Here is a 57,671-nt window from a genome sequence, read left to right on the forward strand (position 1 = left end):
TTTACTTTTTATCAGTAGTTTAAGAACTCTCTATTTATAGGATTAGCAGTAAAAAAATGGTATAATGAAAGGTAATGAAAAAATCAAATGAGGCAGAGATGAAACTACTTTATACCGACATTCGGACTTCTTTGACAGAAATCCTGACCAAGGAGGCTCAAGGACTGGTTGCCCAAGGCAAACGAGTCTTTTACATAGCTCCTAACTCTCTTTCTTTTGAAAAGGAACGTGCCGTGCTGGAGTGCTTGAGTCAGCAGGCTTCTTTTGCTATCACAGTCACGCGCTTCGCTCAAATGGCTCGTTATCTGGTCTTAAATGATATTCCTGAGAGGTCAAGTCTCGATGATATCGGTCTTGGTATGGCTTTCTATAAATGTCTGTCTGAGATAGACCCTAAGGATTTACGTGTTTACGGGGCTATTAAACAAGATCCGCAATTCATCCAGCAACTGATTGAGATTTATCATGAAATTTCAACTGCAAAGATGAGTTTTTTGGACTTGGAAAGTTTGACAGATGCTGATAAACGCTCTGATTTACTCTTGATTTTTGAAAAGATAACAGCTTATTTAAATCAAGGTCAAGTTTCACAAGGGAGTCCATTATCCTATCTGATTGATGCTATCGAAGAAAACAAGGTAAGTAGTGATTTTAGTAAGATTGCCCTAGTTATTGATGGTTTTACCCGTTTTTCTGCAGAAGAGGAACACCTAGTGGATTTACTTCACCGTAAAGGTGTTGAGATTATTATTGGTGTATATGCGACTAAGAAAGCTTATAATACCCCTTTTAGTGAAGGGAACCTCTATCAAGCCAGTGTTGAATTTCTACGTCATTTAGCTTTTAAATATCAGACCAAGGCAGAAGATGCATGTCAAGAACAGGAAAAGCTTGATGCCTTTGCCAAGGCCTCAAAATTACTGGAAAGTGCTTATGATTATTCTGAAATTAGCTTAGAAGTGGATGCTAAGGATAGAGAAGACTTGCAAATCTGGTCTTGTCTGACACAAAAAGAAGAGCTGGAGCTAGTTGCTCGCAGCATTCGCCAAAAATTGCACCAAGAGCCTGAACTAAGCTACAAAAATTTTCGTATCTTACTCGGAGACTTAGAGTCTTATAAACTGTCCTTGCAAACAATTTTTAATCAATATCAAATTCCTTTCTATCTGGGGAGAAGCGAGTCTATGGCTCATCATCCTTTGACTCAATTTGTAGAATCTGTGGGACGTCTCAAACGGTACTATTTCCGTCAAGAAGATTTGATTAATCTCCTACGCACTGGATTGTATACCGACCTTAGTCAAGAAGAAATCGATAGCTTTGAACAATATATCCGCTATTTAGGTATTGATGGTCTTTCTAACTTTAAACAAGAATTTACAAAAAATCATCATGGAAAATTTGATTTAGAGAAAGTAAACGAGCTTCGTGTTCGTGTTCTAAATCCATTAGAAACGTTATTATCCAGTCGTAAGCAAAAGACTGAAAATATCCTTACAAAATGGAACAACTTTTTGAAGGATTCCTTTGTGACTAAGCAACTGCAAATCTTATCTGAAACAATGGAAGCGGCAGAACAAGAAAGACAAGAAGAGGTCTGGAAAGCATTTTGCCACGTAATGGAGCAATTTGCGACCGTATTTGAAGGTTCTCAGGTTACTTTAGATGATTTTTTGGCACTTCTTCATTCAGGGATGTCCTTATCAAATTATCGTACAATCCCAGCAACGGTAGATACGGTTCTGGTGCAAAGTTATGATTTGATTGCGCCTTTGACTTCTGATTACATCTATGCGCTTGGCTTAACTCAGGATCATCTACCTAAAATCACCCAAAATACTAGTCTTTTGAGCGATGAAGAAAGAGAAGTGCTAAACCAAGCAACTCAAGAAGGTTCTCAATTACTGATTGCAAGTCAAGAAAATCTTAAGAAGAACCGCTATACCATGCTTTCTTTGGTCAATTCTGCTAGGAAGGAATTGATCTTATCGGCACCAAGTTTACTCAATGAAAATGAGAGTAAAGAGTCGGTATATCTGAAAGAATTGCAGGACTTTGGTTTTAGCAAGATTGAAAAGAGAATTGACCGAAGCAGTCTATCAACAGATGATATCGGTTCTTATCACAGTCTTTTGTCTAGTCTGGTTGCCTATCATCAGCAAGGTGAGATGGAGACAAGTGACCAAGACTTAACCTTTGTCAAAGTTTTAGCCCGTGTTATGGGTAAAAAGTTGGAGGGTAAAGGTCTGGATAACCCAGTTCTGCCTACAAGTCCACGAAGTAAGACTTTAGCAGCAGATACTTTAGATGCCTTGTATCCTCAAGATCAAGATTTCTATCTATCAACTTCTGGATTAACAGAGTTTTATCGTAATGAATACAGCTATTACCTTCGTTATGTCTTAGGCTTGCAGGAAGAATTGCGTCTTAAACCTGATGCACGAAGTCACGGGAATTTCTTGCATCGTATCTTTGAACGTGTATTGAAACTTCCTGTTGATACACCTTTTGACCGACGTTTAGAACAAGCAATTTCTGAAACCACCCAAGAAAGAGAATTTCAAGCCATTTATCAGGAAAGTTTGGAAGCCCAATTAACCAAAGAAGTTCTTTTAGACGTTGCGCGTGCAACTGGGCATATACTTCGTCACAATTCTGAAATTGAAACAATACAGGAAGAAGCAGTCTTTGGTGGTAAGGAACAAGCCTTTATTCAGCTAGATAATGGTCAAAATCTCTATGTTCGTGGTAAGGTTGACCGCATTGACCGTCTAAAATCAGATGGAGCTATTGGTGTTGTAGATTATAAGTCTTCTTTGACTCAGTTCAAGTTTCCTATGTTTTATAATGGTCTTAACTCGCAATTACCAACCTATCTAGCTGCCCTCAAGCAAGAAGGGAATACGGATTTCTTTGGAGCTATGTACCTAGAAATGGCTGAACCAATTCAGTCATTGCAAACTGCAAAAACTCTTTCTAAAGCAGTAGCAGAAACCAATAAGACTATGAAATACCAAGGCCTCTTTCTTGAAAAAGAGATAAAAAACCTTGGAGAGTTTTACAATAAAAATAAGACTTATCAGTTGTCTGATGAGGAATTCCAGTTATTGTTGGACTATAATGCCCTTCTCTACAAAAAAGCGGCAGAGAAGATTTTATCTGGTGAATTTGCGATCAACCCTTATACAGAAAACGGTAGAAGCATTGCACCCTATGTTCAACAATATCAAGCTATTACAGGTTTTGAAGCTAATTACCATCTAGGCCAGGCTAGATTATTAGATAAGGTTGCCAAGAGCAATGCCAAGGAAGCTTGGTTTAATAAAATCAGAGAGGAGTTGGAGCGATGAAATTTTTAACCCAAGAAGAGATTGCAGCCTTGCAAGTAGCAGAAGCTCAGTCTAACAAGAAACCTAAGAAAACAGCTGAACAAATTCAAGCTATTTATAGCTCTGGTCAAAATATTCTGGTCTCAGCTTCAGCTGGTTCAGGGAAAACCTTTGTCATGGCTGAACGGATTCTTGACCAACTAGCGCGTGGTGTAGAAATTCGCCAACTCTTTATCTCTACCTTTACCGTTAAGGCAGCGACCGAGTTAAAAGAACGCTTGGAAAAGAAAATCAGCCAACAAATCCAAGAAACCCAAGATCTGGAACTAAAAAAACACCTCGGCAGACAATTAGCTGATTTACCAAACGCTGCAATTGGAACCATGGACTCATTTACCCAAAAATTCCTGGCCAAGCATGGATATCTACTAGATCTTGCTCCAAATTTTCGCATTCTTCAGAATGAAAGTGAACAACTTCTCTTAAAAAATGAGGTTTTTCGACAAGTTTTTGAACATCACTACCAAGGCAAGGATAAAGATAATTTTAGTCGATTGGTCAAGAACTTTGCAGGTAGAAGCAAAGACGCGCGTGGACTACGTAAACAGGTCTATATGATTTATGACTTTTTGCAATCCACCAGCAATCCTCAAGCTTGGCTAGAAGATTCCTTTCTAAAGGGATTTGAAGAGGCTGATTTTACGGTTGCTAAAGAAAAACTTGCAGAGGATATAAAAGAAAGACTTTGGGATTTAGAAAGCTTTTTCCGTTACCATTTGGATAATGATGCCAAGGAATTTGGCAAAGCAGCTTATTTAGAATCTGTCCAACAAGTTCTTGATGAAATCGGTGCTTTAAGCCATAAATCAACCTTTGACAATATCCAAAAAGTGCTAGAGCGAGTTGTTAGTATCTCTAAGGATAAGGGAGGTCGTGCTCTTACAAATGCCAGTCGCAAGGCTGAACCTCAAGAACTGAAAGAAGCATACAACCAAGAGAGAAAAGACAAGTTTGAAAAGCTAATTGCACTAAATGACCAAATCACATTATTGAAATTCCAGGAGGAATATCATCAAGAGTCTTGGGACTTGGCAAAGACATTCCAAGTCTTCATGAGGGATTTTGTTGATGCCTATCGACAACGGAAGCGCGAAGAAAATGCCTTCGAATTTGCTGATATTAGCCACTATACCATTGAGATTTTGGAAAACTTCTCTCAGGTTCGACAAGAGTATCACGAACGCTTCCATGAAGTCATGGTCGATGAGTACCAAGATACCAACCACATCCAGGAAAGAATGCTGGAACTCCTCTCAAACGGTCATAATCGTTTTATGGTAGGAGATATTAAGCAGTCCATTTATCGATTTAGACAGGCAGATCCCCAAATTTTCAACGAAAAATTTCATAGATTTGCTCAAGATAGCAAAGAAGGTCAGTTAATACTCCTTAAGGAGAACTTCCGTAGTAGTTCAGAAGTTCTAGATGCTACTAATGACGTCTTTAAGCATCTTATGGACGAGGAAGTTGGAGAGATTTCTTATGACGGTATGCATCAACTTGTATTTGGGAATACAGATATAAAACCAGATCCAGAAAATAGAGCAGAAGTTCTCTTATATGATAAGGATGATTGCGATTCTGATGATGAGGAGGAACTTGCAACCAACAAATTAACTGGTGAAATGCGCATGGTGCTTAAGGAGATAATTCATCTTCATAATGATAAGGGTGTACCTTTCAAGGACATGGCTCTCTTAACTGCCAGCAGAAGTCGCAATGACCAGGTTCTACTTGCCTTGTCTGAGTATGGTATTCCTGTCAAGACGGATGGTGCTCAAAACAATTATTTGCAATCTTTAGAAGTGCAGGTGCTGTTGGATACTCTTCGTGTCATCCACAACCCTCTTCAAGATTTCGCTTTAGTGGCTTTAATGAAGTCTCCAATGTTTAACTTTGACGAGGATGAATTAGCTCGTCTTGCTCTCCAAAAATCCGAGGATAAGGTCCAAGAAAACTTTTACGAGAAACTAGTCAATGCTCAAGCACAAACTAGCCTCCAAAAGGATTTAATTAAGACTGAATTACACAAAAAGTTAGACTTTTTCATGGAAACCGTCCAGGCTTGGCGTTTGTATTCTAAAACGCACTCACTTTATGATCTCATTTGGAAAATCTATAGCGACCGCTTTTACTATGACTATGTCGGTGCTTTGCCAAATGGTCAGTCTAGACAGGCTAACCTCTATGCCTTAGCTTTACGAGCTGATCAGTTTGAAAAGAGTAATTTTAAGGGATTATCTCGCTTTATTCGAATGATAGATCAGGTCTTGGAAGCCCAGCATGATCTTGCCAATGTGGCTGTAGCACCACCTAAGGATGCTGTAGAACTTATGAGTATTCATAAAAGTAAGGGCCTTGAGTTTCCTTATGTCTTTATCCTTAATATTGATCAGCAATTTAACAAGCAAGATTCCATGTCTGAGGTCATCCTAAGTCGAAGAAATGGCCTTGGTCTCAAGTATGTTGCTAGAGTTGCTACAGATGCCAAAGAGGAATACGTTCCATCTACGATTAAGTTATCTATTCCAAGCTTGACTTATACTCAAAATGAAGATGAGCTCCAATTAGCAAGCTATTCTGAGTTAATGCGTTTACTGTATGTAGCCATGACTCGTGCTGAGAAAAAACTCTATCTAGTCGGAAAGGGATCGAGGGAAAAGTTGGAGTCTAAAGAATACCCGACAAATGGGCAAGGTCTCCTAACTCGTCAAACCAGGTTAGATGCTCAAAATTTCCAGGACTGGATTTGGGCCATCTATCAAGCTTTTTCTAAAGAGGACTTACACTTTATTGTTCGTTTCGAGGGTGAAGAGCAACTGACAGAAGAAGCTATCGGTAAATTGGAAACTAAAAGCCAGCTCCAAGATCAATCCCAAGCAGACAATCGCCAATCTGATACTATCAAGGAGGCTCTACAAATGCTGAAAGAAGTGGAAGTCTATAATCAAGTCCACCGAGCAGCAATTAATCTTCCAAGTGTTCAAACGCCAAGTCAGATTAAAAAATTCTATGAACCCGTCATGGATATGGAAGGCGTGGTAGTGGCTGGTCAAAGTCAACTAAAAGAAAGCACTGTTCAATTCAACCTTCCTGATTTCTCTAAAACTAAGAAAGTTACTGGTGCTGAAATTGGTAGTGCTACCCATGAACTCATGCAGCGAATTAACCTTTCTAAGAAGCCAAGTATAGAAACTCTGACAGAAGCCTTAGAGCAAGTGCAAGCAAGTTCGTCTGTTAAAGATAAAGTTAATCTAGCCAAAATTTTATCTTTCTTTGATACAAATCTTGGTCAAGAGATCCTTGCAAATCAAGATAAACTTTATCGTGAACAGCCTTTCTCAATGTTAAAAAGAGACGAGAAAAGTCAAGAAAACTTCGTTGTCCGTGGAATCTTAGATGGGTATCTCCTCTACAATGATAAGATTGCTCTCTTTGACTACAAAACAGACCATTATGAGCATGCTAGTCAGCTTGTTGAACGCTATCGAGGACAATTAGATCTCTATGCAGAGGCTCTATCTCGCTCTTATCAGATAGAAACAGTTGAGAAATATTTGATTCTACTTGGTAAAGACCAAGTAGAAGTCGTTAAACTCTAAAAAGAAAGGAGACATCATGTCCATTCCTGTTAGAAAAACCTTATATGATGCAGTTTTAGAGGCATCTAAAGCCGATACTTGGGAACAAGCTACCAAAGAATGGAGTGAAGTTTCCTTGATTTTTAATGGAATTGGTCGAAGCAATTGTGTTTGTGGTAATGCTATTAAGTATGCTTATGAACTTTTTAACGGAGTTACTGGCAAACGTCTCTTTCCCATTGGGAGTGACTGTGTGCGTCATTTCCAAAGAATTAGCCTAGATCAACAGCTTGAAGAGGAGGAAAGACTTCTCAGAAAGCTTGAAAATCTGACCAGAAAAGCCCAGAAAAAAGAAGCCATTCGAGTTAATAAAACAGATTTTGATGAGCGACTGATCAACTGGCTATGGAAAAAGGGAGCTTTCAAGTCAAATCGAGGTAATCAATTCTCACCAGAAAAGGATTATCAACTCTTTTTGGAGGTCTTTCAAGGTGGAAGTTGGACTAAGGCAGAGCCTTTGAAGAAAGCTCGGATGGAAGAAGTCCTTGAGAAATTTATCAAACCCTTTCTACTTGGAAAATCTGACGATCAACTCTATCTAGTTAAACTAGGAAAAGAAAAAATTGACTATGAGCAAGAACTTCGCATCAAAGCTGAAAAGGAACGAAAGAAGCGAGACAAGATTGCTAAACAATATGCGGATAATCTAGTTCTAGCAATGGGACCAGCTGAACGTGCCTATCAAGATTACTTTGGACTGAGCGAAACACTGACTCTAGAAGAACGCCAGTGGGAAAAGATTCTCTTCTGTAAAAATCGTGCAGAACGTTCTATAAAATCAAAACAGTACCAAAGAGAACTTGAAAAGGATCAATGCATTGCTAGTCAAGACCCTCTTGAAAGAAAACAAAAGCAAGTATGGTTGCTTAACTCGTATTTTAAGGATATACCCGAAGAAAAAGCTCGCTTTTCTCGACTTTTAACCATGTATCGAAAAACTGGAGAAATCCCATTTTCAAGAGAATATCTGTCTAATAATCTATTTGATTTTTTCTACAAAATGAAGGCTTTTGAGTTTGAAATAGCACCCGACCAGGTACGTGATTTTTTAAAGGAGTCTTTAAATGCAGAAAACCTATCGTCCGCTCAAAAATCTTGGATAGAAGGCATTTTAACCAACTGCATCAAACCTTTTTTAGAAAGAATGATGGTATAGCAGTAGTTTTCGTTCTGCATGGAGAGACTCATTATTGTTAAAATTATGTTTCAAAGCAATTTTACATAATTTACTTTATGTATAAATCCAAAATATTTGTATCAACATTAAAAAAATAGAAAGAAACTATGTCCAAAGAAATCGATATCGAATATTATCACCAACTAGCCTTGCAAAAACAAAAAGAGCATCGGAAGTTTTTAGGAAATCTGAAAAAGAAAGCACCTAAAAATTTGGATAAGATTGCCCTTGAAATCCATCAAGAAGTTTTTACTGAAATTGATTGTACAGCCTGCGCTAACTGTTGTAAGAGCCTTGGACCGGACTTTAAAGAAGCAGATATCACACGTATCGCAAAATACTTTAAAATGAAATTGCCAGCCTTTGAAGCTGAGTTTTTGCAAGTAGATGAAGACGGTGATAAAGTCTTTAAGTCAATGCCTTGTCCCTTCTTAGGAGGCGATCATCTGTGTTCAATCTACGATGTCCGTCCCAAAGCCTGTCGTGAATTTCCACATACTGACCGTAAGAAGATTTATCAAATCAATAATCTGACTATCAAAAATACTTTAACCTGTCCCGCAGCCTATCTCTTCGTTGAAAAATTAAGAGATAAAACCGAATGAAGGAGTCTTTATTAGGTAATTGTTTGCTAACTAAGGCGTTTATATAGTATAATTTATGTGAGAGTAATATCAATGAATAGGATTTTGCTTATGCATGATCCCTTTCATATAAGGAGAAAAAGTGTATGAAAAAACTCACTAAATTTGGCATCATTACAATGTCTGTCTTTGCTCTAAATTTGGTTTCTCAGTCAGTAGTTCAAGCTGAAGAAACTAATAGCGAACCAGCAAATGTTTCAGTGACACTAGGTATTACTAATTCAACTGATGCTGAGAACACTTCTTCAGTAGACAATATGGTTGCACCAGTCCCTACTAGTGACACCTCACTAAAATCAGACGAAGAGGATGCCAATGCTTCCTCACATAAAACTGAAGAAATCTCAACTAATAGCGAAGGTACAACTGTCGGGAAAGAAGGTTCAACTTGCCCTCCTGGGACTTCAACAGGCTCTGTCCCAGGCGCTAGTTGCGAACCAGATGGTAGCAATATCATTGATGAAGGTGGTTATGTCAATATTGAAGGACTTCCAGCACATTTTAGTGAAGATGGTAAAAGTGTAGTCTATAATTACACTGTAGCCTTCAAAGGAATGCACTCAAGTGATGAAGGTCAAACTGTTCGCGATATTCGTATCCGTATTCCTGAGATTTCAGGTGCAAAAGCTGATTTCACTTTGATTGGAACTCGTGATGCTAATGGAAATCCTGTAGATGTTAATGTTCCAATGAAAGAGCGTTCGTATAATGAATATCGTGAGTCTACTGATGAAGGGGAGATTGTTCCAACTTCAGAAGAACTAGCAGCTGGTAAGAAACCTTCCGTTGTTAATATGAAGGAATATGAAGATTCTGCCTTTGATCCAGACTATTATGGCTATTATGAAGCTTATAATGATAGAGTTAGTACATATGCTGTTAGTTCAAAAACATTGAGATCAACAGCTCTTCGAGTATCTGTGACCGTACCCTTGGAGGAAGCTAAGAAGATCAAGTACTTACCAATCGACGTGAGATTTGCTTGGAAATGTTCTCAAGAAGGTGGGATTGGTTCATATGAAGAAGGTTGCCAAAGTCTTGAAGAATATCATCAAATTCAACCATATTATCAAGACAGCAATGGGAAATTGACTTATGGTGCTCTAGCTAATCCAAGTTTAGTAGATGATAATTATGTTCAGAATGACCATCTAATTAGGTCAGTTTCAAACCAAAATACTCATATCACACCAAATAACGGTGATTGGAGAACTATTCCTCATGATGTTAATATTAATCCTGAGACCTTCTTTAATTATGTGAAAATTTTTACTTTGAAAGCCAATCCTGCTGTTAAATACTATGCTTCAGAATTTGAAGATATGGCTGACCAGGATGTTTCTACGCTTCACTATGGAGATGTAGTGGTGGATTATGTGATCAAAGGAACAAATCAATCTATCAAGGAAACTTATAAAGACACACCATTAACTTCTATTTATGGATCTGATGGAAAACTTGTGACCTATAATACTGGTGAGAACACGGATGAACGTCCATCTTCTATCACTGTAGATGGTCAAAAATACAATCTTGTTGGTGTTTCTTCAACATCTGCACCAGAAACAGGTGAGCTAAAAGAAGGAACAACTCATGTTATTTATGAGTATGAGAAGGAGCCAGATCCAAAACCAACTCCAGATCCAAAACCAACTCCAGATCCAAAACCAACCCCAGATCCAGAACCAACTCCAGATCCGAAACCAACTCCGGATTCAGAACCAACTCCAGATCCGAAACTAACTCCAGATCCAGAACCAACTCCGGATCCAAAACCAACTCCGGATCCAAAACCAACTCCGGATCCAAAACCAACTCCGGATCCAAAACTAACTCCAAATCCAGAGCCAGCTCCAAATCCTGTTCAACCAGAAAATGTTCAATCTACTGAGCAAAAATCAGCTCCAGAAAAACCTCAGTTACCAAATACAGGAACTTCTGATTCGCCATTAGCTATGAATCTTCTTGCTATTTTAGCTGGAATCTTTGGTATTTCACTTTTCAAAAAAAGTAAAAAATCAGAGAACTAAGTAAATAGTTTTAAAAAAAGTCATCCAAATTGGATGGCTTTTTATGTAGTCCCTAATATTTCTATAGTTAGAGTCTGTACCAAACAGATTTTATTTTTTTGAAATTTGTATATTTATTTTTTTCTGAAAATTCAAACCATATTTCTTATTAATTGATAAGTCTTTTCTTTAAGCTTAAAGTTTTTTAAACCTTATCTTAAAGAAAACTGATATAAGGTATTTTTAAGCGATGTTCTGTATAGTTATACCATCACCAAAGAAAGAGGTATCGATATGAACTACATAGTCATTCCAGCTTATCAACCAGATAATAAACTTATCAAACTCATCGAAAAAATTCATGAAAAGAGTGATTTTCATATTTTAGTCATAGACGACGGCAGTTCATCAAAGTGCCAAAAAATCTTTGATAAAGCAAAACAATTTGCTACTGTCATTCGTCACCAAGTGAACCAAGGTAAAGGGCAGGCTCTAAAAACAGCCTTTACTTATATCCAAGAACAAAACATTTATGGTACGGTTGTCACAGCAGATGCGGATGGACAGCACAAGGTATGGGATATTTTCCGCACGGCTAATAAAGCTTCCGAAAATCCAAACAAGCTAATCTTGGGTGTACGTGCCTTTTTTGGAAAAGTTCCCCTTCGTAGCCGTTTTGGTAACAGCTTAACCAAAGCTCTCTTTAAGCTTCAAACAGGAGTAGGAGTGACAGATACGCAGACAGGTCTTCGTGCTTTTACTACAAACTTGATACCGTTTATGCTTAAGATTGAAGGCCAACGTTACGAATATGAAATGAATATGTTGCTCGAAGCAACGAAAGAATACGAGATTTTAGAAGTTCCTATTGAAACTGTCTATATTAATGACAATGAGGCTTCACACTTCCGCCCAATCCAAGACGGACTCATGATTTATAAAAATATCTTTAAATTTGCCTTATCATCTCTCAGTAGCTTTGTTGTAGACTATGTCGTTTACGCCCTAGCAATTTTGATTTTGCCGACAGTTCCGACGAGTCTACGAATTTTTCTAGCGAACGGAGTAGCTCGTGTAACTAGCTCTATTTTCAACTATTCTACAAATAAAAAACTAGTCTTTAAAAATGACGATAGCCTTGTGAAAACAGGGATGGGATACTTTGGCCTAGCAGTCGGACTCTTTGTCTTAGACACGCTACTGATTCGTCTCTTCTTTACAGTCTTTGGTATCAACCTTCTGATTGCCAAAGTTATCGTCGGCATCCTTCTCTTCGCTGTCTCTTGGACAGTGCAGAAGAAATTCATCTTTAAGGAAAGGACATCAACTGTATTATGAAATTTTTAAAGAAACGCTATGCTTACGCCTCAGTTCTTGGCCTACTCTTGACAGGATCCTTTAGTTACTCAATGCTAAAGACCTTTGTCCTCGCTGAAACTATCTCGACAGTTGCCACAACTAGCACAAGTTCCAATGCTGCAGCAGCAAGTCAAGCTGCTAAAACAGCTACTGTCACTGACTCTAGTTATAAAGATGACAATATTTCCGTCAATTTGTCTGAAACGACGGTCAATAATACACAAGTCTACGTTGCTGATATTACTCTGAGCTCATCAGATTATCTGAAAACTGCCTTTGCTCAAAATGCTTATGGAACTAACGTAACTGCAAAAATCTCTGTAACCGCAGCTGACAACAATGCCATTTTAGCAGTAAATGGTGACTACTATGGTGCTAACTCTACAGGTTATGTTATCCGTAATGGCGTTGTCTATCGTGATACTGTTCGTGAAGATTCTAGTAATGGCGACTTAGCTATTTATAAAGACGGCTCTTTCAAGGTTATTTACGAAGATCAGATATCAGCTGAGCAACTAGTTAATGACGGTGTTGTCAATCTCTTGGCTTTTGGACCAGCCTTGGTCGAAAATGGTGAAATTGCAGTTGATACCAATACAGAAGTAGGACAAGCAATGGCTTCAAATCCTCGTACAGCTATTGGTATTATCGATGAAAACCACTATATCATCGTTGTTTCAGATGGACGTACATCAGAAAGTGAAGGACTCTCTCTTTATCAGCTAGCTGAGGTCATGAAATCTTACGGTGCAAAGACTGCCTACAATCTTGATGGCGGTGGATCATCTACACTTTATTTCAACGGTCAGGTTATCAATAAACCAACGACTGGTGGAAACAAAATTTCAGAAAGGGCGGTGAGTGACATTGTCTACATCGGTTACTAATCTTGGCAAAAAACGTTTTAAGAAAACAGTCATTTCTTATACACTAATCACTATTTTCTTCTTTGCATTTTCTAGAATTTATGAAGCTTTTAGTTTTGGAGAAACTTCTGTTCATATGCACTATTTATTTGCAGCACCTCTTGCAGGGGGGATTCTACTTGCAATCTTTCTCAAGGTTCTCCCTCATTTCTCTCGTATTAGTCTAAATCTATGGAATTCGGCAGTAGCGATTATTACAGCGGGTACACTTTTCCGAGGAATTGTCAATCTCTCAGGGCGTTCTACAACTCTGGATGCACCCTACTGGTATGTTGGGATTGGTTTTGCAATACTAGCGATCGTCACTATTTTCATCAATCCAAACCTTTGGAAGAATTCTACTAAAGCAACCAAAACAAATCGCAAAGAAGTCTATGGTCAGGCATAATGTTATAAAAAAGTAGTCGTTCAGCTGATGTTCGACTACTTTTTATTGACTTTTATTTCTAAAATATTATAAAAATATTACAAGTTCTTTTCTTCTGAAAGATACTACTTTTATATTTAACAGAATATTGTATAATAAAGTGGATAATTACTGTTTTTTACACAATATATAGAAACATCAAATCCACTATTTAGGTATTTGTAAGGAGAAAAGAATGAAAAAAATATTGCTAGCAAGTACAGTTGCCCTCTCTATGGTAGGTTTTGCAAAAACGACCGTCTATGCCGAGGATTCTCAAGCTACCAATAATGTTCAATCATCAGAAAAGATTGCTACGAATACAGTAAGCAATGAAAAGAAAAATCAAAGCGAAGCTGAAAAAGCAACTTCTCAAACTCCAGAGACCAAAGAACAACCTTCAAAAGAAACAGTAGTAGAAGTAGTTAACAAAGAAGGTTGGCAAAAAGAAAATAACCAATGGCGTTATTATGAGGATAATCAGCCAGTTTCGAATTGGAAAAAAATAGCTGGTGTTTGGTACTATTTTAATCAAGATGGTATCATGCTTAGTAATACTATCTTTAATGATTATCTACTGAATAATAGCGGTGCTTTGACAGAATCTTCTTGGGTAAAAATTGACAACCAGTGGTATTATTCCACTGAGGACGGGAAAGTTACTCGTAATAATTGGAAAAAGATAGCTGGTGTTTGGTATCGATTCGATGAAAATGGTATCATGATCAGTAATGCTGTTTACGATGACTATCTATTCAAATCAAGTGGAGCCTTAGCTGAAAATAGCTGGGTAAAAATTGCTGATAAATGGTATTATGGGAATCAAGAAGGTAAAATCAATCGTGACAAGTGGGCAAAGATTGATGGCCTATGGTATCGATTTGATGAATCTGGTGTCATGCTAAGTGCTACTATTTATAAAGACTATCTTTTCAAGACTAGTGGAGCTATGGCAGAAAATGCCTGGGCAAAACTCGAAGATAAGTGGTATTATGCTACAGCATCAGGAAAAATTATTCGCGATAAGTGGGAGAAAATCAGCGATTCATGGTACTCTTTTAATAAAGACGGTGTCATGTTAAGTAGCCAATGGAAAGAGAAATACTATCTAAAAGATAGTGGCGCCATGGCTAAAAGCGAATGGATTTTCGATGAAAAATACAAGAGTTGGTTCTACCTCAAGTCGGACGGTACCTATGCTGAAAATCAATGGGTAGGTTCTTACTATCTCAAATCTTTTGGTTATATGGCCAAAAATGAATGGATTTTCGATAAGGACTACAACGCTTGGTATTATCTAAAAGAAGATGGAGTCTATGTAACTGGTAACTTCACCATTAATGGAAAAGACTATACTTTCCAAAGCAATGGAAAATGGATTACTGATACAGCCTCATACTATAAAGTAAAACCAATTACAGCAAATGTATATAGTGCTTCTGGTGAGAAACTTAGCTATATTTCGCAAGGAAGTATTGTAGCAATTGATGGAGCTGAAGCCAAAGACGGTCGACTTCCGGTCAAAATTTCTGGCCTTTCAGGATATATGAACAAGAGTGATCTAGTAGCAGTCAGCTCAGATAGTGACTTCATTCCTCACTATGCCACTGACGGTAATTATCTTTACCATGAGTTATCACCTTACGCAAGTATTCGTGTAGCACCTCATAGTTCAGCAATGGCAATTGGTAAAAAATACTATTCAGCTGATGGCAAGAACTTTGAGAACTTTACAGTTGAAAATCCTTTCTTATTTAGAGATTTAAGAAAACCAACCAATTACACAGCTGAAGAATTAGATAAAGTCTATTCTCTTATGAATATCAAAGGAAGTCGTCTGGCAGGTAAGGGAGCAATCTTTAAAGAAGCTGAAGAACGTTATCAGATCAACGCTCTCTATCTAATTGCCCATAGTGCCATAGAAAGTTCATGGGGACGTAGCCAAATTGCTAAAGATAAAAACAACTTCTTTGGTATCGCTGCTTATGATACAACACCATATGATTCAGCAAAAAGCTTTGACGATGTTGATAAGGGTATCTTAGGTGCAGCCAAGTGGATCCGCGAAAATTACATCGATAATGGCAGAACATACCTTGGAAATAAAGCGTCAGGGATGAATGTTCTTTATGCATCAGATCCATACTGGGGAGAAAAAATTGCAAGTATCATGATGAGAATCAACAGTCAGCTAGGTGAAAAAGATTAAAAATCATTAAAATCGATAACAACTGCAAAGTGGTTATCGATTTTGCTTATCAAGAGAAACTTGAGAAATGAACTTTATGAAGCAGAATTTTGAACATATACATACAAGAGGGATAAATTTAAATCACATAGGGATCAACGCATACGCTTATGATTATTTAGTAATCCAAGACTTACTTGATAATCTCAAAGCCAATAATCAAATTATACTAGGTGGGGATGTTTTTTGCTACAAGAATGGCCAATTGAAACATACTTATGATCATTGGTATTACGAGAAACAAGATCCAACCATTGATAGCAGTAAATCCATTATTCAAACAGAAAAATATATCAGCAACTATGTTAAAGATCATGGTGAACACTATTATTTTTCAATTGTTTTAGACAATGAGGAATTTAATTTGTGACTGATTGACTTAGAAAACATTTTACAATCGGCATTGAATCAAGCGTCAAATATGAGAAATCATGTTATAATAAAAGATAGTGATTTATTTTTAGAAAAAAGGATATCTATTTAATTTTTAAATATGAAAAAATAGATACAAATCCAATAAAAGAAAGGAATTTTACAGAATGGCAACTATTCAATGGTTTCCTGGACATATGTCCAAGGCGCGTCGTCAGGTCCAGGAAAATTTAAAATTTGTTGATTTTGTGACAGTTTTAGTAGATGCACGTTTGCCCTTGTCTAGTCAAAATCCGATGCTGACGAAAATCATCGGGGACAAACCGAGACTATTGATTTTGAACAAGGCAGACCTTGCAGACCCAACATTGACAAAAGAGTGGCGTCAGCACTTTGAATCACAAGGCATTCAAACCCTAGCTATTAACTCCAAAGAGCAGGTTACAGTTAAAGTCGTAACAGACGCTGCCAAGAAACTTATGGCAGATAAGATTGCTCGTCAAAGAGAACGTGGTATTCAAATTGAAACCTTACGCACCATGATTATTGGGATTCCAAACGCAGGAAAATCAACTCTGATGAACCGTTTGGCTGGTAAGAAAATTGCTGTAGTTGGTAACAAGCCTGGTGTGACAAAAGGTCAACAATGGCTCAAAACCAATAAAGATTTGGAAATCTTGGATACTCCAGGGATTCTTTGGCCAAAATTCGAAGATGAAACGGTCGCTCTTAAACTTGCACTTACTGGAGCAATCAAGGATCAGTTGCTTCCAATGGATGAAGTGACTATTTTCGGTCTCAACTACTTTAAAACCCATTATCCCGATAAGCTTCAAGAACGTTTTAAACAAATGAATCTGGACGATGAGGCTCCCGAGATTATCATGGATATGACGCGTATCCTTGGTTTCCGTGATCATTACGATCGTTTTTACAATCTCTTTGTCAAAGAAGTTCGTGATGGAAAACTTGGTAATTACACATTAGATACATTGGATGATCTAAATGGCAACGATTAAAGAAATAAAAAAACAATTAGCAAAGATAACTGATCTTGAAAGTCCCTTTTTTAAGGAATTTGAAAAAGATTCTCGTTCAGGTGTCCAAAAAGAAATTCAAAAGCGGAAAAAAGCCCTTCAATCTGACATTGATGAAAATCTCCGCTTAGAAGCTATGCTTCGCTATGAAAAAGATTTATATAGTAAAGGGACATCCCTAATTGCTGGTGTAGATGAGGTTGGACGTGGTCCTCTGGCTGGTCCAGTGGTTGCTGCAGCAGTCATTCTGCCCAAAAATTGTAAAATAAAAGGCTTGAATGACAGTAAAAAGATCCCCAAGAAAAAACACGAGGAGATTTTTCAGGCTGTCAAAGATAAGGCTCTAGCAATTGGCATTGGGATTATGGACAATCAAGTCATTGATCAAGTCAATATCTACGAAGCGACGAAACTAGCCATGAAGGAAGCAATCTCTCAACTTGAACCTCAGCCAGAACACCTTTTGATTGATGCTATGAAGTTGAATTTGCCGATTTCTCAGACATCCATCATAAAAGGGGATGCCAACTCCTTATCTATTGCAGCAGCATCTATCATTGCTAAGGTTACAAGGGACAAGATTATGGCTAACTATGACCAAGAATTTCCAGGCTATGATTTTGCTCAAAATGCTGGCTATGGAACTGCTAAGCATCTAGAAGGAATTGAAAAGCACGGTGTCACACCTATTCATCGCACCAGTTTTGAACCGATTAAAACGATCGTTTCAGAAACTAGTAAAAAATAATTAAAGGAGAGAATTATGGAGGAACAATCGGAAATACTTAGTTCCAAGAAAGAATTTGCCTTCGCGTCCAGTACGATCTTAGCTCAAGTAGGGCGAGGTATTATTGTCGGATTAGTCGTAGGAATTATTGTAGGATCATTTCGATTTTTGATCGAAAAAGGCTTTCATATCGTTCAAGGATTTTATCAAGACCAAGAGAATCTGATACGGAATCTATTGATCATTTTATTGTTTTATATCCTCATTTGCTTAGTTAGTGCCAAATTAACACGCTCAGAAAAAGATATTAAAGGTTCTGGTATTCCTCAAGTTGAGGCAGAGTTAAAAGGTCTCATGTCTCTCAATTGGTGGAGTGTCCTCTGGAAGAAATACATTCTAGGTATTTTGGCCATTGCGAGTGGGCTTATGCTCGGTCGTGAAGGTCCCAGTATTCAGCTAGGTGCCGCTGGAGGAAAAGGAATTGCTAAATGGCTCAAGTCTAGCCCTGTTGAGGAGCGTTCGTTGATTGCTAGCGGAGCTGCTGCTGGACTTGCTGCAGCCTTTAATGCACCGATTGCGGGGTTATTATTTGTAGTAGAAGAAGTCTACCACCATTTTTCACGATTCTTCTGGGTTTCTACCTTAGCTGCAAGTCTAGTAGCAAACTTCGTTTCTCTTCTTATCTTTGGCTTGACACCCGTTCTTGATATGCCAGATAATATCCCTCTTATGAGTTTGAGTCAGTATTGGATTTATCTGCTTATGGGTATTTTTCTTGGTCTCTCAGGTTTTCTTTATGAGAAAGCGGTTCTGAATGTCGGCAAAGTATATGATTGGATTGGCCAAAAAATTCATCTAGATAAAGCTTATCATCCAATTTTTGCTTTTATCCTGATTATTCCTGTGGGAATATTCCTACCTCAAATACTTGGTGGGGGCAATCAGGTTGTCTTATCCTTAACAGAACAAGATTATAGTTTTCAAATTCTCTTAGTTTACTTCATCATTCGCTTTATTTGGAGCATGATTAGTTACGGAAGTGGACTGCCAGGTGGTATTTTCTTACCGATTTTAGCATTGGGTTCATTACTTGGTGCTCTAGTAGGTATTATTTGTGTCAATCTTGGCCTTGTTACCCAGCAGCAATTCCCTATCTTTGTGATTCTTGGAATGAGCGGGTATTTTGGGGCCATCTCAAAAGCACCTTTGACAGCTATGATTCTTGTGACAGAAATGGTTGGTGACATCCGCAATCTCATGCCTTTAGGGATGGTAACACTAGTTGCCTATATTGTTATGGACCTGCTCAAAGGGGCGCCCGTCTATGAAGCCATGCTTGAAAAAATGTTACCAGAAACCGCAAGTGATGATGGAGAAGTTACCCTAATTGAAATCCCAGTTTCTGATAAGATAGCTGGTAAGCAGGTACATGAACTCAATTTACCACACAATGTGCTCATCACAACCCAGGTACATAGCGGTAAAAGTAAGACAGTTAATGGATCTACAAGGATGTATCTAGGTGATATGATTCATCTCGTGATTCCAAAAAGTGAAATTGGAAAAGTGAAAGATTTACTACTATAAAAACATAATTTAAGTTATGTATATTTAGAAACAAAAAGATTAGAGGATATATTTATTACATAGTTTAATTTATGCTCAAAATGTAACTCTTAGACTGTTTTTTATAACCAAAGGGAGATGCTATGAGTAGAAATAAAGCTCTTGCAGTTTATTTACTTGGGACTTTTAGTCAATTATTATTAGTTTGTTTAGTTGTATTTTTCTGCAATCATTTTGGCGTTCATTCTGTTCTAGTAAATGTTTTCGGAGTAATGATTGGTGGAATCTCTACAGCCTTATGGGGTAGCATTGTTGCCATTTGCTATTATGAGATTGACTTAAAGAAAATAATAAAAGATTTTTTTAACATTCAGACCAGTTACAAACATTATTTATTAGCATTTTTTCTTATTATTCTTGATTTCTCTTTTCTATTTTTTTGGGGGAAAATCGTACAATTTATCTGGTATCTTCCTTTTCTGATGTTTTTCAAGTTTATTGTATTTGGAGGTTTGGAGGAAATTGGTTGGAGATATGTATTTCAGCCACTTTTACAAGAAAAGTTCCACTATTTTCAAGCGACAATTTTAACATTTATCATATGGTCAATTTGGCATTTATTGTTCTTTTATATAGATGGTTCTCTAGCCATCCTTCAAATAGTACCTTTTTTATTTGGGTTGCTGACAAATTCGTTTATTCTTTCATCTCTTTATTTAAAAACAAAAAATCTCTGGATTTGTGTGATGACACATTCAATGATTAATGTATTTTCTCAATTGACTATGAGTGACGACCATTACGGAATGTATCTAATCAGAATTATTGTTATTGTTGCATCATGTTATCTAGTAATGTCTAGCAAAGTTAAGTATAAAACATATTAAATAGTATTTAGAATAATTTTGAACATTTAATAGATAGTTAAAAATCCAAATCACTTTGTTGATTTGGATTTTATTGTTTTTAGAAAAAATTATAAGTTTATGTAAAAGTTATTTAAACATTGATAGAAAAACTAAAAGTTAATGTACATTTGAACAATTTTTAGTTTTCACTTAAATAAAGTACATTTTGGACCTATTTTTGCCCGAAAAAAATTTTGAGTTATGGTCTAGTTAGTTAGGCAAGCCCAAATATCTCCTATATCATCTTTCCGAAAAACTATAATTTTCTTGAAAAATATATCTAGCTATGCTATACTACTAGTATAGAAAGATTTGGAGAAAAACATGAAACGCGAGATCTTATTAGAACGGATTGATAAGCTCAAACAAGTTATGCCCTGGTATGTTCTTGAATACTATCAATCGAAACTGGCTGTACCATACAGTTTTACGACCTTGTACGAATACTTAAAGGAATACGATCGATTTTTCACCTGGGTTTTGGAATCTGGTATATCGAATGCTGATACCATGGCAAATATTCCTTTAGACGTTCTGGAGCACATGACCAAGAAAGACATGGAATCCTTTATACTTTACTTGCGTGAACGTCCTCTGCTTAATGCTAATACAACTAAAAATGGTGTCTCTCAAACAACCATTAACCGAACTTTATCGGCGCTTTCTAGTCTTTATAAGTATTTGACTGAGGAAGTTGAAAACGAACAAGGAGAACCTTATTTCTACCGTAACGTCATGAAGAAGGTTGCTACCAAGAAAAAGAAAGAAACCTTGGCTGCACGTGCTGAGAATATCAAGCAAAAACTCTTTTTAGGCGATGAAACAGAAGGTTTTCTGAACTATATCGATGAGGAATACCCTAAAACTCTCTCAAATCGAGCCTTATCGTCCTTTAACAAGAATAAAGAGCGAGATTTAGCGATTATCGCACTCCTTCTTGCCTCTGGTGTCCGTCTCTCTGAGGCAGTTAACCTGGATCTTCGAGATCTCAATCTTAAGATGATGGTGATTGACGTCACTCGAAAAGGTGGAAAAAGAGACTCAGTCAATGTGGCTGCCTTTGCTAAGCCTTATTTAGAACAATATCTCGCCATTCGTGACAAACGTTATAAGACAGAAAAGACCGATACAGCCCTCTTTCTAACCTTGTATCGAGGGGTTCCAAACCGTATCGATGCTTCTAGTGTTGAAAAGATGGTGGCAAAGTATTCTGAAGATTTCAAAGTCCGAGTGACACCCCACAAACTACGCCACACACTTGCAACACGTCTATATGATGCAACCAAGTCGCAGGTTTTGGTAAGCCATCAACTAGGACATGCTAGCACACAAGTTACCGACTTGTATACCCATATTGTCAATGACGAACAGAAAAACGCTTTAGATAGTTTATGAGTCACATAATATAAATTATGTAAATTCAATTCTAAAAAAAGAAGTTGGACTAACCAACTTCTTTTTCTTTATTCCACCACAGCTTCAGCAATTTCTTCAGCAGTAATTCCTGCGAAATAACGACCTAAGTTAATGGTTTGAAGGGCTTTAAGAACATCTTCGCGTTCGTATTTAACACCACGAAGGACATCTTCTACTGCTGCAACATCTTCGATACCGAAAAAGTCACCGTAAATCTTGATATCTTGAATTTTTGACTCAATAACATTCGCAAAGATTTCAACCTTTCCGCTTGGGAATTTAGTTCCACGACGGACATTGTATTCAGGTGATTTCCCATAGTTCCAGTCCCAAGTTCCAAACTTAGTTTCTTTGATTCGATTGATTTCAGCCAATTCTTCATCCGAGAAGACATACTCAGTCATCTTAGGGTATTCTTTTTTCATGTATTCCAAGAGTAAATCACGGAATTCTTCAACAGTGATCTTTTCTGGCAACTCATCGATAATATTAGTTACTCGAGCACGGACTGATTTAACTCCTTTTGATTCAAACTTATCTTTAGAAACTTTGAGTGCGTTAGCAAGGACAGACAAATCAACGTCAAAGAGCAAGCAACCATGGTGCATGATACGTCCGTTAATATAAGCTTGCGCATTTCCACAGAATTTCTTACCGTCGATTTCAAGGTCATTACGGCCTGTAAATTCAGCCTTAACACCAAGTTGAGCAAGTGTATTGATTACTGGAGTAGAAAAGCTCTTGAAGTCAAAGGCCTTATTTTCGTCTTCTTTTGAGATGATTGTATAGTTAAGGTTGTTCAAATCATGGTAAACAGCTCCACCACCACTGATCCGACGGACAACCTCAATGCCATTTTCTCGAACATAATCACGATTGATTTCTTCGATAGTGTTCTGGTGACGACCGACAATGATAGATGGTTTATTAATCCAAAGAAGGAAGATTTGATCCTCATCCAAAAGGTGTTTAAAGGCATATTCTTCCAAGGCGATATTAAAAGCAGTGTCGTTTGAATGATTGATAATGTATTTCATAGTATTTCTAAAATTTTTTAATTTCTATTCATAGCAATCAAATTCTCAAAAGTAGTAAAAAGAAATGCAACGTGTTATCGTTACATTTCTCGGAAAAATTGAGACAAGAGGCTCAATTTTTAGGCATGGAACTCTAATAGAGGTCGCTGCCGTCCGTACTACTTTAAGAAAATTTTATTGAGAGACTTGTTTATTTTTTCTTAGGTGAATGAATAGCCATTCCAAGAACATCCGCAAATGCTTCGTACATAACTTCAGAGTATGTTGGGTGTCCGTGGATAGTCTTAAGCATTTCTTCAACAGTGATTTCCATTTCAATGATACTTGATGCTTCGTTAATCAATTCAGCTGCTGCAGGACCAATGATGTGAACACCAAGGATTTCACCATATTTCTTATCGGCAATAACTTTAACGAAACCTTGAGCCGCATCTGATGCAATGGCACGACCGTTAGCCGCAAAGTTGAATTTACCAATTTGAACATCGTATTTTTCACGAGCTTGTTCTTCAGTCAAACCAACTGCTGCTACTTCTGGAAGTGTGTAAATAGCTGCAGGAGTCAAGTTCAATTTAGCAACAACGTGATTTCCTTTAAGCGCATTTTCAGCAGCTACTTCACCCATACGGAAGGCAGCATGTGCCAACATCTTAGTACCATTGATATCACCTGGTGCATAGATACCTGGAACAGAAGTTTCCATGTATTCGTTAACCTTGATACGGCCACGGTCTAATTCAAATTCAACATCTCCGATACCTTCAAGGTCTGGAACACGACCGATTGAAAGAAGAGCTTTATTTGCAATGATATCATCTTTTCCTTCAACTTTGATACGGAGTTTGCCATCTTCTTCAATAATTTCTTGAAGTTTAGTACCTGTTAAGATAGTCATACCTTTACGCTCAAGAATCAAGCGAAGGTTTTTAGATACTTCCGCATCCATTGCTGGTACAATACGGTCCATCATTTCGACAACAGTAACTTTTGAACCGAATGTCATGAAGGCTTGACCAAGTTCGATACCAACGACACCACCACCGATAATAACGAGGCTCTCTGGAACTTCGTTCATTTCAAGGATGTCATCACTAGTCATCACAAGAGATGATTCCATACCAGGAACGTTGATTTTGCTTACTTTTGAACCACCAGCAAGGATGATCTTCTTAGTTTCAAGCAATTCAGAACCATTTACCAAGACATTCTTATCTTTAGTAATAGTACCGATACCTTTATGAACATCAACTCCATAGCTACGAAGAAGTCCTGCAACACCACCTACAAGGGTATTGACAACTTTAGATTTTGTTTCTAAAAGTTTCTCCATATCAACTGTGAAATTAGGATTTTCAATTACGATACCACGATTTGCCGCATGACCGATATTCTCGATAATTTCAGCGTTGTGAAGGTAAGTCTTAGTTGGGATACATCCACGGTTCAAACATGTTCCACCAAGTTCAGATTTCTCAACAAGAGCAACCTTACCACCTAATTGAGCCGCTTTAATGGCAGAAACATAACCAGCAGGTCCACCACCAATAACAACGATATCATAAGCATCATCGCTCTTACCATCATCGTTCGAAGCACTTGCTACAGGTGCTGGGCTAGCTTCTGGTGCAGATGCTCCAGCTGATGGGATATTTTCCCCTTCCTCACCAAGATATCCGATAACTTCAGTAACAGGAACAGTCTCGCCGTCCCCTTTCAGGATAGCGATCAAGTAACCGTCTTCTTCTGCTTCTAATTCCATGCTGACTTTGTCAGTCATGATTTCCAAAAGGATTTCTCCTTCTTTTACAAATTCTCCGACTTTTTTATTCCATTGGACGATTTGTCCTTCTGTCATATCCACGCCGGCTTTTGGCATAATTACTTCTAAGGCCATGTCTTACTTCCTTTATCTATATTTCTAAAAATAAATTCTCTAAACCAACATTGAGATTGGGTTTTCAATCAAAGCTTTCAAGTCTTTCATAAACTTAGCACCAGCCATACCATCTACGACACGGTGGTCAATTGTTAAACCAAGGCTCATAATTGGACGAATCACGATTTCATTATTAACAACAACTGGTTTCTCAATTGTTGAGCTAACCCCAAGGATTGCTGAGTTCGGTTGGTTAATGATTGGACCGAATGATTGAACACCAAACATCCCCAAGTTACTGATGGTGAAGGTTGAATTTTGCAATTCGCTAGGAGCTAGTTTACCGTCCAAGGTACGTCCAATAACGTCCTTAAATGCAACTACCAACTCAGACAAGCTCATTTTTTCTGCATTATAGACAACTGGTGTCATCAATCCATTATCCATACCAACTGCCATCGCTAGGTTGACGTAATTGTGAGTAATAATTGTCTTACCGTCTTCTGTTAATGAAGCATTGATGTATGGGTGTTTCATAAGAGTCTTAACAACTGCAAGTGAAAGCAAGTCTGTAACGGTAATTTTCTTACCAGTTGCTTCCATGATTGGATCAAGAACTTTCTTACGAAGGGCAAGCATTTCAGACATATCGACATCGTAGTTAAGCGTGAAGGTTGGTGCAGTCAAGTATGACTCAACCATACGTTGAGCAATAACCTTACGCATTGGTGTCATTGGAATACGCTCGATTTCCCCATAAGGTGTCACGTTATCTGGGACTTCTTCCACTTTCTCGATTTGAGCAGGTGACTTGATTGTTTCGTTCTCGATATTTTCCGGAAGGAATGCCAAAACATCCTTCTTCATAATCTTACCACGATGACCAGTTCCTTGAATTTCTTGCCATGCAATGTTATGTTCAAGGGCAATTCGTTTTGCAAGTGGCGAAATGCGAACCACGTTTGTGTCTTTATATGTTTCCACGTCTTCTTTGTGGACACGACCGTTTGCGCCTGAGCCAGAAATATCGTAGAGATTAATTCCTAAATCATCCGCTAATTTTCTAGCTGCAGGAGTCGCTCTTAGCTTATCATCAGCCATGACCTCTCCTATTCTATTATAAGATACTAAGGACGAAGAGGGCAATGAAAAAATAGGAGATTGACGATGTGTTCCATGAACACAAGGAAATCTATCTTTTTTTCGCAGACCTCCGTCCGAATTCAATTATAAGATACTAAGGGCGTCAAAAGTCAAAGTGAAAATAGGAAACTTGACGAAGAAACTTTAGTTTCTAGGAAAGTTTATCTTTTTCACACAGACTTTAGCCCGAGTTCAACTCTACAAGTAACTTGGATACGAAACGTATCTCAAGTTACTACGGTTGCCGCTGTTAGGCGGTCAACCAAGTAGACTTACTAAGTCGTTCGTCGAATAAAATCGATTCGACTCTCTTCTGTCGCAACTTTACAAATAACTTGGATACAAAAAGTATCTCAAATAAGTTTTGTTTGCATAATTTATTTTATGTATTATTGTTTGTTATGAGTTTTACGAATGGCATCTTTGATGCTTTCAACTGTCGGAATCATTGCATTTTCAAGATTTTGTGCGTAAGGCATTGGCACATCCTCACCTGCACAACGGCGAATAGGTGCATCTAAATAATCGAATGCTTCTGATTCTGAGATAATAGCTGAGATTTCACCGATAAAACCACTTGTCTTGTGGGCATCGTTAACAAGAACTACTTTTCCAGTTTTCTTAACTGAATTAATAATGATGTCTTTATCAAGTGGAACCAAAGTACGTGGGTCTACTACTTCTACTGAGATGCCTTCTTCAGCCAATTCTTCAGCTGCTTGCATGACACGACGAAGCATTTTACCGTATGTTACAACTGTTACATCAGTTCCTTCGCGTTTAATTTCACCAACACCAAGCGGAATTGTATAGTCCGGATCAACTGGAACATCACCTTTTTGGTTAAATTCTGATTTGTATTCAAGGATGATGACTGGGTTGTTATCACGGATAGAAGACTTAAGAAGTCCCTTCATGTCAGCAGGTGTACCTGGAGCAACAACCTTCAATCCAGGGATGTGAGTGAACCAAGATTCCAATGATTGTGAGTGTTGTGCTGCAGAACCTACTCCGTTACCAGCGGCACAGCGGATTGTAATTGGCACTTGACCTTTACCGCCAAACATGTAACGAGTTTTAGCTGCTTGGTTGACGATATTATCCATGGCAATAACTGAAAAGTCCATGAAAGTCATATCAACGATTGGACGAAGTCCTGTCATGGCTGCACCAGCAGCTGCACCTGAGATAGCAGCTTCTGAAATCGGACAGTCACGTACACGTTCTGGCCCAAACTCCTCTAGCATACCTACAGATGTACCAAAGTCTCCACCGAAAACTCCGACATCTTCTCCCATCAAGAGTACATTTTCGTCGCGACGCATTTCCTCAGACATTGCAAGGATAATGGTATCGCGGAAAGACATTAATTTAGTTTCCATATTTTCTCTACTTCTCCTTAGTCTGCGTATATATCTTCAAATGCTGATTCAAGTGGAGGGAATGGACTCTCTTCAGCAAATTTAACAGATGCTTCCACTGCTTCCTTAACTTGTGCCTGAATTTCTTCAAGTTCTTCTGCACTAGCAATCTTGTTCTCAACAAGGTACTTGCGAAGATTTTCGATTGGATCTTTTTGTTTCCACTCTTCTACTTCTTCACGTGTACGATATTTACCAGGGTCTGATGATGAGTGACCAAGCCAACGGTAAGTTACACTTTCGATTAAGACAGGGCCTTTACCAGAACGAACATGGTCAACTGCTTTCTTAAATCCTTCGTAGACATCGATAACATTGTTACCATCTTCGATAAACATACCAGGAATACCGTAAGCTGCGCTACGTTCGTGGATATGCTCGACATTAGTCATTTTCTTAATATCTGCAGAGATTCCATATCCATTATTGATACAGTAGAAAATCACTGGAAGATTCCAAATAGAAGCCATATTCACCGCTTCATGGAAAACACCTTCGTTTGTCGCACCATCACCAAAGAAGCAAACGACAATCTTGCCAGTGTTTTTCATTTGTTGTGTAAGGGCGGCACCAACTGCAATCCCCATACCACCACCTACGATACCATTAGCACCAAGGTTACCTGCATCTAGGTCTGCGATATGCATAGATCCACCTTTACCTTTACAAGTTCCAGTGTATTTACCAAGAATTTCAGCCATCATCCCATTAAGGTCGATTCCCTTAGCAATGGCTTGCCCGTGACCACGGTGATTTGAGGTGATGAGGTCATCCTCGTTTAGAGCCAACATAGCCCCAACGCTGGCAGCTTCCTCACCAACAGAAAAGTGCGTCATACCAGGCACTTTTCCTTTTTTTACTAATTGAGCAATTTTTAAGTCCATACGACGAATTTCTTCCATCTTACGGAACATCTCAAGCAAAAGATTTTTATCTAAAGTTGACATAATCTTGCCTTTCTAAGTTTAAATTCTTATAGTTCCATTTTACTGTATAGGTTAATTTGTGTCAAAAAATATGCCTGCAATTTTTCACAATATAAAAAAAGAAAAGCCAGTAAAATCAAGACTTTTCTTTATATAAAATACAAATTTCACAAGTTGTATTTTCATCGTTTTTTAACAAATTATTTGAATCTTTTCATAATAACTTGTAAACGCCACTGATAAAGAATTCCACTTACCATTAAACTAATGATGAGAGCAATCCAATAGGAGTACGCACCTAAAATAGTCGAATAATCAAGATATAAGCCAAGCGGAATCCCAACACCCCAGTATCCAAGAAGACCAAGGCAAAAAGGAACAATCGTATCCTTGTAACCTCTTAAAATCCCTTGCAAAGGTGCCGCAAAGGTATCAGCTAACTGGAAGAACAAGCTATAGGTCATAAAAGAAGCTGTTAGTTGGATAAATTCTTGATCTTGACCATATAGTCTGGCTACATTTTCACGATAGATGTAAAGAAAACTAAGTGTTAAAACAGCAAACACCATAGCTGTTAAACGACCAATATGGATATACTGTTTAGCATCGTCTAATCGTTTAGCTCCTACCTCATAAGAAATCACAATAGCCATAGCAGTTGAAATACTCATAGGAAAAGCATACATCAAATTTGAAAAGTTCATAGCTGACTGATGACTGGCAATAATAAGAGATGAGAATTTCGCCATAATTAAACCAACAACTGAAAAAATGGCAACTTCAGCAAATATCGTCCCACCAATTGGTAGACCAAGATAAATAGCTTCCTTGATTTTTTTGATTTGTAGGGGCATAGGTCTTTGGAGTTGATATTCCTTGAGCTTTTTATGCTTTAACAAGACCAAAACCGAAATCAGCAACAAAGCCCAGTACGCAAGAGAAGTCCCCAGACCTGCTCCTGCACCTCCTAACTCAGGAAAACCCAAAGCACCATATATTAGTAAATAATTAAATCCACTATTTAAAGGAAGTAAAAGAAGCATGAGATACATAGACAATTTTGTCAGTCCTAGCGTATCAAGTAGCGAACGAATAACACTAAAAAGTAAGAGAGGAATAATACCAGTGGCTAAGAGCCACAGATAACGTATGGCAACGCTGGATACAGCCACTTCCAGTCCCATGAATTCTAACACAATTGGTGCTAAAAAGAAAACCAAGCCAAAAAGTACGATAGATAAGGCTAAAGCCAAATAAAGAAATTGATAAAAATCCGAAGAAACTTCTTTCTTTTTTCCTTGTCCCAAATGGTGACCAATAATAGGGACCAAGGCTGAGACGATTCCAGTCAAAAAGGTAAAGAAAGGATTCCATAAGCTAGTTGCAATTGAAACACCCGCTAGATCGAGAGTATTATATTGACCCGTCATCGTGGTATCGACAAAAGATGCGGAATAATTAGCGAATTGATAAATTAAAATAGGAAAGAAAATTTTTAAAAATAAGATGATTTTGTCTTTAATAGTTTCTGTTGAACGCATACCTACTCTTTCTACTTCTTTTCATCCAAGTCAAAAAGCTTTAAGCCGTATTTTCTCAAGCTCAAAGGTGGATTACTAGTTTTTGATGTCGTGTGCCAGCAATTACATGAGGCGCAATAATAGCTTCTAACCAAGCCACCATTATCATACTCTACAGCATGATCAGCTTTTTCCTTGGTTTCATACTGAATTTTAGCACGGTTAGCGGCTTGACAATATACTCCATGGCAAGCATTTCGTTTACGATTTCTAAATTTACGAAAATAATTCATCCTCAAGCTCCTAATCTGCTTGATAAACGATTTGTCCCATACAGATAGTATATTTAACCTGCCCTTTTAATTGTTCACCAATGAATGGTGAATTAGCTGCTTTAGAAGCAAAATGCGTGTCAACGATTCGGTCAGCTTTATCATCGAAAATTGTAATATCAGCTGGGCCGTTTTCAGCCAAATATCCTGCTTCAAAATTATACAATTTGGCTGGGTTTACTGTCATTTTTTCTAATAATTCCATCAGGGTTAGCTCACCAGCTTCGACTAAGTAAGTTAAACCGAGTGACAAAGAAGTTTCTAAACCTGTCATACCTGATGGAGCTTTGGTAATATCTTCGACATTCTTTTCATCAGCATGGTGAGGCGCGTGGTCAGTAGCAATTACAGAAATGACTCCAGATTTAAGCCCTTCAATAACTGCACGACGGTCAGACTCCAGACGAAGAGGTGGATTCATCTTAGCGTTACTTCCTTTAGTCAAAAGAAGAGCTTCAGTCTTAGAAAAATGCTGAGGTGCTACTTCTGCAGTTACGTTTGCTCCCAAACCTTGAGCGAACTCCACAACCTTAACACTTTCTTCCTTGGACAAGTGCTGAATGTGGACATGGGCTTTGGTTGCATAGGCAATCATGACATCACGAGCTATCATAGCGTATTCTGCAACCCCGGTAGCACCGCAGATATGGAAATGTTCTTTAGCAATGTTTTCATTAAAACCTAGCGTACCATTCAGTCCAGGATCTTCTTCGTGCAGACTGATAAAGGTGTTTAACTTTTTAGCCTCTTCCATGGCTTCCTTGACCACTTTACTGCTTTCAAGTGGAATCCCATCATCAGAAAATCCAACAGCTCCAGCTTCTAAAAGCGACTTAAAGTCTGTCAAATCTTGGCCATTAAAGTTCTTGGTAATTGTTGCTACAGATTTAACGTTGATCTTTTCCTTTGCCGCAGATTGAAGAACTTCCTGCAAAGTCTCAACATCTGAGATGGTTGGATTGGTATTAGCCATCATAACGACAGTTGTAAATCCACCTGCAGCTGCTGCTAGTGCTCCTGTATGAATGTCTTCTTTATGAGTTTGACCAGGTTCACGGAAATGAACATGGATATCCACCAATCCAGGCGCAACTACAAAACCAGTAGCATCTAAGATTTCTGCTCCTTCTTCTTTAATCTCAGGCGCAATTTTGACAATTCTCCCATCTTTAACCAAGACATCACACACTTGATCCAAACCAGACTTAGGATCCATTACACGGCCGTTTTTGATTACTAACATCGCTTTACTCCTTTATTCGTAGAAATCCACTTGGGTATCCAATAATTTATCACCATCATAAACAAATTTAGCTGAAAAGAATGGTTTATTTTCTAAAAGCCACTCTACAAAGGTATGGTCCCCTTCCCAGGTCGGCTTACTTAAAACCTCATCGTAAGGAACCCATTCTAAGGTTCCTTCATTACAGTCAATCAACTCACCTTCAAACTCAGTTACTTTAAATACATAGGTGTACCAGTCAAGGTCTGGTGTAAACTCTGGAAAGGTGATTACTCCTTTTAATACTGGTTTTGCTTTTAGACCAGTTTCTTCAAGAATTTCACGAGCAGCACATTCTTGTGGAGTTTCCCCCCGTTCTAACTTTCCACCTACACCGATCCATTTCCCTTCATGGACATCATTAGGCTTTTTATTGCGATGAAGCATGAGTAGCTCTTTCCCGTTATCAATGTAGCAAATTGTCGCTAACTGAGGCATATTCTCTCCTTATCTAAGCCAATCAATTGGCTCTTGTCCACTTTCTTTTAAGAATGCATTGGCCTTGGTAAAAGGCTTGGAACCCCAAAATCCTCTGTAAACTGAAAGAGGACTTGGGTGGGCTGATTCGATAATCAAGTGCTGAGGATTTGTAACCAAGGATTTCTTCTTACGTGCATAAGCACCCCAAAGTACAAAAACTACGGGTCTATCAATATTATTGACAACCTTGATCACAGCATCTGTAAAAGGTTCCCATATCTGCCCAGCATGACCATTTGCTTGACCAGCAGGAACCGTCAAGCAAGCATTGAGAAGCAAGACCCCCTGCTCGGCCCAAGTAGTCAAATCATGTGAAGTCTTAACTCCAATATCATCTGCAAGTTCTTTTAAAATATTTTGTAAAGAAGGAGGTGCTGGAATAGAATCTGGAACTGAAAAACTCAAGCCCTGAGCTTGACCAGGCCCATGATAGGGATCTTGGCCTAGAATTACCACTTTAACCTCTTCCAGAGGAGTTGTTATAAGAGCTTGAAAAACCTTTTCTTTAGGAGGATATACAGTTCCTTGGGCATAAACCTGCTCCATAAAGTGATTGATTTTCCCAAAATAACCCTCAGGTAATTGCTCCTTAATCAAAGCATGCCAAGATGAGTGTTCCATAGCCAACTCCTTCGTTAATACTGTCTCTATTATAGCAAAAAGTGGCTATCTAAACCACTTTTTACAGTTTGTATAAGATTTCTAGCAGAGCCTGATAAGAGTCGACTTCATAAGTTGGCTGAGCTTGTGTCTTATTTTCCAGATGATGAGGATTGTACCAGATGGTATCGATGCCAGCATTATTTCCACCTTGAATATCAGCTGACAAAGAATCACCAATCATAAGGGTCTGATTTTTATCAAAATTAGGGATACGAGCTCCAATTTTTTCATAAAATTCAGCATCTGGTTTTTGAGTATGGAGTTGTTCTGAAATGAAGATTTCCTTGAAAAATGGTGCAATTCCAGATTGTTCCAAACGACCTGTCTGAATATAGGTGATTCCATTTGTCGCAGCATAGAGTTCATAGCCCTTACTTATCAATTTTTTTAATAAATCTTCGACACCTGGGAAAGTCTGACCTTGTTTAGATAGAAAAAACTGGTAGCGCTCTGCTAAGTAAGCCCCATCTTTTTCAATGCCAAAGTGAGCAAATAATTTTGCAAAACGTGTGTTAATTAACTCAGCCTTTGTAATTTTTTTCTGTTCCAAATCCTTCCAAAGAGCCTTGTTCATTGGTACATAGTAATCTTTATAGGCTTGTATATCCACTACTCCTTCTTCTTCTTTTAGGAGTTGCGATAAGGCAATATCTTCTGCAGCATCAAAATCTAGTAAGGTGTGGTCGAGGTCGAAGAGTAAATACTTATATTTCAAATCTAAATGCTCCTTTCTGAACATTAAGTGAGTAAAAAAATAAATAGTCATTCAAAAGATTGCAGGAGCTAATTTCTATAGAACTGGCAGTATTGACTATGGTCCCAACTAGGTCTTTGGGTATCTATAGGTTTGATCTATAAACTTCACCGAGTATTAACAAAAGCCGATATTCCTATCACCTTTTAATAACCAGTTTGAATTCTTCCTACTTGAAAAGCTCCTTTAACAGAAAAGGAGCTATCTTGTATTTTATTGGTGTACAGCTTGGGCTGCTGTGATAAGAGTAAGTTTGAAGACGTCGTCTGAGTTACATCCACGAGAAAGGTCATTAACTGGTTTGTTCAAACCTTGCAATACTGGACCAACCGCTGCAAATCCACCGAGACGTTCTGCCATCTTGTAACCAATATTCCCTGCTTCAATACCTGGGAAGATAAAGACGTTTGCTTGTCCAGCAACCTTACTTCCTGGTGCTTTAAGAGCAGCTGTTTCTGGAACGAAGGCAGCATCGAATTGCAATTCCCCATCAATTTCAAGGTCAGGACGAAGATCATGAGCAATCTTAGTTGCTTCAACAACTTTATCTACGCTTTCACCAAAACCAGAACCTTTAGTTGAATAGCTTAGCATTGCAATTTTTGGTTCGATACCAAACATCTTAGCTGTGATAGCAGAGTTAATCGCGATTTCTGCCAAAGCTTCAGCATCAGGATTGATATTGATGGCACAGTCACCAAATAGGTAACGCTCAGTGCCACGAACCATAAGGAAGGCACCTGAAGTACGACTAACATTTGGACGTGTTTTAATGATTTGAAGGGCTGGGCGAACAGTTGCCGCAGTAGAGTGAATAGCTCCTGAAACCATTCCATCTACCAAGCCCATGTATACCAACATAACACCAAAATAGTTCACGTCTTTAACCAAGATTTCACGAGCTTCTTCTTCAGTCATTCTTCCTTTACGACGTTCTACAAGTAATGCTACCATTTCTTCAAATTGAGGATAATGTGCTGGGTCAATTACTTCATAACCATCCATGATTCCTTCGATTTCAAGATAGATTTTAATTTTATCAGGATTTCCAAGTAGGACAGGAATAACTTCTGTTTCTTTTACGATGCGTTTTGTTGCTTGAAGAATACGTGGTTCTTCACCTTCAGGCAAAACAATACGTGCATTTTTACCAACTAGGTTGGCTTTTAAACTTTCAAAAACTTCCATGAGTTTTTACTCCTTTTAAGATAAATTATTATTTGATAACTGAGTTATAAGATTCTTAAAATCATCCGGCAGTGGACTTTCTATCTCCAACTGCTCTTCAAGAAAAGGATGATAAAACGATAAGTAATGGCAATGCAGAGCTTGGCGCTCTATGCCATGTTTAAGACTACCACCATAGAGGTCATCACCAAGCAAAGGAAAACCAAGATGAGAAAAATGAACACGAATCTGGTGGGTCCTTCCTGTATGTAGTCGAATATCAACAAGATGAATATTGCCATAAGACTTCACTATACGATAGGAGGTATGAGCATATTTACCACCTTTTGCCACTCGTCTAGTGATAATGGAATCTTCATCTCGAGCAATCGGTGCGATGATTTCACCTTGAGGCTCCAGAAACCCATCTCCTTTAACTAAAGCAAAATAACGCTTTTCAATGGCTTTCTTTTGCAACTGCTTGTCTAGTCTAGCATGGGCATACCCGTGTTTAGCAAAAAGCATGAGGCCCGAAGTATCTCGATCTAGTCTGGTTACAATGTGGACCTGTTGATTTTCGTAGTTCTGATTCACATAATAGCCCTTGATAAAGTTAGCGATGGTATTGGAATGATTGACACTAGGAATCGAGGCCACACCAAAGGGTTTGTTTAAAATCAAGAAATGATCATCTTCAAACAGAATATCCAGTGAATAATCTATTGCTTCCAGTGTCTCGAAACCTTCTTCAGGAGGAATGTCGATGACAACCACATCCCCAATATCTAAGAGATAGGTTGCATTTTGTGGATGACCGTTTACGCGAATATCTCCACCTCGAAACTTGATTTTGGCAAGTAAACCTTTCGAGACTTCGTGTTTTTTTAAAAAGGTCTTTACCTTGACATGTTCGTCAGCAATAAATTCAAACCTCATTCATCCACCTCACCAATAAAGGCATCCTTGACACGATTCCAAAAACTAGTATGGCTTGGTGTTGCGACAAAGTGAATCTTGTGGTGGTCTATTTGGTATTCTATTCTTTCAATATTACGGTAAGAATAAATGCTATTGTCAACAGAAATCGTATGATAATCATTGCGAGTCGGTATCAATTCAATCTTATCCTTCTTAGGCACAATGATAGACGAACCTAAGGTTCGGTAGACACGATTGTTGAGACTCGCAATTTCTGTTAATTGTAGGGCCTCAATGGTAGGATGCAAAACAGCTCCACCAAGAGATTTATTATAGGCTGTACTCCCAGTTGGCGTCGATACCGTCAGGCCATCTCCTCTAAAACGTTCAAATGGCACTTGGTTAATGATAATATCGGCAACCATAGTTCTATCAGCTCTCCGAATGCTAGCCTCGTTCAAAGCTCGGAAAATCTTCACTTCCCCGTTTTCCCAAAATACCTTTACATTTAACAGTGGGTAAGACACACGAGCCCCAGTATCTAACTGTAAATTAGTAACCAATTGGTCCAGTTCAAAATCACGGTAGTCTGTATAGAAACCTAAATGACCCGTGTGAACACCAACGAAGCGAACCTTATCCAGCTGGTCTTCATACTTGTGAAAAGCAGACAAAAGCATCCCATCCCCACCTATGGAAATCACGATATCGGGATGTTTATCATTTAATATAAAGTTATTTTTTTTTAGTCGATCTCTTAATTCATATAAGACTCTTTGACTTTGAGGTTTGCGATTAGCGATTAGATCAATTCGTTTACCTGTATTCTTCATCGGTATCGTCACTATTACCTACCCCGTCATTTAACTTTCTATACAATGGATCAAAGAGTGCCTGTGCTTCCTGGATATCATCACGAATTTTACTCATTTCTTCATCCAATTGATGGGATATCCTTGCTGTAATTTCTAAGCGTTTCTTAATTTCTTCTGGAAAATCCCCTTGATATTTATAATTGAGAGAATGCTCGATGGTAGCCCAGAAATTCATAGCCAAGGTACGAATCTGAATCTCCACCAGAATCGTTCTTGCCCCCTTGATCGTGTCAACAGTATACTCAATAATCAAATGGTAAGAACGATAGCCTGAAGCCTTTCGATGAGTGATGTAGTCACGTTCTTGGACAACTCTCATGTCTTGCCTCTTACGAAGGATGGCAACAACCTCGCTCACGTCATCTACAAATTGAACCATGACGCGTAAACCTGCAATATCTTGCAAGTCCTGTTCCAATGTATCGTATCCAATCCCTCGACGAGCCATTTTTTCTTTTATACTTTCGATCGGTTTGACTCGACCAGTTACAAACTCAATTGGAGAATGTTTATTTTGTTTGCGGTATTGTTTTCGAATACCTCGGAGTTTTATCTTCAGCTCTCCGACAGCCTGAATGTAAGGATCTAAAAATTCTTCCCATTCTGTAATCATATACCTTTTTCATCCAATTCTCTATACACTTCGATTTATCTAGTTTTTGATTTTCTATGAAAAATCTTATACAATAAATACAATGCTTATTATACCATACAATCGCTTTCAAAGATAAGGAAAAAGTAAAAAAAATGAAACATTTAGAAATTGAAATGAAAACACTCCTAAAACAGGATGAATATAAAAAATTACAAACTCACTTTTCAGGAGTCACACCTATTACACAAAAAAATTACTACCTAGACACGCCTGATTTTTACCTTCGTAAGCATAAAATTGCTATGCGCATTCGTACTTTTGAAAATAGCGCTGAATTGACTATAAAAATTCCACAAAAAGTTGGAAATATGGAGTACAATCAAGATCTAAGCCTAGAGGAAGCAAACCATTGTCTTAAAGAATGTAAACTTCCACAAGGAATGATTCTTGATGAATTGACTAGCCGTGGACTTTCAACCAGTGGCTGGGTAGTTTTAGGTTGCCTAACTACTGTTCGTTACGAAAAGCAAACTTCTATCGGACTCATGGCTCTTGATCAAAGTGAATACTTTGATATTGTTGACTATGAGCTTGAATTAGAAGTAGAAGATGGTAAGCAAGGTAGTCTTGATTTCCAAGAATTTTTACAAGTCAATGAAATCCATTACAAAAAAGCTCCTTCGAAATTGGTTCGTTTTATAGAAAATATGAAAAAATACTGAAATAATCTTCTTTTTTTGATAAAATAAAAGGGATGAAAAATAATAGAATCTGCTGTAGAGAGCATTTATCACTAAAAGTGTTTTACTATAGCGATTTACTTAGTTTAAAGAGGACGGTTTATCGATGTCAGATACAAAAAACATGAAACTTTTCGCACTATCTTCCAACCAGGAAATTGCTCAAAGAATCGCAGATGCTGCGGGTGTTCCACTTGGAAAAGTATCTTCACGTCAATTTTCAGATGGTGAAATCCAAGTTAACATCGAAGAAAGTGTTCGTGGATACGATGTTTATATCATCCAATCAACTAGTTATCCAGTAAATAACCACTTGATGGAACTCTTGATTATGGTTGATGCTTGTGTTCGTGCTAGTGCTAATACCATTAACGTTGTACTTCCATACTTCGGCTACGCTCGCCAAGATCGTATCGCTTCTTCACGCGAACCACTTACTGCAAAACTGGTTGCAAATATGTTGGTGAAAGCTGGAGTTAGTCGTGTATTGACTCTTGACCTCCATGCCGTTCAGGTTCAAGGATTCTTTGACATTCCTGTAGATAACCTCTATACTATTCCACTTTTTGCAAAACATTACTGTGATAAAGGTTTGACTGGTTCAGATGTGGTTGTTGTTAGTCCTAAAAACTCTGGTGTAAAACGTGCTCGTAGTCTTGCTGAATATCTTGATGCTCCAATTGCCATCATTGATTATGCACAAGATGATTCTGAACGCAGTCAAGGTTATATCATCGGAGATGTCGAAGGTAAAAAGGCAATCTTGATCGATGACATTCTGAACACTGGCCGCACCTTCTCTGAAGCTGCTAAAATTTTGGAACGCGATGGTGCTACTGAAATCTACGCTGTATCCAGTCATGGATTATTCGTTAACGGTGCAGCAGAGTTATTAGATGCAGCAAATATCAAAGAAATATTGGTTACAGATTCTGTTGTGACAGAAAGTAAAAAACCTAAAAACGTACAATACATCACTGCTAGCGAATTGATTGGTGATGCCATGGTTCGTATTCATGAAAGAAAACCAGTTAGTCCACTATTTAAATAGAAATTAGGTGAGTTTTTGATTTATTTGGATAATGCTGCTACAACACCCCTGTCACCTGCAGCTATCTCAGCAATGACTCAAGTCATGCAAGAAACATATGGGAACCCTTCTAGTATTCATAGCCATGGACGCCAAGCGGGTAAACTATTACGAGAAGCTCGTCAAGAACTAGCAAGTTTACTAGGAACAAAGCCACAACATATATTCTTTACCACTGGTGGTACTGAAAGCAATAATACTGCTATCATCGGATACTGCCTTCGCCATCAAAATCGTGGAAAGCACATTATCACTACTGCGATTGAGCACCATGCTGTTCTAGAACCCATCAAATACTTGGTTGAAAATTTCGGTTTTGAAGTGACTATTTTACAGCCTGAAAATCAAGAAATTACTGCAGACCAGGTCAAAAATGCACTGCGTGAAGATACCATTCTTGTTTCTACTATGTTTGCAAACAATGAAACTGGTACACTTTTACCTGTTGCTGAAATTGGTGAAGTTCTAAAAAATCATCCAGCCGTCTATCATGTCGATGCGGTTCAGGCAGTTGGAAAACTAGAAATTCTTCCCGAAAAATTGGGAATTGATTTTCTTAGCGCTTCTGCACACAAATTTTATGGTCCAAAAGGCATTGGATTTCTCTATGCTGCATCTACAGATTTTGATTCCTACCTTCATGGTGGTGATCAAGAGCAGAAAAAAAGAGCTGGAACAGAAAATCTTCCTGCCATTGTGGGAATGGTAGCAGCTCTAAAGGATGATCTTGAAAACCAAGAACAAAACTTTAAAAAGGTTCAAAAACTAAAAGAAACATTCTTAAAGGAAATGGCTGACACAGACTATTATCTCAATCAAGGGAAAGACCAGCTACCTTATGTCCTTAATATTGGATTTCCAGGTCAACGTAATGATCTACTACTCCTTCGTCTAGATCTTGAAGGGATTTCTATTTCAACTGGCTCTGCTTGTACTGCAGGTGTCGTTCAGGTCAGTCATGTTCTTCAGGCTTTCTACGGAGAAGACTCGCCTCGCTTACATGAATCCGTTCGCGTCAGCATTTCACCTAAAAATACAGAACAAGAGATGATAACTCTCGCCAATACTCTTAAAAATATCATTGGAGGATAACTCAATGGCATTCGAAAAAACCATTAGTCTTAAAAATTGCCGTTATGATTACACACTTAGCCCAACCGTCAAAAAGTTCACTCTAAAAGATAATACTTTTTTTGAAACTAAAGTTGGGAACTATGAACTGACACGTCTTCTTGAAAAAGTCCCAAATAGTGGAGAAGGGTTCCAGCTTAAGATTATCATCAACAGAGACCTGACAGGTGCAAAAATCAATATCACAGATAAATTTGGCCTTCGTTTAGTTGACATTTTTAAGTCTGAGGAAACACATATTCACCAAGAGAAATTCTACTTCTTGATGGATAGTCTTGTTGAACGTGGTGTATTTACAAAAAGTGAAAGATAAAAGGTCGTTATGTTTCGATTAACTTACAAGGATCCTTATAAAGTTGAACGTGTGCAAGAATATGAAGATTATGAAGCACTCATGCTTTCTCTATCAGGTTGTGTAACCCTTCCTGATACGACTTTTATCACTTCATTAACACACAATGGAGTTGAGATCTATCAAGGGCTTCTTGGTGATCTCTATCGTTTTTTGAAATCTTACCACGAAAATAGCTAAACTAAGATTTTTCTTAGTTTTTTTTCGTTATTGTTGCTATTTTCACAAGCTTTATATAAAATAGTAAATAGAAAGGTTGTGATTTTGTGAAAGAAAAACAGTCTGCTATTCCTAAAGCAACAGCAAAGAGACTTTCTCTCTATTACCGTATTTTTAAAAGATTTAATGCTGAGAAAATTGAAAGAGCTAATTCCAAACAAATCGCAGAGGCAATTGGAATTGATTCTGCAACGGTTCGTCGAGACTTCTCCTACTTTGGGGAACTTGGACGACGTGGTTTTGGATACGATGTTAAAAAGCTCATGAATTTTTTCGCTGATCTTTTAAATGATAATTCTATAACTAATGTTATGCTGGTAGGTATCGGAAATATGGGGCACGCTCTTCTCCACTACCGTTTTCATGAGCGTAACAAGATGAAAATCATTATGGCTTTTGACCTAGATGACCATCCTGAGGTTGGTACCAAGACTCCTGACGGTGTTCCAATCTATGGAATCTCTCAAATAAAAGACAAAATCAAAGATAGTGATGTTAAAACTGCTATTCTTACTGTCCCTAGTATAAAATCTCAAGAAGTTGCTGAACTATTGGTTGACGCCGGAATCAAGGGTATTCTTAGTTTTTCACCTGTTCACCTACATCTTCCTAAAGACGTGGTTGTTCAGTATGTCGATCTTACAAGCGAACTTCAAACTCTCCTCTATTTCATGCGTAAAGAGGATTAGAAAGTGTAAATATTTATGAATAAACCAGTTATTGGGATTACAGGAAATGAAACCCCGCATCCAGATGATGATCTTATGATGAGTTATGCTGCAAAAGGCTTTGTTGAAGGGGTTAAGAAAGCTGGAGGTATACCCATTATCCTACCGATTGGTGATGAAGAAATGGCCAGTTACTACATTGGTTTGATTGATAAACTTATTCTAACTGGTGGACAAAATGTCGATCCAAAGTTCTACGGTGAGCCTAAAACAATCGATAGTGATGACTATCACCTTCAAAGAGATATTTTTGAGTTAGCACTCATTGAAGAAGCAATCAAACAAAAGAAACCAATTTTTTCTGTTTGTCGAGGCACCCAGCTCTTTAATGTGGCTATGGGAGGAACTCTTTATCAAGATATTGAAGACCATTGGCAGGATACTTCAGCCGAGTATACAACTCAACGTTTAGTCACCGAGCCTGATACTATTCTTCGAGATATCTATGGAGATATCTCCCATATCAACTCTTTCCACCATCAGAGTATTAAGGACCTAGCTCCAAATCTCAAGGTTGTAGCTCATGATCCTAAAGATGGAATTATCGAGGCTGTTACAACAACGGATGGTTTCCCTTACCTCGGTGTTCAATGGCATCCGGAATTTCTTTTTGAAAATCGCCCCAAAGATAAAACACTTTTCGACTATGTCGTCAATGAATTGTAAAACCTGTATCATATACAGGTTTTTTTACACCAGATCCGTCTTCTCACGGTAACTAAAATAGTCGGAATGTGAGACGATAAGATGATCCAATAAGACCAATCCCATTAATTCGCAGGCTTCTTTAACAAGCTTCGTAACATGGTCATCATTTCTACTCGGCATGACAGCACCAGATGGATGATTATGAACCAGAATCACAGATGTTGCCATATGCTTCAAAGCATAGTGGAGAATTTCCCGTGGTTCAGCAATACTTCTAGTAGCTGAGCCGATAAAAATGGTTTGCTGATGAATGATTTGATTTTGAGTATTCAGATAGAGCGCCACCAGGTGCTCTTGTTTTTTATCTCCCAGTTCAGCTTGCATCTTTTTAGCCAGTCTTTGACTACTAAGAATGCTCTCTGCCTCAATGGTTTCTTTTTTGTGAATACGACTTCCCAGCTCAATCATAGCTTGCAACTCAATAGCTTTCACTCTACCGATACCTGATAAACTCTGTAATTCTTGCAAGGTCATTTTTTTCAAATCAGTTAAGCAACTTAATTGATTCAATACTTTTTGAGCGATTTCAAAAACAGTTGATTGACGAGTCCCTGTTCGTAACAAAATGGCTAGTAACTCCTGATTACTCAAACTCTCTACTCCTTCTGTTACCAAGCGTTCCCTAGGCAAGAGCGAATCTTCTTGAAATGAAATACTGTACATAAAAATCCTCCTCACATTACTATTCGTGAGAAGGATCTAAAAACGGAAAATTTTATTTATTCTTAAATCTTTTCAAGTGCAAGACGCAAATCTTCAACCAAATCATCCACATTTTCAAGACCTATTGAGAGACGGATTTGATTTTTAGTTACTCCTGCTGCTTCCAGATCCGAGTCAGACAATTGAGCATGAGTTGTAGTTGCGGGATGAACTACCAATGATTTTGCATCAGCTACATTGGCGAGGTCTGAAAAGATTTCCAAGCTATCAATAACCTTACGAGCTTCTGCTTCTCCACCTTTAACATGGAAGGTAAAGATTGAACCAACACCTTTTGGTAAATATTTCTCCGCCAAGGCGTGGTAAGGGCTATCAGTTAATTTTGGATAATTAACTTTTTCAACTTTTGGATGGTTCACAAGGAAATCAACGATTTTCTCAGCGTTTTGCACATGGCGTTCAACACGGAGAGATAGTGTTTCAAGACCTTGTAGGAGCAAGAATGAGTTAAATGGTGAAAGGGCAGCTCCCATATCGCGAAGCAATTGCACGCGAGCAGCAACGATAAAGGCTGCAGCACCAACATCACGAGTATAGCTGATATTGTGGTAGCTTGGATCTTCATCGACTAATTGAGGGAATTTCCCTGAAGCAGCCCAGTCAAACTTACCGCTATCAACAATGACACCGCCAATTGTTGTACCGTGTCCACCGATAAACTTAGTTGCTGAGTGAACCGCAATGTCAACACCATGAGAAAAGACATTGATAAGATAAGGTGTTGCAAAGGTATTGTCTGCAACCAAAGGAATCTGATGTTTATGAGCAATTTCAGCTATTTTTTCAATATCAGGAATGTTGATGACTGGATTTCCCAAAGTTTCAATCAAAACAAGTTTGGTATTGTCTTTAATCGCTGCTTCTACCTCTTCTAGATTATCGATATCAACAAAAGTTGTGGTGATTCCATAGCGAGGAAGGGTTTCTTTCAATAGGTTAAAAGTACCACCGTAGATAGTTGAAGCTGCAACAACATGATCACCTGCATGAGCAAGTCCCAAAATTGTGTAAGTAATAGCAGCCATACCTGATGCAGTAGCAAGAGCACCAACACCACCTTCAAGTGCTGCAATACGTTCTTCAAAGGCTGAAGTTGTTGGATTGGTAATACGAGTATAGATATTTCCAGCTTTTTGAAGGGCAAAAAGGTCTGCACCCTCCTGTGTATCTTCAAATACAAAGGATGTTGTTTGGTAAATAGGAACTGCACGAGATTTTGTAGTCTCATCTACCACTTGTCCTGCATGCAATTGCAGAGTTTCAAATTTAAATTCACGAGTCATATTTAGACCTCCAAAGATTTCATTAGGTTCATTGTATCACCTATTTCACTAGGTTACAAATACAACTTTGTTATATCTTTGCATAAGCAATAGCTATGGCTATTATTAGAATTGTAGAACTTTTTTCAGATAGTTTAAAATGTTTGTTTTCACTTCTCCCATACTTTATAATGAATATGAAGGAGAAGACTATGACAGAAATTACTCATGAAATTGATTCAAACTTTGCAGGGCGTTTAAATATCTTGCGTGCTGGTGTACTAGGAGCTAATGACGGGATCATTTCCATCGCTGGAGTTGTTATCGGGGTTGCCAGTGCGACAAGCAATATCTGGATTATTTTCCTCTCAGGTTTAGCCGCAATTCTTGCTGGTGCCTTTTCTATGGCTGGTGGCGAGTATGTATCTGTATCCACTCAGAAAGACACTGAGGAGGCCGCTGTAGCCCGCGAACAACTTCTTTTAGATAAGGACTTGGATGCTGCTAAAAAATCCCTCTATGCAGCTTATCTTCAAAATGGTGAGTGTGAAACATCTGCTCAACTACTAACCAACAAAGCCTTTTTGAAAAATCCACTCAAGGCTTTAGTTGAGGAAAAATACGGAATCGAGTACGAAGAATTTACTAATCCTTGGCATGCTGCTGCATCTAGCTTTATTGCCTTCGTACTTGGTAGCCTACCACCAATGCTTTCCATTACGATCTTTCCAAGTGACTACCGAATCCCTGCCACTGTTTTTATCGTTGCGATTTCTCTATTGATTACAGGCTACACCAGTGCTAAACTTGGAAAAGCACCAACCAAAACAGCTATGATTCGTAACCTTTGTATTGGTCTTTTAACCATGGGAGTAACCTATCTGTTTGGACAATTGTTTAGTATTTAAAAAAGATACCGCGCGGTATCTTTTTTGCTATCAAAATATAAACAGTTAATTTGATTTACCAAAACCAACCTTCATTATCATTAATTGGTTCAGCCTCTTTAATCTTGCGTGGGCCTGTTCCATACATTTCAGCTTCGATATCTTCTTTTGTTGGTAGGATCGAAGCTAGGATAATGTAGATAATAATTCCGAGTCCAAAGTTTGCGATTGTAAAGATTGCAAAAAGGAAACGAACTAGGGTTACATCAAGATTCCACTTATCAGATAGACCTGCAAGAACACCTGATATCATACGATTTCTTCTCATTTTATAAAATTTTGTATTCATGATTTGTACCTCTTTCGGTTTTCTTAATCTTAGTATAGCACTAAGCTAAACTGTCTACATCAGTCCTTAGGCCGATTTAACAAGAGGAGTTTACCACGACAGAGACCACAACGATAGCGCTTGGTATCGATTTTTCGCTTTCTTTGATAGGTTTGGCGACAAGACTGACAAGTATAGACTAAGTTTGGCTTTTTATTAGCACTTGATAAGGGAGGAACAAAGCGGAGACCGTCTACCTCTTTTAAAAGTTGCTTAAAGGCTAAATCCTTATGCTGATAGCCCTTGCCTTCAAAGTAAAGATGGTAATGGCAGAGCTCGTGACGGACAATCTTTCGAAACACATCCAAACCAAGTTCTTGATAGACTTTGGGATTGAAATCCAAATGACCATCTTTTGGGAAAAATCGTCCACCTGTCGACCGCAGACGAGTATTCCACTGAGCTTGGTGTTTGAAAGGTTTTCCAAAATCCTCTAAAGAGACCTGTTTAACGTAATCAGTTAGATTCATTTGGTGCAAGAAGCGACAGATTCACTTTTTCGCGGTCAGCATCGATTTTTTTCACCCAAACAGTAACCAAATCGCCAACCGAAACTACTTGACTCGGATGTTTAATAAATTTCTTACTCATGTGAGAGATATGAATGAGACCATCCTCATGGATACCGATATCAACAAAGGCACCGAAGTCAACGACGTTGCGCACAACTCCTTCAAGCTTTTGCCCAACTTGTAAGTCTTTGATATCCAAGACATCTTGGCGAAGAACTGGAGCGTCAAAAGAATCACGGAAATCACGACCTGGTTTGAGAAGGTCTGCGATGATATCTTTAAGTGTTTCTTGACCAAGGTCTAGCTCTTGAGCCATTTCATTAACTGAAATAGATTTGAGTTTGGCTTGCGCTTCTTCATTTAGGTCTTTAATGTCCAAACGTTTGAAGAGTTCCTTGACTGCAGCATAGTTTTCTGGGTGAACACCAGTATTGTCAAGGATGTTGCTACTTTCAGGGATACGGAGGAAACCTGCTGCCTGTTCAAATGCTTTGGCACCTAGACGAGGGACTTTCTTGATTTGAGCTCGTGAGGTGATTTTTCCTTCTTCTTCACGATACTTAACAATATTTTCTGAAATAGTTTTGTTAAGCCCTGCGACATGAGAAAGCAAGGCTGGACTAGCTGTATTGATATTGACACCGACTTGGTTCACTACTGTATCAACAACAAAGTCTAGACTTTCAGACAGTTTCTTTTGACTAACATCGTGCTGATATTGACCGACACCAATGGATTTGGGATCGATTTTAACCAACTCAGCCAGTGGGTCTTGCAGGCGACGAGCAATAGAAATAGCAGATCGTTTCTCAACGGTTAACTCAGGAAACTCTTGACGGGCAAGTTCACTAGCGGAGTAGACAGACGCACCACTCTCATTAACAATGACATAACTAACTTCTGGAAAATCCTTGAGCACTTCAGCGACAAAAGCTTCACTTTCACGACTAGCAGTACCATTACCGATGGCAATGATTTCCACACCGTATTGACCAATCAAATCTGCTAAATCACGTTTAGCTTCTTCGATTTGACGAGCCGAAGCTGGTTTGACTGGATAAATGACTTGTGTCGTCAGCATCTTCCCGGTCGCATCAACTACTGCCAGCTTGGCACCTGTACGAAAGGCAGGGTCAAATCCAAGGACCACGCGCCCTTTAAGAGGTGCAACAAGGAGAAGATTACGCAGATTGTCAGAAAATAGTTGAATAGCTCCTTCTTCTGCCTTCTCTGTAAGTTCGGTACGAATACGGCGCTCGATAGCAGGCAAGACCTTTTTCTTAACTGACTGTTGAACAACTTCATCAATATAGGCATTTTTCACCTTGAAACGAGCAGCAAAGAAAGCTAGGATACGATCCGTCGCATGTTCAAAACCTACTTTTAAGACGCCTAGCTTCTCCCCACGATTGAGAGCCAAGGTTCGATAGCCCTGCATGTTGCCAACTGTCTCTGAAAAATCATAATAAATCTGAAAAACTTGTTTTTCATCAAGACTTTCATCCTTGACTTGCGAAGTGATTTTAGAGTGTCTCAACACTTCCTGATAGGTCATAGCTCGAAGATTGACATCTTCAGATAGAGCTTCTACCAAAATATCAACTGCCCCAGCCAAGGCTTCTTGACCAGTCGCAAATCCTTCACAGACAAATTTCTCAGCTTCTTTCTCTAAGCCATCTACATTCTGCAAGATCAAGCGAGCAAGAGGAAATAGTCCAGCTTCACGAGCAATGGTTGCCTTGGTCCGACGTTTTTCTTTAAAAGGTAGATAGAGTTCTTCTACGTCTGCTAATTTCTCAGCTGCCAGGATAGCTTCTTCCAGTTCCTTGGTCAGCTTGCCTTGTTCTTGAATCTTAGCTAAGACCGCTTCCTTACGATCATTGAGGTTGGTAAGACTTTTATCAAGATCAATAATAGCCTTGATAGCAACCTCATCCAAACTTCCAGTCATATCTTTCCGATAACGAGCGATAAAGGGAATAGTTGATCCTTCTGCTGTCAAAGACAAAACCGTATCAATTTGCTTTAAAGTTACACCCAAATCTTGGGAAATTTTTTCATATTTTTTATCCATAGAACTATTATACCATAAGGAAGAAAGCTTGTTTTCATTAATGTCACAGTTAGCTTGGTATTTGTTGAAGATTAAAATTCATTGGTCTTAACAATTTAAAATTAAACCTTTTGGCTGAAATAATAGTATAATAGAGGAAACGATTAGAATTGAGGTATGCCCAATGGCTGTTAAATTTACAAAAACTGATGACTTAGATAAGATGTTCGAAGAATTCGCTAAACTCCCTGATTTGAAACAAGTGACATTTCCAGACGATAAAGAAAAGAAAGATAAGGCAGAAAAGAAAAAATAGATGACGATTTTTCAAAGTCTGCCTTCGAGTATTTTACAAGCTGGCGCTATTTTTCTATCAATCATCATTGAGGCCCTACCCTTCATTTTGATTGGAAGCATTATTTCTGGTGCTATCGAAGTCTATGTGACTCCTGAGAAAGTTTATAGATTTCTCCCTAAAAATCGCTTGGGGAGAATCTTTTTTGGTACATTTATAGGGTTTCTCTTCCCATCTTGTGAGTGCGGAATTGTTCCGATCATCAATCGTTTCTTGGAAAAAAAGGTTCCAAGCTATACAGCTGTCCCATTTTTGGTCACAGCTCCAATCATCAATCCCATCGTACTCTTTGCGACTTATTCGGCCTTTGGTAATTCATTTAAAATGGTGTTACTACGTGCTTTGGGCGCGATTCTAGTTGCTACTATATTGGGTATCTTTCTTGGTTTTGTCTGGGAGGGACCTATCCAAAAGGAAAATAGATTGGCTTGTCATGAGCATGATTTTTCTCACTTGACTTCAGGTCAGAAACTTCTTCAGATCTTCATCCAAGCTATTGATGAATTCTTTGATATGGGGCGTTACTTGGTTTTTGGCTGTCTGTTTGCCAGCATTGTCCAGGTCTATGTACCAACTCGGATTCTGACTTCTATCAGTGCAACACCACTACTTGCAATTGTTCTTCTGATGGTCTTATCCTTCCTACTATCTCTCTGTAGTGAAGCGGATGCCTTTATCGGATCTTCTCTTCTATCAAGTTTTGGCTTTGCTCCAGTGCTTGCCTTTCTAGTTATAGGTCCCATGCTTGATGTCAAGAACCTACTCATGATGAAGAATTATCTCAAAACTCGCTTTATCTGGCAGTTCATGACCATCGTAACTCTTGTTGTTCTTGTCTATTCTTATATAGTCGGGGTGATGCTATGATACGATTTTTTATTTTGATGAGTTATTTTTTCTTAACCCTTCATCTACATCTATCAGGTAAGCTCAATCAGTATCTAAACCTCCACTACTCTTACCTGGCTTATATCACTATGTCTTTATCTTTGCTACTAGCCATCGTTCAAGCCTATATTTGCTTCAAGCGTTTGAAAGAACATAGTCACTTACATAGTTTTTCAGCCAAGCTTGCTAGTTTTGTCCTCTTAAGTTTGCCCTTGTTAGTTGGATTTACATTTCCAACTGTCGCTCTAGATTCGCAAACAGTATCGGCCAAAGGATATTATTTCCCTTTGTCGGAAGGAACTGATAAGGCAATCCAAGCAAGTGAAGGAACTAGCAGTCAGTATCTTAAACCAGATACGAGTATGTTTTATTCACACACAGCTTATGTAGACACTGTTCGTAAGAGTGCTGATAAATACTTAGCTCAATCTAGTATAGTTATCAATGATGAAAATTACCTGGAGGTCATGGAAGCTATCTACGATTTTCCAAACGAATTTGAAGGTAAGGAAATCGAGTTTACTGGATTTGTCTACAACGATCCAAATCATACCAATAGTCAATTTGTTTTTCGCTTTGGTATTATGCACTGTATCGCTGATTCAGGAGTCTTTGGACTTTTGACTACAGGAAACACCAATCAGTACGAAAATAACACTTGGGTGAGAGTCAAAGGTAAGATTAGCAATCACTACCACAAAGAACTCAACCAAGTCCTCCCAACCCTTGAAGTCCAGTCCTTCATCAAAGTAGACAAACCCGAAAATACTTATGTTTACAAAGAATTTTAAAAAGTAGCCTGAGGTGGCTACTTTTTCTTGTTTAATAAGCTTTTAACTTCTTGTGCTCCGATCTGATCGCCAGCTTTTTCAAAAAGTTCGATAGCTTGTAAAAAATTCTCTTGCGATTTTTCTGAATTTTCAGCAGAATAAATCTCACCTAAACCTCTATAGGAACATGCTTGAGCTATCAGATCATCTGTTTGTAATGCTTGTTTTAAGGACTGTTCCATATACATGATTGCTTTTGCTATTTCCCCTAGTTTTAATCGTAAATAACCTTGCTCATAATTATTGACAGAAGATTTGAGTGCATCCTCTGAAAAAGAATCTTCAATAACTTCTCGCTCTTTATCGATATAGTTAAGAGCTGTTTGATAGTCATTCATTTCACGATAAACCATGGCTAACTGGTGATAGCCTATATGTTCATTTTCTTTATCTTGACTTGATATTGCTATTTCAAGATATTTTTGATAAATCAGTAAAGCTTCTTTATAGTCTTTTTCAAAGAGCTTGATATAACCCATCAAATTGAGAAGGCTGTAATCCTTGCAAGTTTCTAATGAGAAAGTTTCTGAGACTAATTTCTTGGCCTCTTCAATCTTCCCCTCAAACAATAATTCCCAGGCTTGATTCATGCTTATTCTCCTCCAGCTTATGTTGTATAGAAATCAATCGACAAATCACTATCAGAATCGTATTTTTTCCAGGCTATACTGAAGCCATAATAGTCTTCAAATTCTGGATGCCAGTCATAATAAAGTGGGATACGGCTAAATTTTCTTGCAACTACTTCATCTTCAAATTCTGGGGACTCTCCTGCAGTAATTCCAAATTGAAGGCCATTCATTTCCCAGGTGTTTCCCCAAACATTTTCATCTGATAGAACGTCAATCCAACGAGAGGCGTCAATATCAAAATCTGCACATAACTCTAGTATGAAGAATTTTCTATAGTTTACTTTGGCGGGCTTAATATAAAAGGCACCATCCACCTGATACTTTTTATCTCTGGCTTGTATTTGTGAGAGACTTTCATTGGACTAGGAACTCCATTTAACTCTAACCAAAAGTGTCCCAAGGGAGTTTTGATTCCATTGTAGATTTGTTTAGAATCTACTTTTACTTTTTTAAAGCAAGCATCTAAAATCCTTCCATGTTTAACTAGATTTGCACAAACTATTGTAGAAGTCAGTGGATCAAAATCTGTATACCTACGAATGACACGTTTTAACTTTTCGACGGGAAAAGTGATATCCTTTGGTAGGGCATGATACTTCTGGACAACTAAAGCAGTTTTTTCAGTATTTTCCTTCCCGGTTGGAACAATCACACCATGCCCGACATGAATAGTTGGGTCGTCACAGATATAAGTATAACCATTTCCACCTTCTTGAAACTCAACAACTACAATATTTAACTCTTGATCAGGATCGAAAAGTGGTTCTGCTTTTGCACTGGTCTGGCGCTCATAAAAAGTGAAACAATCTTTATTATCCTCTTCACCAAAGACCATAAAACTACCACAATTTGGGCATTTCCACATATAGAAGGAAGCCTCTGAAATGTCTTCATAGGAAATTGTATCATTACCATCTTTTTTATTCATGATTTCTACTAATAGCTCATCCGAATAAACCGAATAAGCATTTGGATCAGGGGCTTTGTGGTCGTTCATTGCTTGACCACATCTACAAGTCCATTTTCCCATAATTAACCTCAGTCACGACTTAATTCTTCAAGGAAAAATTGATTGAGAGTTTTCCAGTCTTTCTTTTCCTCTGTAACACTTTGAACGTAGCCATCCAGCTCTTGGATATTTTTGATGATAAAGTCCTGAATTGGCTCTATAGGCTCAATTTCCATACCTTCAGGTCCCTTTACCTTTATATCAAGCAATCTAGACACATGCTCTTTCATTTCATCAGGGAGGAGTTCTTTGACCAAATCATCAAATAAAATCGGTGGAACAGAGTGATGTTTTTCAATCCAACGACAAGCTAAAATGGGACGAAGTGCATAGAAAAACTTTTTAGGTTTGACCTTATCTCCTGAAAGATACTTATTCATTTGAGTTCTAGCAGTATTCAAGTAATGGTGGAGCATCTTTTTCTCGGAAAAATACTGACTGGCAAGCGGACGGATACGGTTAATAAAATCTGCATCTTGCTGGTAAACGATTGGTGACTGTAACCACTCAAAGAGGGTTGGATTTGACTTATAAAGCAACTTTAAAGCCTTGTCCAAATCCCAACCACTCACATCCCATGTATCGTCAATTGGTAGTTCGATGACATCTCGATGATCGTTCAAGCTTAGATAAAAATCTTGCTTGTGCTTATATATGAAACGTACATCAAAGTCACTATCAGGAGACTCAAAGCCCCAAGCACGACTACCAGACTCAATTGTCCACAATACTGTAACACCATAATCACGCTCAATTTCTGCTAGTTTTTCAGGTACTAGCACATTCATTTCTTCTTGTGTTTGCATGGTAGTTCTCTTTCTATATTCAAGCTACTTCTTCGGCGCGATTATTGATTAAGTCAATTGTTTGGACAATATTCCTCAATACTGGTATTTGATGTTGAAATAGTACTTGTACGGATCCATAAGATTTAAACGGTTCTTGTGTCAGGATAGACTTATCCATACAACCATTTTCAACGACATAATCGACAATCAATTTCACAAAAGAAATTTGCTTAGCATTAAGGCTTTCATCTGACAAGAACTTAGAAAACACTTGATTAGCGGCCTCTCTATTCAAACCAATAATCTCACGAACCAATCTAGGAATAGCCTTGTTCTCATAGTGCTGCTGATAGTCAGTTTTACTTCCTAATTTTTCCCATAATAGAGTTTCTAAATCTAATAAATCTTGAGGAGTCAACTTCTTGTTATGATACAATTTAGAAATTGCTTCCTCATCCAAATGAGCTTTCAAGTAATGCTCAACTTTTTCGTTATAGGATCGAAGATCATTTACCTGCAAATAAGGAGTGGTTTCATATACAGTAGACAGAATTCGATCTTCAAAATTGACATAATATACCTTTCGGCTCGTTTTATCCAATAATTGCAATAAATCCCTTAGAGAAAGGCGTATTTTTTCAAGTTCAGACAAGCTTACTTCCTCCCAAAATTCAGGTTCTTGAACTTTCCTGATAATTTCAGCCTGTGCAAAGACCTGAGGGATATTGCCAACAGAAGCAAGAGCCTGAGCAGTTTTCATAACTTGAAATATATGAGTCCGTGATGGCTTAGAGGTTAGTTGTCCTACTTGAATTTCTAACATCCATAAATCAAATCGTCTCGCCATTTCATTTTCTTTATCTTCATCAAACATGAGAGGAGATATATGAGTATGAAGATTTTCACATGAAATCGTTGTAAGATTTTGCCAATTTTCTAATTTCTTATAGGTATAAACCGTATCTAGAACCATACGAACCCTAAAGTCTAACTCATTCAAGTCCTCTACATGTCTATGAAGTTCTGAGACCAGTTGCTGACGATACTCTCTTGCAAATGAATCCTCTTGATAGTGAAGATCCTGCAGTTCATGAATCAAGTCCACCTTGATATTAAACAAACGCTGTGCCAAGGGAACAATATGACGTCCATTTCCTTCTCTAGGATCTGCTTTGAAGTATTCAAAGTTGTCACCATAATCAAATACCAAAAAGTTTTCCTTATCCTGATCAGGTCCAAACAAATCTTTACAGAGACGGGTTCCACGACCAATCATCTGCCAAAATTTTGTTTTTGATCGCACTTTCTTGAAAAAGACTAAATTGACAACCTCTGGAACATCAATACCTGTATCCAACATGTCAACTGAAATTGCAATTTGAGGGTATTTCTCTTTGATTTTAAAATCATCAATCAAGGTCTGATAATGTTTAATACTGTAATCAATCACCTGAGCATAGTCGCTCCCCTTTTCAGGATATCGTTTATTAAAAATCTCTCTAATAAATTCAGCATGATGATGATTCTTGGCAAAGATGATAGTTTTTCCAATCTCATCACCCGAAGCCGTCTGAATCCCTCTCGTCATTAGTTCATCTAGAACAATCTCTACTGTACCTTTATTAAAAATAAAGGAATTAAAAGCTCCAGCATCAATGTCTTTTTCTAGACTATCATCTTCAAATTGGCTATCAAAATATTCTTTATCTTCTTGGGATAGATCATCGTAATGAAGCCCATCTGTAGGTAATTCTAACTTGGTTTCAATCGAATGATAGGATACCAAGTATCCATCCTCAACAGCCTTTTCAAGATCATAAGCATAGGTAGGAACACCATTTTCCAAGTTAAAAAATCCATAAGTATTTTTATCAAGGTCCTGACGAGGTGTGGCCGTTAACCCTACGATTCTAGCATCAAAATAATCAAAAATGGCCTTGTATTTTTGATAAATAGACCGATGGGACTCGTCAATAATGATAAGATCAAAATGACCAACAGTGAAAGGACGTTGAATAACTTCTTCCTGATCACTAATAGCTCCAATCATGGTCGGATAAGTGGAAAATACCATACGACTTGATCGTGCCCCAGCTTTATCCTCTAAAAAGTTACAAACCGAAAGATCTGGAAGTAATTTTCTAAATGAATCATAGGCTTGTTTTACAAGAGATGTTCGGTCAGCTAGAAAGAGAACATTTTTGACCCAATTGTGACGTGATAGGATATCAACAAGAGAAACTGCTGTTCGAGTTTTCCCAGAACCAGTTGCCATTACCAAAAGAGCTTGTCTTCGATTGTTGGAAAAAGCCTCACAAACACTTGCAATCGCATGTTTCTGGTAATATCGGCCAGAAATATCGTCTCTGATTTTACTAGAAATATCCTCCAGAGGTTTTTGCAAATGCCGTCTGTCCATCAATAATTGCAATTCTTCTTGAGAATAGAATCCTGCGACCTGGCGACGATTTACACCATCAAGAATGTAGTGCTTGAGGCCATTTGTAATAAAACAAATCGGTTGGTAACCTATTTTTTCCTCTAGCGCATTAGCATATTCCTTGACTTGTACCTCACCAACTTCTGGATTAACTGCAGCCTTTTTAGCTTCAATAATTGCTAAAATCTTTCCATTTTTACCATAAAGGACATAATCACAATAACCTGTTCCTGAACCGTGTTTCAGTCCATTAACAGCGACTTCAACTCGACAATTTTCTTCAAATTTCCAACCCGCTAATCGTAAATCAATGTCAATAAAAAGTTTTCTCGTCTCAGCCTCAGATAACTGATCGATATGAAAGGAAACCTCTTGCCGTTGAGCAGCAGTTTCACGTTTTTCTGTATAATTCTCTTGAACTTCCAAGGACTGTACAGCCATTTGTTCATGAAAGTCGGGCATAACAGGTAAACTGTCTTGCAGTTCCACCATGGCTTGTGGTGTTTCTCTTTTCTTGACATTCTCTGAAATTGGCAATAACTTCTCGTCAAAAAAACGTTCCACAAACTCATTGCTGTAGCAGTAATCAATAAAGTTTACGAACTGGTACAAATGATGTAAGGCTAAAATCGCTTCACGTTCCTTGATCTCCCCACCATGAGCAGCATGATTGCCCCAACGTATCAAGAGAACCATCTGACTATGAAGCTCTGGATCTACGATTTCTCTAAAGTCATCATCCCACACCAATGAAGACAAGGTAGCACGATAAGGGGCTTCCAAATAGGAATCATGGCTATAAATCCAATGAACAGCCTGCTCCAAGGCACGACGAGCCATGAAAGCTGTCGCTACAGTGGATGCTCCAATCATATTTTCAGCTTCTATACAGGGCCTCGAAAAAGATTCATACTCCTCGTTATTTAAAAGAAAATCAAAATTTCCCATTTTTCTCTCACTTTGACTAAATAGATAGCTATATTATACTAGATTTTAAGCTATTTCTCCACAGTTTTATAGCCATCTGACAAGCAAATTGTGATTTGTCAACCTGAGCCACAAAGTCTGCGAACTCGTTTTGGAGGGAAAGAGGGGGGAGGGGGATGGCAATATTTTTAATCATCGATAAGTTAAAATTTTTTTGACGTACGCCTCTTTGTTGATTCAATAGCATGGATCGTAAATTTTGAATTACATAATAAACATATATAGTATTCGTGATTTTATCATCTAATTTTGCGAAAGCAATAGCTTGATTACAAGACATTACTTTAGTATTGATTGATGATTTTAAACCCGCAGTATCATACATTCCTAGTAATAAACTACCTTTTTCAATTATTTTTGCAGAACTACATTCAATTGCCTTTTCTGTAATTTTTTCAGAAGAATCATCAATGTATTTATGTTCTAGTTCTCCTGATGTAATCCAAGGAATATGTCCTCTAAAATATTTTTCTTCATTTTTTTTAGGAGTTCCACCGCTTTTCCATATTCCAAATTCTTTTAAAGCATGTTTTTCCCAACCCATTTCATTCAGAACAGGATCCCCAAACATCTCGTTAAATCGGGATTTTACAAGATTTAAGAGTAATTTTGATTGATGTCTTCTTTTTAAAATCTGATTATCTAAATTCTCTAAATTCTGAATAATTTTTTCTTGGACATCTATATCTTCATGGAACGTAACTTCAAACTCCGAAAATTGAGTTTTATTGATTATTGGGACAACGGGCGCATTGGAAATAAAATCTAATTTAGATTTATTATATAGCAATAAATATGCTAAATATTTAGATAAAATTAATTCATTCGGAACAATTGCATTAATTTGTTGATTAAATGATAATTCAGATTCAGAAATCATAACTTTACCAATTATACCTATACAAGTTACTAATACCGAATTTTTGGGGACGATTCTTGCATTGTTTCGTGCTTTCTCAGAAATATAATTTTTATTCCCTTTTGATGACGAAGTTTCATCTATAGTTTTAAAGTCATCTGGTTTTATAAAAGGGATATCATTGCTATTATAAAATTCCAATAGTTTTTTACTAGGTGTATTTCCTGTAATAATTTTTCCAAGATCACCCAACTTCACTTTCTTCACGCGACCACCTCCTCGAAATATCGGGATTTGCACTTAAGAGATGAATTTCTGATGGGAATGTTTCACATTACTTTGATTTACCATAGCATAAGCTAGAGTAGTGTCAATTTTGCTGTGACCTAGCAGTTTTTGGACTTGTTCGATAGGCATTCCCTTATCAATTGCCTTTGTTGCTAGTGTTCTTCTAAATTTATGTGGGTGGACTTTTTGGATTCCAAGCTTTTGTCCTAACTTTCTTAATCGAATCTCAACACCAGCTATTCCGAGTCTCTGGGCTTTTCCAAGCAAAGTAACAAAAAGAGCTGGATGATTATCTTCTCTGCTATTGATATAGTTTTTTAAATGGATTTTCGTACGAGCATCAAAATAAACAGGTCTCTCCTTTTTACCTTTCCCAAATACTACACATTCACGATTCTCAAAGTCAATATCTGAGCGATTCAGCTGCACAAGCTCTCCCACGCGCATTCCTGTTGAAGCTAGTAGATCAATCATTGCCAAATCTCTTAGGTTCTCACAATTATCTCGCATGATTTCAAGATGTTCATCCGTATAAGTTTCCTTTACAGTTTGTTCTGTCTTTATTTTTTTAATCCGTCGAATAGGATTTTTGATGATATATTCCTCCTGCTCAAGCCAAGCAAAAAACGAAGACAAGATGCGTCGAATATTGTCCAAATTTGCTTTACTGCAATCTTTTTCTGACTGATACTGTGCTAGATATCTTCTCAAATCATCTGTTGTCAGTTGTGTTACAGACTGCTTTATGCTTGTAAATAAATTTTCAATGGTCCTTTGATAATAACGAATCGTTTTTGCACTACACCCCTCCACCTGTTTAGCAGTAATGAACAAGGCTAACAAGGAATTATTGGTATACTTCTGTTGATTTACACCATTCACTAAATGGCGCTCTAAACTCTCCCGCAATGCTAGTAATTGTGCATTGTTTAAAAGGGGTAACATTTCTTGAATGATGATTGTCACTTTTGTTTCCATATATTCTCAC

Annotated in this window: 53 protein-coding genes; 26 read left to right on the forward strand and 27 right to left on the reverse strand. The window is 38.0% G+C overall.

The window, feature by feature from the left end:
• Positions 1-98 precede the first annotated feature (98 nt).
• From rexB to xerS, 15 genes are all read left to right on the forward strand, one after another.
• Positions 99-3,350: an ATP-dependent nuclease subunit B gene (rexB, locus tag O3633_RS00005; protein WP_371620398.1), complete on the forward strand. Its 3,252-nt coding sequence runs from the start codon at positions 99-101 to the stop codon at positions 3,348-3,350.
• On the forward strand, positions 3,347-6,991 hold the full coding sequence (addA, locus tag O3633_RS00010; RefSeq protein ID WP_371619951.1) for a helicase-exonuclease AddAB subunit AddA: 3,645 nt from the start codon (positions 3,347-3,349) through the stop codon (positions 6,989-6,991). The genes rexB and addA overlap by 4 nt, the downstream gene beginning before the upstream one ends.
• A 16-nt stretch (positions 6,992-7,007) precedes the next feature.
• A complete protein-coding gene (locus O3633_RS00015; RefSeq protein WP_371619952.1) occupies positions 7,008-8,186 on the forward strand; it encodes a hypothetical protein in 1,179 nt (392 codons plus the stop codon).
• 128 nt (positions 8,187-8,314) lie between these two features.
• Positions 8,315-8,812 carry a YkgJ family cysteine cluster protein gene (locus O3633_RS00020; protein WP_371619953.1) on the forward strand — a complete coding sequence of 166 codons (498 nt, stop codon included), beginning with the start codon at positions 8,315-8,317 and terminating at the stop codon, positions 8,810-8,812.
• Between the two features lie 125 nt (positions 8,813-8,937).
• The gene (locus O3633_RS00025) at positions 8,938-10,881 is read left to right on the forward strand and encodes an LPXTG cell wall anchor domain-containing protein (protein ID WP_371619954.1); all 1,944 of its coding nucleotides are present in this window, start codon (positions 8,938-8,940) and stop codon (positions 10,879-10,881) included.
• Positions 10,882-11,154: 273 nt separating this feature from the next.
• Positions 11,155-12,198 carry a bifunctional glycosyltransferase family 2/GtrA family protein gene (locus tag O3633_RS00030; RefSeq protein ID WP_049529662.1) on the forward strand — a complete coding sequence of 348 codons (1,044 nt, stop codon included), beginning with the start codon at positions 11,155-11,157 and terminating at the stop codon, positions 12,196-12,198.
• Entirely contained in the window at positions 12,195-13,106 is a 912-nt protein-coding gene (locus O3633_RS00035) for a phosphodiester glycosidase family protein (RefSeq protein WP_371619955.1), read from the forward strand. Before O3633_RS00030 ends, O3633_RS00035 begins: the two co-directional genes overlap by 4 nt.
• The gene (locus tag O3633_RS00040; RefSeq protein WP_049529708.1) at positions 13,087-13,533 is read left to right on the forward strand and encodes a hypothetical protein; all 447 of its coding nucleotides are present in this window, start codon (positions 13,087-13,089) and stop codon (positions 13,531-13,533) included. The genes O3633_RS00035 and O3633_RS00040 overlap by 20 nt, the downstream gene beginning before the upstream one ends.
• A gap of 214 nt (positions 13,534-13,747) precedes the next feature.
• Positions 13,748-15,760: a glucosaminidase domain-containing protein gene (locus O3633_RS00045; RefSeq protein WP_371619956.1), complete on the forward strand. Its 2,013-nt coding sequence runs from the start codon at positions 13,748-13,750 to the stop codon at positions 15,758-15,760.
• A gap of 76 nt (positions 15,761-15,836) precedes the next feature.
• A complete protein-coding gene (gene imm40, locus O3633_RS00050; protein ID WP_371619957.1) occupies positions 15,837-16,169 on the forward strand; it encodes an Imm40 family immunity protein in 333 nt (110 codons plus the stop codon).
• Between the two features lie 169 nt (positions 16,170-16,338).
• On the forward strand, positions 16,339-17,190 hold the full coding sequence (ylqF, locus tag O3633_RS00055) for a ribosome biogenesis GTPase YlqF (RefSeq protein WP_371619958.1): 852 nt from the start codon (positions 16,339-16,341) through the stop codon (positions 17,188-17,190).
• A complete protein-coding gene (gene rnhB / locus O3633_RS00060) occupies positions 17,177-17,956 on the forward strand; it encodes a ribonuclease HII (RefSeq protein ID WP_371619959.1) in 780 nt (259 codons plus the stop codon). The genes ylqF and rnhB overlap by 14 nt, the downstream gene beginning before the upstream one ends.
• A gap of 15 nt (positions 17,957-17,971) precedes the next feature.
• Complete coding sequence (locus O3633_RS00065; RefSeq protein WP_371619960.1) at positions 17,972-19,522, forward strand: H(+)/Cl(-) exchange transporter ClcA; 1,551 nt, start codon at positions 17,972-17,974, stop codon at positions 19,520-19,522.
• Positions 19,523-19,644: 122 nt separating this feature from the next.
• A complete protein-coding gene (locus O3633_RS00070) occupies positions 19,645-20,388 on the forward strand; it encodes a CPBP family intramembrane glutamic endopeptidase (RefSeq protein WP_371619961.1) in 744 nt (247 codons plus the stop codon).
• 345 nt (positions 20,389-20,733) lie between these two features.
• On the forward strand, positions 20,734-21,804 hold the full coding sequence (gene xerS / locus O3633_RS00075) for a tyrosine recombinase XerS (protein WP_223338481.1): 1,071 nt from the start codon (positions 20,734-20,736) through the stop codon (positions 21,802-21,804).
• Between the two features lie 68 nt (positions 21,805-21,872).
• Here xerS and lplA read toward each other — a convergent pair whose 3' ends face one another.
• The 15 genes from lplA to yjbM all read right to left on the reverse strand — a co-directional run bounded on the left by lplA (position 21,873) and on the right by yjbM (position 36,832).
• Positions 21,873-22,862: a lipoate--protein ligase gene (gene lplA / locus O3633_RS00080; protein ID WP_371619962.1), complete on the reverse strand. Its 990-nt coding sequence runs from the start codon at positions 22,860-22,862 to the stop codon at positions 21,873-21,875.
• Positions 22,863-23,052: 190 nt separating this feature from the next.
• Positions 23,053-24,756, reverse strand: a complete 1,704-nt coding sequence (lpdA, locus tag O3633_RS00085; protein WP_371619963.1) for a dihydrolipoyl dehydrogenase — start codon at positions 24,754-24,756, stop codon at positions 23,053-23,055.
• A 39-nt stretch (positions 24,757-24,795) separates the two neighbouring features.
• Positions 24,796-25,839: a dihydrolipoamide acetyltransferase gene (locus O3633_RS00090; protein WP_371619964.1), complete on the reverse strand. Its 1,044-nt coding sequence runs from the start codon at positions 25,837-25,839 to the stop codon at positions 24,796-24,798.
• A 431-nt stretch (positions 25,840-26,270) separates the two neighbouring features.
• A complete protein-coding gene (locus O3633_RS00095) occupies positions 26,271-27,263 on the reverse strand; it encodes an alpha-ketoacid dehydrogenase subunit beta (protein WP_371619965.1) in 993 nt (330 codons plus the stop codon).
• Positions 27,264-27,280: 17 nt separating this feature from the next.
• A complete protein-coding gene (locus tag O3633_RS00100; protein ID WP_371619966.1) occupies positions 27,281-28,249 on the reverse strand; it encodes a thiamine pyrophosphate-dependent dehydrogenase E1 component subunit alpha in 969 nt (322 codons plus the stop codon).
• 179 nt (positions 28,250-28,428) lie between these two features.
• Entirely contained in the window at positions 28,429-29,769 is a 1,341-nt protein-coding gene (locus O3633_RS00105; protein WP_371619967.1) for an MATE family efflux transporter, read from the reverse strand.
• Between the two features lie 11 nt (positions 29,770-29,780).
• A complete protein-coding gene (locus tag O3633_RS00110) occupies positions 29,781-30,041 on the reverse strand; it encodes a hypothetical protein (protein ID WP_049529677.1) in 261 nt (86 codons plus the stop codon).
• A gap of 10 nt (positions 30,042-30,051) precedes the next feature.
• Positions 30,052-31,323, reverse strand: a complete 1,272-nt coding sequence (locus O3633_RS00115; protein ID WP_371619968.1) for a dihydroorotase — start codon at positions 31,321-31,323, stop codon at positions 30,052-30,054.
• Between the two features lie 12 nt (positions 31,324-31,335).
• Positions 31,336-31,800 (reverse strand): NUDIX hydrolase, encoded by a 465-nt coding sequence (locus tag O3633_RS00120; protein WP_371619969.1) that lies wholly within the window; start codon positions 31,798-31,800, stop codon positions 31,336-31,338.
• Positions 31,801-31,809: 9 nt separating this feature from the next.
• Positions 31,810-32,463 (reverse strand): uracil-DNA glycosylase, encoded by a 654-nt coding sequence (locus tag O3633_RS00125; protein WP_371619970.1) that lies wholly within the window; start codon positions 32,461-32,463, stop codon positions 31,810-31,812.
• A gap of 61 nt (positions 32,464-32,524) precedes the next feature.
• Positions 32,525-33,220 (reverse strand): pyrimidine 5'-nucleotidase PynA, encoded by a 696-nt coding sequence (gene pynA / locus O3633_RS00130; protein ID WP_371619971.1) that lies wholly within the window; start codon positions 33,218-33,220, stop codon positions 32,525-32,527.
• A gap of 252 nt (positions 33,221-33,472) precedes the next feature.
• Positions 33,473-34,447: a phosphate acetyltransferase gene (gene pta / locus O3633_RS00135; protein WP_371619972.1), complete on the reverse strand. Its 975-nt coding sequence runs from the start codon at positions 34,445-34,447 to the stop codon at positions 33,473-33,475.
• A 15-nt stretch (positions 34,448-34,462) separates the two neighbouring features.
• A complete protein-coding gene (locus tag O3633_RS00140; protein ID WP_371619973.1) occupies positions 34,463-35,362 on the reverse strand; it encodes an RluA family pseudouridine synthase in 900 nt (299 codons plus the stop codon).
• The gene (locus tag O3633_RS00145; RefSeq protein WP_371619974.1) at positions 35,359-36,177 is read right to left on the reverse strand and encodes an NAD kinase; all 819 of its coding nucleotides are present in this window, start codon (positions 36,175-36,177) and stop codon (positions 35,359-35,361) included. The genes O3633_RS00140 and O3633_RS00145 overlap by 4 nt, the downstream gene beginning before the upstream one ends.
• Positions 36,161-36,832: a GTP diphosphokinase gene (gene yjbM, locus O3633_RS00150; RefSeq protein WP_049509203.1), complete on the reverse strand. Its 672-nt coding sequence runs from the start codon at positions 36,830-36,832 to the stop codon at positions 36,161-36,163. Before yjbM ends, O3633_RS00145 begins: the two co-directional genes overlap by 17 nt.
• 134 nt (positions 36,833-36,966) lie before the next feature.
• Here yjbM and O3633_RS00155 point away from each other — a divergent pair, with 134 nt between their 5' ends.
• The 7 genes from O3633_RS00155 (at position 36,967) to O3633_RS00185 (ending at position 41,740) form a co-directional block, all read left to right on the forward strand.
• On the forward strand, positions 36,967-37,536 hold the full coding sequence (locus O3633_RS00155) for a CYTH domain-containing protein (protein ID WP_371619975.1): 570 nt from the start codon (positions 36,967-36,969) through the stop codon (positions 37,534-37,536).
• Positions 37,537-37,660: 124 nt separating this feature from the next.
• Positions 37,661-38,605: a ribose-phosphate diphosphokinase gene (locus tag O3633_RS00160; protein WP_371619976.1), complete on the forward strand. Its 945-nt coding sequence runs from the start codon at positions 37,661-37,663 to the stop codon at positions 38,603-38,605.
• A 15-nt stretch (positions 38,606-38,620) separates the two neighbouring features.
• Complete coding sequence (locus tag O3633_RS00165; RefSeq protein WP_049529689.1) at positions 38,621-39,736, forward strand: cysteine desulfurase family protein; 1,116 nt, start codon at positions 38,621-38,623, stop codon at positions 39,734-39,736.
• 4 nt (positions 39,737-39,740) lie between these two features.
• Complete coding sequence (locus tag O3633_RS00170) at positions 39,741-40,088, forward strand: DUF1831 domain-containing protein (RefSeq protein WP_000863542.1); 348 nt, start codon at positions 39,741-39,743, stop codon at positions 40,086-40,088.
• A 9-nt stretch (positions 40,089-40,097) separates the two neighbouring features.
• Positions 40,098-40,307 carry a DUF4649 family protein gene (locus O3633_RS00175; RefSeq protein ID WP_049529690.1) on the forward strand — a complete coding sequence of 70 codons (210 nt, stop codon included), beginning with the start codon at positions 40,098-40,100 and terminating at the stop codon, positions 40,305-40,307.
• Positions 40,308-40,393: 86 nt separating this feature from the next.
• On the forward strand, positions 40,394-41,035 hold the full coding sequence (locus tag O3633_RS00180; protein WP_049529691.1) for a redox-sensing transcriptional repressor Rex: 642 nt from the start codon (positions 40,394-40,396) through the stop codon (positions 41,033-41,035).
• A gap of 15 nt (positions 41,036-41,050) precedes the next feature.
• Positions 41,051-41,740 (forward strand): gamma-glutamyl-gamma-aminobutyrate hydrolase family protein, encoded by a 690-nt coding sequence (locus O3633_RS00185; RefSeq protein ID WP_371619977.1) that lies wholly within the window; start codon positions 41,051-41,053, stop codon positions 41,738-41,740.
• 24 nt (positions 41,741-41,764) lie between these two features.
• Here O3633_RS00185 and radC read toward each other — a convergent pair whose 3' ends face one another.
• Both radC and O3633_RS00195 read right to left on the reverse strand, forming a co-directional pair.
• Positions 41,765-42,445: a RadC family protein gene (radC, locus tag O3633_RS00190; RefSeq protein ID WP_371619978.1), complete on the reverse strand. Its 681-nt coding sequence runs from the start codon at positions 42,443-42,445 to the stop codon at positions 41,765-41,767.
• 62 nt (positions 42,446-42,507) lie between these two features.
• Positions 42,508-43,788 (reverse strand): O-acetylhomoserine aminocarboxypropyltransferase/cysteine synthase family protein, encoded by a 1,281-nt coding sequence (locus O3633_RS00195; RefSeq protein WP_371619979.1) that lies wholly within the window; start codon positions 43,786-43,788, stop codon positions 42,508-42,510.
• 191 nt (positions 43,789-43,979) lie between these two features.
• On the opposite strand from O3633_RS00195, the gene O3633_RS00200 reads away from it, so the two are divergent.
• A complete protein-coding gene (locus tag O3633_RS00200; protein WP_049529695.1) occupies positions 43,980-44,675 on the forward strand; it encodes a VIT1/CCC1 transporter family protein in 696 nt (231 codons plus the stop codon).
• A 55-nt stretch (positions 44,676-44,730) separates the two neighbouring features.
• Here O3633_RS00200 and O3633_RS00205 read toward each other — a convergent pair whose 3' ends face one another.
• From O3633_RS00205 to O3633_RS00215, 3 genes are read right to left on the reverse strand one after another with little or no spacing between them, the layout of a single operon-like run.
• Positions 44,731-45,003: a PspC domain-containing protein gene (locus O3633_RS00205; protein WP_371619980.1), complete on the reverse strand. Its 273-nt coding sequence runs from the start codon at positions 45,001-45,003 to the stop codon at positions 44,731-44,733.
• Positions 45,004-45,062: 59 nt separating this feature from the next.
• Positions 45,063-45,512 (reverse strand): SprT family protein, encoded by a 450-nt coding sequence (locus O3633_RS00210; protein ID WP_371619981.1) that lies wholly within the window; start codon positions 45,510-45,512, stop codon positions 45,063-45,065.
• Entirely contained in the window at positions 45,499-47,628 is a 2,130-nt protein-coding gene (locus tag O3633_RS00215; RefSeq protein ID WP_049529698.1) for a Tex family protein, read from the reverse strand. Before O3633_RS00215 ends, O3633_RS00210 begins: the two co-directional genes overlap by 14 nt.
• A gap of 163 nt (positions 47,629-47,791) precedes the next feature.
• On the opposite strand from O3633_RS00215, the gene O3633_RS00220 reads away from it, so the two are divergent.
• Genes O3633_RS00220 through O3633_RS00230 form a run of 3 tightly spaced genes read left to right on the forward strand, consistent with a single transcriptional unit; the run spans position 47,792 to position 49,641 of the window.
• Positions 47,792-47,923, forward strand: coding sequence for an SPJ_0845 family protein (locus tag O3633_RS00220; RefSeq protein WP_000268695.1), 132 nt, complete (start codon positions 47,792-47,794; stop codon positions 47,921-47,923).
• On the forward strand, positions 47,924-48,829 hold the full coding sequence (locus O3633_RS00225; RefSeq protein ID WP_049529699.1) for a permease: 906 nt from the start codon (positions 47,924-47,926) through the stop codon (positions 48,827-48,829).
• Positions 48,826-49,641: a TIGR03943 family putative permease subunit gene (locus O3633_RS00230; RefSeq protein ID WP_000617749.1), complete on the forward strand. Its 816-nt coding sequence runs from the start codon at positions 48,826-48,828 to the stop codon at positions 49,639-49,641. Before O3633_RS00225 ends, O3633_RS00230 begins: the two co-directional genes overlap by 4 nt.
• A gap of 17 nt (positions 49,642-49,658) precedes the next feature.
• Here O3633_RS00230 and O3633_RS00235 read toward each other — a convergent pair whose 3' ends face one another.
• Genes O3633_RS00235 through xerA form a run of 7 tightly spaced genes read right to left on the reverse strand, consistent with a single transcriptional unit; the run spans position 49,659 to position 57,661 of the window.
• Positions 49,659-50,270, reverse strand: coding sequence for a tetratricopeptide repeat protein (locus O3633_RS00235; protein WP_001070709.1), 612 nt, complete (start codon positions 50,268-50,270; stop codon positions 49,659-49,661).
• A 17-nt stretch (positions 50,271-50,287) separates the two neighbouring features.
• Positions 50,288-50,626: a hypothetical protein gene (locus O3633_RS10305; RefSeq protein ID WP_524539354.1), complete on the reverse strand. Its 339-nt coding sequence runs from the start codon at positions 50,624-50,626 to the stop codon at positions 50,288-50,290.
• Positions 50,590-51,342, reverse strand: coding sequence for a DUF8617 domain-containing protein (locus tag O3633_RS00240; RefSeq protein ID WP_524539355.1), 753 nt, complete (start codon positions 51,340-51,342; stop codon positions 50,590-50,592). The genes O3633_RS10305 and O3633_RS00240 overlap by 37 nt, the downstream gene beginning before the upstream one ends.
• Positions 51,343-51,350: 8 nt before the next feature.
• Positions 51,351-52,127, reverse strand: a complete 777-nt coding sequence (locus tag O3633_RS00245; RefSeq protein WP_371619982.1) for a nucleotidyltransferase domain-containing protein — start codon at positions 52,125-52,127, stop codon at positions 51,351-51,353.
• Positions 52,128-52,146: 19 nt separating this feature from the next.
• Entirely contained in the window at positions 52,147-55,497 is a 3,351-nt protein-coding gene (locus O3633_RS00250) for a DEAD/DEAH box helicase family protein (protein WP_371619983.1), read from the reverse strand.
• A 28-nt stretch (positions 55,498-55,525) separates the two neighbouring features.
• Positions 55,526-56,662, reverse strand: a complete 1,137-nt coding sequence (locus tag O3633_RS00255; RefSeq protein ID WP_371619984.1) for a restriction endonuclease subunit S — start codon at positions 56,660-56,662, stop codon at positions 55,526-55,528.
• Positions 56,663-56,695: 33 nt separating this feature from the next.
• Positions 56,696-57,661 carry a site-specific tyrosine recombinase/integron integrase gene (xerA, locus tag O3633_RS00260; RefSeq protein ID WP_371619985.1) on the reverse strand — a complete coding sequence of 322 codons (966 nt, stop codon included), beginning with the start codon at positions 57,659-57,661 and terminating at the stop codon, positions 56,696-56,698.
• Between the last annotated feature and the right edge of the window lie 10 nt (positions 57,662-57,671).

This window comes from Streptococcus sp. 27098_8_22 (genome assembly GCF_041432415.1).
GTDB lineage: Bacteria > Bacillota > Bacilli > Lactobacillales > Streptococcaceae > Streptococcus > Streptococcus pseudopneumoniae_M.

What these genes read in the sequence shown, in the direction of transcription:
- O3633_RS00250 (WP_371619983.1), bottom strand. Translation starts at nt 55,497, where the DNA reads ATGGGAAATTTTGATTTTCTTTTAAATAACGAGGAGTATGAATCTTTT.
- O3633_RS00155 (WP_371619975.1), top strand. Translation starts at nt 36,967, where the DNA reads ATGAAACATTTAGAAATTGAAATGAAAACACTCCTAAAACAGGATGAA.
- rnhB (WP_371619959.1), top strand. Translation starts at nt 17,177, where the DNA reads ATGGCAACGATTAAAGAAATAAAAAAACAATTAGCAAAGATAACTGAT.
- O3633_RS00235 (WP_001070709.1), bottom strand. Translation starts at nt 50,270, where the DNA reads ATGAATCAAGCCTGGGAATTATTGTTTGAGGGGAAGATTGAAGAGGCC.
- O3633_RS00215 (WP_049529698.1), bottom strand. Translation starts at nt 47,628, where the DNA reads ATGGATAAAAAATATGAAAAAATTTCCCAAGATTTGGGTGTAACTTTA.
- O3633_RS00070 (WP_371619961.1), top strand. Translation starts at nt 19,645, where the DNA reads ATGAGTAGAAATAAAGCTCTTGCAGTTTATTTACTTGGGACTTTTAGT.
- O3633_RS00195 (WP_371619979.1), bottom strand. Translation starts at nt 43,788, where the DNA reads ATGACTCGTGAATTTAAATTTGAAACTCTGCAATTGCATGCAGGACAA.
- O3633_RS00125 (WP_371619970.1), bottom strand. Translation starts at nt 32,463, where the DNA reads ATGGAACACTCATCTTGGCATGCTTTGATTAAGGAGCAATTACCTGAG.
- O3633_RS00035 (WP_371619955.1), top strand. Translation starts at nt 12,195, where the DNA reads ATGAAATTTTTAAAGAAACGCTATGCTTACGCCTCAGTTCTTGGCCTA.
- O3633_RS00160 (WP_371619976.1), top strand. Translation starts at nt 37,661, where the DNA reads ATGTCAGATACAAAAAACATGAAACTTTTCGCACTATCTTCCAACCAG.
- rexB (WP_371620398.1), top strand. Translation starts at nt 99, where the DNA reads ATGAAACTACTTTATACCGACATTCGGACTTCTTTGACAGAAATCCTG.
- addA (WP_371619951.1), top strand. Translation starts at nt 3,347, where the DNA reads ATGAAATTTTTAACCCAAGAAGAGATTGCAGCCTTGCAAGTAGCAGAA.
- O3633_RS00140 (WP_371619973.1), bottom strand. Translation starts at nt 35,362, where the DNA reads ATGAGGTTTGAATTTATTGCTGACGAACATGTCAAGGTAAAGACCTTT.
- O3633_RS00020 (WP_371619953.1), top strand. Translation starts at nt 8,315, where the DNA reads ATGTCCAAAGAAATCGATATCGAATATTATCACCAACTAGCCTTGCAA.
- O3633_RS00145 (WP_371619974.1), bottom strand. Translation starts at nt 36,177, where the DNA reads ATGAAGAATACAGGTAAACGAATTGATCTAATCGCTAATCGCAAACCT.
- imm40 (WP_371619957.1), top strand. Translation starts at nt 15,837, where the DNA reads ATGAAGCAGAATTTTGAACATATACATACAAGAGGGATAAATTTAAAT.
- O3633_RS00015 (WP_371619952.1), top strand. Translation starts at nt 7,008, where the DNA reads ATGTCCATTCCTGTTAGAAAAACCTTATATGATGCAGTTTTAGAGGCA.
- O3633_RS00045 (WP_371619956.1), top strand. Translation starts at nt 13,748, where the DNA reads ATGAAAAAAATATTGCTAGCAAGTACAGTTGCCCTCTCTATGGTAGGT.
- O3633_RS00200 (WP_049529695.1), top strand. Translation starts at nt 43,980, where the DNA reads ATGACAGAAATTACTCATGAAATTGATTCAAACTTTGCAGGGCGTTTA.
- O3633_RS00240 (WP_524539355.1), bottom strand. Translation starts at nt 51,342, where the DNA reads ATGGGAAAATGGACTTGTAGATGTGGTCAAGCAATGAACGACCACAAA.
- O3633_RS00025 (WP_371619954.1), top strand. Translation starts at nt 8,938, where the DNA reads ATGAAAAAACTCACTAAATTTGGCATCATTACAATGTCTGTCTTTGCT.
- O3633_RS00065 (WP_371619960.1), top strand. Translation starts at nt 17,972, where the DNA reads ATGGAGGAACAATCGGAAATACTTAGTTCCAAGAAAGAATTTGCCTTC.
- yjbM (WP_049509203.1), bottom strand. Translation starts at nt 36,832, where the DNA reads ATGATTACAGAATGGGAAGAATTTTTAGATCCTTACATTCAGGCTGTC.
- O3633_RS00115 (WP_371619968.1), bottom strand. Translation starts at nt 31,323, where the DNA reads ATGTTAGTAATCAAAAACGGCCGTGTAATGGATCCTAAGTCTGGTTTG.
- radC (WP_371619978.1), bottom strand. Translation starts at nt 42,445, where the DNA reads ATGTACAGTATTTCATTTCAAGAAGATTCGCTCTTGCCTAGGGAACGC.
- O3633_RS00175 (WP_049529690.1), top strand. Translation starts at nt 40,098, where the DNA reads ATGTTTCGATTAACTTACAAGGATCCTTATAAAGTTGAACGTGTGCAA.
- ylqF (WP_371619958.1), top strand. Translation starts at nt 16,339, where the DNA reads ATGGCAACTATTCAATGGTTTCCTGGACATATGTCCAAGGCGCGTCGT.
- O3633_RS00110 (WP_049529677.1), bottom strand. Translation starts at nt 30,041, where the DNA reads ATGAATTATTTTCGTAAATTTAGAAATCGTAAACGAAATGCTTGCCAT.
- O3633_RS00095 (WP_371619965.1), bottom strand. Translation starts at nt 27,263, where the DNA reads ATGGAAACTAAATTAATGTCTTTCCGCGATACCATTATCCTTGCAATG.
- O3633_RS00090 (WP_371619964.1), bottom strand. Translation starts at nt 25,839, where the DNA reads ATGGCTGATGATAAGCTAAGAGCGACTCCTGCAGCTAGAAAATTAGCG.
- O3633_RS00170 (WP_000863542.1), top strand. Translation starts at nt 39,741, where the DNA reads ATGGCATTCGAAAAAACCATTAGTCTTAAAAATTGCCGTTATGATTAC.
- O3633_RS00105 (WP_371619967.1), bottom strand. Translation starts at nt 29,769, where the DNA reads ATGCGTTCAACAGAAACTATTAAAGACAAAATCATCTTATTTTTAAAA.
- O3633_RS00205 (WP_371619980.1), bottom strand. Translation starts at nt 45,003, where the DNA reads ATGAATACAAAATTTTATAAAATGAGAAGAAATCGTATGATATCAGGT.
- xerS (WP_223338481.1), top strand. Translation starts at nt 20,734, where the DNA reads ATGAAACGCGAGATCTTATTAGAACGGATTGATAAGCTCAAACAAGTT.
- pta (WP_371619972.1), bottom strand. Translation starts at nt 34,447, where the DNA reads ATGGAAGTTTTTGAAAGTTTAAAAGCCAACCTAGTTGGTAAAAATGCA.
- O3633_RS00220 (WP_000268695.1), top strand. Translation starts at nt 47,792, where the DNA reads ATGGCTGTTAAATTTACAAAAACTGATGACTTAGATAAGATGTTCGAA.
- lplA (WP_371619962.1), bottom strand. Translation starts at nt 22,862, where the DNA reads ATGAAATACATTATCAATCATTCAAACGACACTGCTTTTAATATCGCC.
- O3633_RS00210 (WP_371619981.1), bottom strand. Translation starts at nt 45,512, where the DNA reads ATGAATCTAACTGATTACGTTAAACAGGTCTCTTTAGAGGATTTTGGA.
- O3633_RS00225 (WP_049529699.1), top strand. Translation starts at nt 47,924, where the DNA reads ATGACGATTTTTCAAAGTCTGCCTTCGAGTATTTTACAAGCTGGCGCT.
- O3633_RS00185 (WP_371619977.1), top strand. Translation starts at nt 41,051, where the DNA reads ATGAATAAACCAGTTATTGGGATTACAGGAAATGAAACCCCGCATCCA.
- O3633_RS00030 (WP_049529662.1), top strand. Translation starts at nt 11,155, where the DNA reads ATGAACTACATAGTCATTCCAGCTTATCAACCAGATAATAAACTTATC.
- lpdA (WP_371619963.1), bottom strand. Translation starts at nt 24,756, where the DNA reads ATGGCCTTAGAAGTAATTATGCCAAAAGCCGGCGTGGATATGACAGAA.
- O3633_RS00120 (WP_371619969.1), bottom strand. Translation starts at nt 31,800, where the DNA reads ATGCCTCAGTTAGCGACAATTTGCTACATTGATAACGGGAAAGAGCTA.
- O3633_RS00245 (WP_371619982.1), bottom strand. Translation starts at nt 52,127, where the DNA reads ATGCAAACACAAGAAGAAATGAATGTGCTAGTACCTGAAAAACTAGCA.
- O3633_RS00230 (WP_000617749.1), top strand. Translation starts at nt 48,826, where the DNA reads ATGATACGATTTTTTATTTTGATGAGTTATTTTTTCTTAACCCTTCAT.
- xerA (WP_371619985.1), bottom strand. Translation starts at nt 57,661, where the DNA reads ATGGAAACAAAAGTGACAATCATCATTCAAGAAATGTTACCCCTTTTA.
- O3633_RS00100 (WP_371619966.1), bottom strand. Translation starts at nt 28,249, where the DNA reads ATGTCAACTTTAGATAAAAATCTTTTGCTTGAGATGTTCCGTAAGATG.